The organism is Streptomyces griseoflavus (assembly GCF_014649995.1).
Taxonomy (GTDB): domain Bacteria; phylum Actinomycetota; class Actinomycetes; order Streptomycetales; family Streptomycetaceae; genus Streptomyces; species Streptomyces griseoflavus.
In genome coordinates this window covers 311,839-369,509 of sequence record NZ_BMUC01000005.1, presented here as the reverse complement: position 1 = coordinate 369,509, position 57,671 = coordinate 311,839, and the positions used below count along the sequence as shown (strand labels likewise).

47 protein-coding genes (1 of these 47 running past the window's edge) are annotated in these 57,671 nt (G+C 73.8%); 24 read left to right on the top strand and 23 right to left on the bottom strand.

Features of this window, described 5'->3' with window-relative positions:
- Nucleotides 1-545 carry the start of a class I adenylate-forming enzyme family protein gene (locus IE172_RS14415; RefSeq protein WP_190097602.1) on the bottom strand. Its footprint begins 895 nt before the window's first position, so the window shows 545 of its 1,440 coding nt (coding positions 1-545); its start codon is at nt 543-545; its stop codon lies off the left edge, out of view.
- 485 nt (nt 546-1,030) lie between these two features.
- Here IE172_RS14415 and IE172_RS14410 point away from each other — a divergent pair, with 485 nt between their 5' ends.
- A complete protein-coding gene (locus tag IE172_RS14410; protein ID WP_229886046.1) occupies nt 1,031-1,762 on the top strand; it encodes an alpha/beta fold hydrolase in 732 nt (243 codons plus the stop codon).
- 36 nt (nt 1,763-1,798) lie between these two features.
- Here the strand turns inward: IE172_RS14410 and IE172_RS14405 are convergent, their stop codons facing one another.
- From IE172_RS14405 to fabG, 4 genes are read right to left on the bottom strand one after another with little or no spacing between them, the layout of a single operon-like run.
- Nucleotides 1,799-2,047 (bottom strand): acyl carrier protein, encoded by a 249-nt coding sequence (locus IE172_RS14405; protein ID WP_190097601.1) that lies wholly within the window; start codon nt 2,045-2,047, stop codon nt 1,799-1,801.
- A complete protein-coding gene (locus IE172_RS35245) occupies nt 2,037-2,558 on the bottom strand; it encodes a MaoC family dehydratase (protein ID WP_403380109.1) in 522 nt (173 codons plus the stop codon). The genes IE172_RS14405 and IE172_RS35245 overlap by 11 nt, the downstream gene beginning before the upstream one ends.
- Nucleotides 2,555-3,373 carry an enoyl-ACP reductase FabI gene (fabI, locus tag IE172_RS14395; RefSeq protein ID WP_190097628.1) on the bottom strand — a complete coding sequence of 273 codons (819 nt, stop codon included), beginning with the start codon at nt 3,371-3,373 and terminating at the stop codon, nt 2,555-2,557. Before fabI ends, IE172_RS35245 begins: the two co-directional genes overlap by 4 nt.
- Nucleotides 3,370-4,080, bottom strand: a complete 711-nt coding sequence (gene fabG / locus IE172_RS14390; RefSeq protein ID WP_190097600.1) for a 3-oxoacyl-ACP reductase FabG — start codon at nt 4,078-4,080, stop codon at nt 3,370-3,372. Before fabG ends, fabI begins: the two co-directional genes overlap by 4 nt.
- 717 nt (nt 4,081-4,797) lie before the next feature.
- Here fabG and IE172_RS14385 point away from each other — a divergent pair.
- The 13 genes from IE172_RS14385 (at nt 4,798) to IE172_RS14325 (ending at nt 21,426) form a co-directional block, all read left to right on the top strand.
- Complete coding sequence (locus tag IE172_RS14385) at nt 4,798-5,985, top strand: aminotransferase class I/II-fold pyridoxal phosphate-dependent enzyme (RefSeq protein ID WP_229886044.1); 1,188 nt, start codon at nt 4,798-4,800, stop codon at nt 5,983-5,985.
- A 29-nt stretch (nt 5,986-6,014) separates the two neighbouring features.
- Nucleotides 6,015-6,797, top strand: coding sequence for an SDR family NAD(P)-dependent oxidoreductase (locus IE172_RS14380; RefSeq protein WP_190097599.1), 783 nt, complete (start codon nt 6,015-6,017; stop codon nt 6,795-6,797).
- A gap of 29 nt (nt 6,798-6,826) precedes the next feature.
- Entirely contained in the window at nt 6,827-9,964 is a 3,138-nt protein-coding gene (locus tag IE172_RS14375) for a non-ribosomal peptide synthetase (protein ID WP_190097598.1), read from the top strand.
- Nucleotides 9,961-12,771, top strand: a complete 2,811-nt coding sequence (locus tag IE172_RS14370) for a beta-ketoacyl synthase N-terminal-like domain-containing protein (RefSeq protein WP_190097597.1) — start codon at nt 9,961-9,963, stop codon at nt 12,769-12,771. Before IE172_RS14375 ends, IE172_RS14370 begins: the two co-directional genes overlap by 4 nt.
- Entirely contained in the window at nt 12,768-14,420 is a 1,653-nt protein-coding gene (locus IE172_RS14365; RefSeq protein ID WP_306432789.1) for an aldehyde dehydrogenase family protein, read from the top strand. Before IE172_RS14370 ends, IE172_RS14365 begins: the two co-directional genes overlap by 4 nt.
- The gene (locus tag IE172_RS14360; protein ID WP_190097596.1) at nt 14,420-15,556 is read left to right on the top strand and encodes an acyl-CoA dehydrogenase family protein; all 1,137 of its coding nucleotides are present in this window, start codon (nt 14,420-14,422) and stop codon (nt 15,554-15,556) included. Before IE172_RS14365 ends, IE172_RS14360 begins: the two co-directional genes overlap by 1 nt.
- A gap of 5 nt (nt 15,557-15,561) precedes the next feature.
- Entirely contained in the window at nt 15,562-16,878 is a 1,317-nt protein-coding gene (locus IE172_RS14355; protein WP_190097595.1) for an aspartate aminotransferase family protein, read from the top strand.
- 1 nt (nt 16,879) lies between these two features.
- Nucleotides 16,880-17,353 carry a type II toxin-antitoxin system RatA family toxin gene (locus IE172_RS14350; protein WP_190097594.1) on the top strand — a complete coding sequence of 158 codons (474 nt, stop codon included), beginning with the start codon at nt 16,880-16,882 and terminating at the stop codon, nt 17,351-17,353.
- On the top strand, nt 17,353-17,811 hold the full coding sequence (locus IE172_RS14345; RefSeq protein ID WP_190097593.1) for a hypothetical protein: 459 nt from the start codon (nt 17,353-17,355) through the stop codon (nt 17,809-17,811). The genes IE172_RS14350 and IE172_RS14345 overlap by 1 nt, the downstream gene beginning before the upstream one ends.
- Nucleotides 17,808-18,809, top strand: coding sequence for a DUF2156 domain-containing protein (locus IE172_RS14340; RefSeq protein ID WP_190097592.1), 1,002 nt, complete (start codon nt 17,808-17,810; stop codon nt 18,807-18,809). Before IE172_RS14345 ends, IE172_RS14340 begins: the two co-directional genes overlap by 4 nt.
- A 60-nt stretch (nt 18,810-18,869) precedes the next feature.
- Nucleotides 18,870-19,832 (top strand): VlmB-like protein, encoded by a 963-nt coding sequence (locus IE172_RS14335; RefSeq protein WP_190097591.1) that lies wholly within the window; start codon nt 18,870-18,872, stop codon nt 19,830-19,832.
- Nucleotides 19,829-20,701 (top strand): alpha/beta hydrolase family protein, encoded by an 873-nt coding sequence (locus tag IE172_RS14330; protein WP_190097590.1) that lies wholly within the window; start codon nt 19,829-19,831, stop codon nt 20,699-20,701. Before IE172_RS14335 ends, IE172_RS14330 begins: the two co-directional genes overlap by 4 nt.
- Before the next feature lie 116 nt (nt 20,702-20,817).
- Nucleotides 20,818-21,426: a dihydrofolate reductase family protein gene (locus IE172_RS14325; protein ID WP_190097589.1), complete on the top strand. Its 609-nt coding sequence runs from the start codon at nt 20,818-20,820 to the stop codon at nt 21,424-21,426.
- A 49-nt stretch (nt 21,427-21,475) separates the two neighbouring features.
- Here IE172_RS14325 and IE172_RS14320 read toward each other — a convergent pair whose 3' ends face one another.
- Nucleotides 21,476-22,147 (bottom strand): response regulator, encoded by a 672-nt coding sequence (locus IE172_RS14320; RefSeq protein ID WP_190097588.1) that lies wholly within the window; start codon nt 22,145-22,147, stop codon nt 21,476-21,478.
- The gene (locus IE172_RS14315; protein ID WP_229886041.1) at nt 22,144-23,019 is read right to left on the bottom strand and encodes a sensor histidine kinase; all 876 of its coding nucleotides are present in this window, start codon (nt 23,017-23,019) and stop codon (nt 22,144-22,146) included. The genes IE172_RS14320 and IE172_RS14315 overlap by 4 nt, the downstream gene beginning before the upstream one ends.
- A gap of 140 nt (nt 23,020-23,159) precedes the next feature.
- On the opposite strand from IE172_RS14315, the gene IE172_RS14310 reads away from it, so the two are divergent.
- Both IE172_RS14310 and IE172_RS14305 read left to right on the top strand, forming a co-directional pair.
- Complete coding sequence (locus tag IE172_RS14310; RefSeq protein ID WP_190097586.1) at nt 23,160-23,867, top strand: ABC transporter ATP-binding protein; 708 nt, start codon at nt 23,160-23,162, stop codon at nt 23,865-23,867.
- Nucleotides 23,864-26,176: an ABC transporter permease gene (locus tag IE172_RS14305; protein WP_190097585.1), complete on the top strand. Its 2,313-nt coding sequence runs from the start codon at nt 23,864-23,866 to the stop codon at nt 26,174-26,176. The genes IE172_RS14310 and IE172_RS14305 overlap by 4 nt, the downstream gene beginning before the upstream one ends.
- 172 nt (nt 26,177-26,348) lie before the next feature.
- Here IE172_RS14305 and IE172_RS14300 read toward each other — a convergent pair whose 3' ends face one another.
- The 4 genes from IE172_RS14300 to IE172_RS14285 form a co-directional block, all read right to left on the bottom strand.
- Entirely contained in the window at nt 26,349-27,209 is an 861-nt protein-coding gene (locus IE172_RS14300) for a sulfurtransferase (protein WP_190097584.1), read from the bottom strand.
- A gap of 192 nt (nt 27,210-27,401) precedes the next feature.
- Nucleotides 27,402-28,025, bottom strand: coding sequence for a restriction endonuclease (locus tag IE172_RS14295; RefSeq protein WP_190097625.1), 624 nt, complete (start codon nt 28,023-28,025; stop codon nt 27,402-27,404).
- Nucleotides 28,026-28,380: 355 nt separating this feature from the next.
- The gene (locus tag IE172_RS14290; RefSeq protein ID WP_190097583.1) at nt 28,381-28,572 is read right to left on the bottom strand and encodes a DUF397 domain-containing protein; all 192 of its coding nucleotides are present in this window, start codon (nt 28,570-28,572) and stop codon (nt 28,381-28,383) included.
- The gene (locus IE172_RS14285; RefSeq protein ID WP_190097582.1) at nt 28,569-29,456 is read right to left on the bottom strand and encodes a helix-turn-helix domain-containing protein; all 888 of its coding nucleotides are present in this window, start codon (nt 29,454-29,456) and stop codon (nt 28,569-28,571) included. Before IE172_RS14285 ends, IE172_RS14290 begins: the two co-directional genes overlap by 4 nt.
- Nucleotides 29,457-29,777: 321 nt before the next feature.
- Here IE172_RS14285 and IE172_RS14280 point away from each other — a divergent pair, with 321 nt between their 5' ends.
- The 4 genes from IE172_RS14280 (at nt 29,778) to IE172_RS14265 (ending at nt 32,293) form a co-directional block, all read left to right on the top strand.
- The gene (locus IE172_RS14280) at nt 29,778-30,002 is read left to right on the top strand and encodes a DUF397 domain-containing protein (protein WP_190097581.1); all 225 of its coding nucleotides are present in this window, start codon (nt 29,778-29,780) and stop codon (nt 30,000-30,002) included.
- An 88-nt stretch (nt 30,003-30,090) separates the two neighbouring features.
- Nucleotides 30,091-30,558, top strand: a complete 468-nt coding sequence (locus IE172_RS14275; RefSeq protein ID WP_190097580.1) for a hypothetical protein — start codon at nt 30,091-30,093, stop codon at nt 30,556-30,558.
- Between the two features lie 96 nt (nt 30,559-30,654).
- Nucleotides 30,655-31,662: a hypothetical protein gene (locus tag IE172_RS14270; protein WP_190097579.1), complete on the top strand. Its 1,008-nt coding sequence runs from the start codon at nt 30,655-30,657 to the stop codon at nt 31,660-31,662.
- 187 nt (nt 31,663-31,849) lie between these two features.
- Nucleotides 31,850-32,293 (top strand): ATP-binding protein, encoded by a 444-nt coding sequence (locus IE172_RS14265; RefSeq protein WP_190097578.1) that lies wholly within the window; start codon nt 31,850-31,852, stop codon nt 32,291-32,293.
- 32 nt (nt 32,294-32,325) lie between these two features.
- Here IE172_RS14265 and IE172_RS14260 read toward each other — a convergent pair whose 3' ends face one another.
- Nucleotides 32,326-33,648: a hypothetical protein gene (locus IE172_RS14260; protein WP_190097577.1), complete on the bottom strand. Its 1,323-nt coding sequence runs from the start codon at nt 33,646-33,648 to the stop codon at nt 32,326-32,328.
- 277 nt (nt 33,649-33,925) lie between these two features.
- On the opposite strand from IE172_RS14260, the gene IE172_RS14255 reads away from it, so the two are divergent.
- Complete coding sequence (locus tag IE172_RS14255; protein ID WP_190097576.1) at nt 33,926-35,824, top strand: SMI1/KNR4 family protein; 1,899 nt, start codon at nt 33,926-33,928, stop codon at nt 35,822-35,824.
- Between the two features lie 39 nt (nt 35,825-35,863).
- Here the strand turns inward: IE172_RS14255 and IE172_RS14250 are convergent, their stop codons facing one another.
- Complete coding sequence (locus IE172_RS14250; RefSeq protein WP_190097575.1) at nt 35,864-36,373, bottom strand: hypothetical protein; 510 nt, start codon at nt 36,371-36,373, stop codon at nt 35,864-35,866.
- Between the two features lie 127 nt (nt 36,374-36,500).
- Here IE172_RS14250 and IE172_RS14245 point away from each other — a divergent pair, with 127 nt between their 5' ends.
- Nucleotides 36,501-37,622 carry a hypothetical protein gene (locus IE172_RS14245; RefSeq protein ID WP_190097574.1) on the top strand — a complete coding sequence of 374 codons (1,122 nt, stop codon included), beginning with the start codon at nt 36,501-36,503 and terminating at the stop codon, nt 37,620-37,622.
- Nucleotides 37,623-37,696: 74 nt separating this feature from the next.
- Here IE172_RS14245 and IE172_RS14240 read toward each other — a convergent pair whose 3' ends face one another.
- From IE172_RS14240 to IE172_RS14200, 9 genes are all read right to left on the bottom strand, one after another.
- On the bottom strand, nt 37,697-38,374 hold the full coding sequence (locus tag IE172_RS14240; RefSeq protein WP_190097573.1) for an ABC transporter ATP-binding protein: 678 nt from the start codon (nt 38,372-38,374) through the stop codon (nt 37,697-37,699).
- Nucleotides 38,367-39,551, bottom strand: coding sequence for an oligopeptide/dipeptide ABC transporter ATP-binding protein (locus IE172_RS14235; protein WP_229886039.1), 1,185 nt, complete (start codon nt 39,549-39,551; stop codon nt 38,367-38,369). The genes IE172_RS14240 and IE172_RS14235 overlap by 8 nt, the downstream gene beginning before the upstream one ends.
- Nucleotides 39,552-39,598: 47 nt before the next feature.
- Nucleotides 39,599-40,453 carry an ABC transporter permease gene (locus IE172_RS14230; RefSeq protein ID WP_190097623.1) on the bottom strand — a complete coding sequence of 285 codons (855 nt, stop codon included), beginning with the start codon at nt 40,451-40,453 and terminating at the stop codon, nt 39,599-39,601.
- A gap of 80 nt (nt 40,454-40,533) precedes the next feature.
- Nucleotides 40,534-41,502: an ABC transporter permease gene (locus IE172_RS14225; RefSeq protein ID WP_190097572.1), complete on the bottom strand. Its 969-nt coding sequence runs from the start codon at nt 41,500-41,502 to the stop codon at nt 40,534-40,536.
- A gap of 20 nt (nt 41,503-41,522) precedes the next feature.
- Entirely contained in the window at nt 41,523-43,112 is a 1,590-nt protein-coding gene (locus IE172_RS14220; protein WP_190097571.1) for an ABC transporter substrate-binding protein, read from the bottom strand.
- 592 nt (nt 43,113-43,704) lie between these two features.
- Nucleotides 43,705-44,844, bottom strand: a complete 1,140-nt coding sequence (locus IE172_RS14215) for a glycine amidinotransferase (protein WP_190097570.1) — start codon at nt 44,842-44,844, stop codon at nt 43,705-43,707.
- Nucleotides 44,845-44,908: 64 nt separating this feature from the next.
- Nucleotides 44,909-45,109 (bottom strand): MbtH family protein, encoded by a 201-nt coding sequence (locus tag IE172_RS14210; RefSeq protein WP_190097569.1) that lies wholly within the window; start codon nt 45,107-45,109, stop codon nt 44,909-44,911.
- Nucleotides 45,106-51,804 carry a non-ribosomal peptide synthetase gene (locus tag IE172_RS14205; protein ID WP_229886038.1) on the bottom strand — a complete coding sequence of 2,233 codons (6,699 nt, stop codon included), beginning with the start codon at nt 51,802-51,804 and terminating at the stop codon, nt 45,106-45,108. Before IE172_RS14205 ends, IE172_RS14210 begins: the two co-directional genes overlap by 4 nt.
- 73 nt (nt 51,805-51,877) lie before the next feature.
- Nucleotides 51,878-52,609, bottom strand: a complete 732-nt coding sequence (locus IE172_RS14200) for a thioesterase II family protein (RefSeq protein WP_229886036.1) — start codon at nt 52,607-52,609, stop codon at nt 51,878-51,880.
- 288 nt (nt 52,610-52,897) lie between these two features.
- On the opposite strand from IE172_RS14200, the gene IE172_RS14195 reads away from it, so the two are divergent.
- Nucleotides 52,898-53,917 carry a diiron oxygenase gene (locus IE172_RS14195; protein ID WP_190097567.1) on the top strand — a complete coding sequence of 340 codons (1,020 nt, stop codon included), beginning with the start codon at nt 52,898-52,900 and terminating at the stop codon, nt 53,915-53,917.
- 526 nt (nt 53,918-54,443) lie between these two features.
- On the opposite strand, the gene IE172_RS14190 is transcribed toward IE172_RS14195, so the two are convergent.
- A complete protein-coding gene (locus tag IE172_RS14190) occupies nt 54,444-56,078 on the bottom strand; it encodes an AMP-binding protein (protein WP_190097566.1) in 1,635 nt (544 codons plus the stop codon).
- 368 nt (nt 56,079-56,446) lie between these two features.
- Here IE172_RS14190 and IE172_RS34490 point away from each other — a divergent pair.
- The coding region (locus tag IE172_RS34490) for a condensation domain-containing protein (RefSeq protein ID WP_229886034.1) at nt 56,447-57,671 on the top strand (1,225 nt) is incomplete at its 3' end.

Here is a 57,671-nt window from a genome sequence, read left to right as displayed (position 1 = left end):
CCGTACTGGTGGGAGAAGGGCAGCAGCGGCAGCAGGACGTCGTCCGGCCGGTGCCCCATCCGCTCGATCGAACGGTCGAGGTTGCGCAGCATCGCCTCGCCCGGTTTGACGATGCCCTTGGGTTCCCCGGTGGAGCCGGAGGACCAGGTGATCAGGCCGTCGGGCAGGGCGCGCCAGGCCTCGAAGGACAGGGCTTCGGCGGCCGGGCCGCCCGTGGTCCCGGCCAGCAGCTCCGCCACCGTGACGACCGCCCGCCCGGACGTGGCGGTGGTGTCGTCCACGACGGTCAGTCTTGAGCGGGTCACGCCGACGACCTGTTCGGTGACGGCGGGCTGCTGCTGGTCGTCGAGGAGCACGATCGAGGCGCCGGTGTGCATCAGGGCCAGCAGGACGGTGACGTAGCCACCCGAGTTGCCGGCCTTGAGGGTGACGCGGTCACCGGTGGAGATCCCGCGGGCGCGCAGGGCCCCGGCGACGGCGAGCGCCTGGCGTTCGACTTCTTCGTAGGTCGTCTCCGAATCCGGAGTGAACAGCTTTGACGTCACGGCAATTCCGATTTCTCGTGCGACCGTCATGAAATGCGGCGTGGTGAAATCACTGCCAGGGGTGTCGTGATACAGGAGTCCCGATGCCGGGACTGCGTGGGAAGGCGACCGCGGAGAGGGGGCACGACACCGTCGTGGGACGGGTGCGCGGGGCGCGGTCGCCCGCGGCCGGCCTACCTGCGCTCGATGGAGTGGTAGACCGCCTGAGCCAGCCAGACTACGTCGCGCGCGACGCCGAACAGCGCGGATGCGATCTTGATCATGGTGTTCCCCCGTGAGTGAGCTCGCGGCCGGATGCTCCTCTGGAACGATCCGACTCGTTCAGGCTAGAGTGTGGCACCTGATCCCGTCAAGGAATTCGAATTATTCGGCGGGCTACCTGCAAAGGTTTCAGGAAGGGGTCGATCGTGAATTCTGAAAGGTCCTGGCAACAATCCGGTGAACCCGGCGTGTGGACCTTCGGGGACCCTGCGGGAAAACCGCTGGTGCTCGTGCACGGAATCCGGGTCTCCGCTCATATGTGGCTGCCGCACGCCCGCCGGCTGGCACCGGAGTTCCGGGTCACCGCCTGCGATCTGCCCGGTCACGGTTCGCTCCGCGACCGGGCGTTCACCCTGGAGGGCGCGGTGGCCCAGGTGCGGACCGCGCTGCTCGAGGCGGCGCGGTCCGGCTCGGGCCCGGTGGTCCTCGCCGGCATGTCGCTGGGCGGCTTCGCCGCGCTCGCGACCGCCGCCGCCCACCCCGAGCTGGTCGCCGGGGTGCTGGTGAACAACTCCACCGTGCAGCCGCGCGGCACGGCCGCCCGGCTCTACCGCAACGCGGGCCGGTTCATGCGATGGGTCGGCGAGGAGCGGGCGGCCCGGGCGAACGCCGCGCTGTTCCGCCGGCTGCTGCCCCGCGAGAGCGCCGAGGCGGTACTGGCCGGCGGACTGTCCATGCGCGGTTTCTCCGAGGCCGTGGAGGAGCTGACCCGCCACGACTTCCTCGCCCTGGCCGGACGCTGCACCCCTCCCCTGCTCATCGTCAACTGCCGGGGCGACCGGCTGTTCCGCACCGACGAGCAGGCCTTCCTGCGGGCCGCGCGCTCCGCCGGGTCACCGGCGGAGCTGCGGCACGTGAAGGGCACGCACATCCAGGCGCTGGTCGACCCGGAGGCCTTCACGCGCCTGCTGCGGGCCGGCCACGCCCGGCTGACCGCCCTGGCCGGGCGGGGCTGAGGGCCCGCACCGGCCCGACCGGCCGGTGCGGGACGCTCACTTGGCGTGCAGCAGGATGTAGTCGGCCGCGTCGCGCACGGTCTTGAAGCTCTTGGCCTCCTCCTCCGGGATGCGGATGTCGAACCGCTCCTCGGCGGAGACGATGACCTCCACCATGGACAGCGAGTCCACGTCCAGCTCGTCCACGAAGGACTTGTCGGGCTGGATGTCCGCGACGGGAGTGCCGGTCACCTCGTTCACGATCTCGCTGAGGCCGGTGAGGATCTCGTTCAGGTCAATGGCCATGGGTGGTGCCTTTCTCGTGGTGGTGGACGGTGGGCCGCGGAAGTCCGGCCCGGTAGAGCGTGGTCTGTTCGCAGGTGCAGGCGGTGCCGCCGTCCTCCAGCTCGATGACGACCCGGATGACCGCCTCGGTGAAGCCCTGGGGGCGGGGTCGCACGGACAGCAGCGCGACGCGGGCCCGGACCCGGGCGCCGGCCGGCACCGGGGAGCGGAACCGCACCTTGTCGACACGGTGGTTGACCGCCGCCGACACGCCGCTGACGTCGTACACCTCGGAGGTGAGCAGCGGCAGCAGGGACAGGGTGAGGAAGCCGTGGGCGACGGTGGTGCCGAAGGGTCCGGCCGCCGCGGCGGCCGGGTCGGTGTGGATCCACTGGTGGTCGCCGGTGACCTCGGCGAAGAGGTCGATCCGGCTCTGCGGGACCTCGTGCCAGGAACTGTGGCCGAGGAGCAGGCCCTCGGGCAGGGCCGCGAACTCCTCCACGGTGTACACGCGGGCGGTCGCGGTGGTCACCGGGCCGCCTTCGCCGGGACGCGGGCCGGGCGGTCGCCGATCGCGTGCGCGCCGCCGTCGACGTGCACGATCTCGCCGGTCGTGGCGGGGAACAGGTCCGACAGCAGTGCCACGCAGGCGCGCGCCACCGGTTCGAAGTCGGCCGGGTCCCAGCCGAGCGGCGAGCGCTCCGCCCACTCGGCACCGAACGGCGCCGCGCCCTCGGCCTCGGCCGACGGGGAGATGCTGCGGGCGGCCATGGTCAGCAGCGGGCCCGCGGCGACCAGGTTGACCCGGACGCCCCGGGCGCCGAGGTGCGAGGCGAGGTAGCGCGTGCAGGACTCGAGACCGGCCTTGGCGACGCCCATCCAGTCGTAGCCGGACCAGGCGGTCGAGGCGTCGAAGTCGAGCCCCACCACCGAGCCCCCGCGGTCCATCAGCGGGAGCACGGCGGTGGTGAGCGCCTGGAGCGAGTAGGTGGAGATCCGCAGGGTGGTGGCGGCCTCGTCCCAGGAGGTGCTGAGGAAGTTGCCGTCGAGCGCGCCGGGCGGGGCGAAGGCGACCGAGTGCAGCACGCCGTCGATCCGGTCGGTGTGCTCGCCGATCCGGTCGGCCAGCGTGGCCAGGTGACCGTCGTCGGTGACGTCCAGCTCGACCACGGGGGCGGGCTCGGGCAGCCGGCGCGCGATGCGCTGGACCAGGCTGAGCCGCCCGTAGCCGGTCAGCACGACGCGCGCGCCGTGCTCCTGCGCCGCGCGGGCGGCGTGGAAGGCGATCGAGGAGTCGGTGATGACCCCGGTGACGAGCAGGGTCTTTCCGCTGAGCAGTCCCATCAGTGCCCCATTCCGATGCCGCCGTCGACCGGTACGACGGCTCCCGTGATGTAGCCCGCCTGCCGGCCGGCCAGGAACCGCACCGCGGCCGCCACCTCGTCGGGCGAGCCGAAGCGCCCGAGGGGGACCGTCGCGGCGGCCTGGTCGCGGGCCTCGCCGGGGAGGTCCGCGGTCATGTCGGTGTCGATCCAGCCGGGGGTGACGACGTTGACGGTGATGTCGCGGGGGCCCAGTTCCCGGGCCAGGGAGCGGGCGAAGCCGACCATCCCGGCCTTGGCCGCCGCGTAGTTGGTCTGACCGGGCGAGCCGGACAGGGCGGAGCTGGAGGAGATCAGCACGATGCGTCCGTGCCGGCGGCGGATCATGCCGCGCAGGGTGCGGCGGACCAGCCGCACGGCGCCCGTGAGGTTGGTGTCGAGCACGTCGAGGAAGTCCTCCTCGCCCATGCGGACCAGCAGGGCGTCGCGGGTGATGCCGGCGTTGGCCACCAGCACCTGGACCGGGCCGAGTCTCTCCTCGACCTCGGTGACCGCGTCGTCGACGCTTCCGGTCGAGGTGACGTCGCACTTGACGGCGAGGAAGTCGTCGTCGGGCGGTGGTGCGCTCCGGCAGGTGACGGCGACCGAGTCGCCGTCGGCGTGCAGTGCCCGGGCCACGGCGAGACCGATCCCCCGGTTTCCCCCGCTGACGAGGGCGGTGCGTCCGGACATGGGCGGCTGAACCTCCGAGAATCGAACGGGCGGGCCCCGCGGCAGCGCGTGGGCTCCGTCGGCGGACGACCGGTGTACTCGCGGCAAAGGGCGGAAGGGAGCCGACGCGGTCACCGGCGCGGGAACCCGTACCGGATCACCGGAAATATCTCGGGCCCCGCGGAATTGGAAGCCAGCAAAGCCGACTCCGGCGGAAAGTGTCAACCGGGATCGCTCGGATGAAGTGGCTCCGCTTTTACCGAATCCGGCACGCGTCCGCGGCGGCGACTCTGCGCCACCCGAGGAAAAGTCCAGGTCAAAGCAACGGCCAAAGGTTTACTTGACGAAGCCGACGGCGGGCACCTAGATTGAACGAGCCGGATCGTTCTGAACGCTCGGCCCGTCGCGGGGAAGCAGCAGCTGACGGGCCCGGCCGCTCGAGCCGGCCGACCAAGTGCCGGACTGCACACGTACGGGGGAGTACACATGCACGGGGCCGTTGCCTTGGCGCGCTGTCGCGCCTGAGCGCTCATCACTTCTTCTTCTCTTTCACCACCGCCGAGCCGCTGCACGCGCAGCGCCGCGGTGTTGTCCGCACACCCTGCGAGCCGGTCGCACATGCCGCCCGCTCGCCGTGCGCATATCAGCGAGGGCTTTTCATTCCGTCATGCCCTCCGCTGAATACCCGTGCCTTGCTGAATACCTGTGCCTTGCCGAAGACCTGTCGAAAGGCGAACAGTGGGCGTCATCGAAAAATGCTTCTCCTACACCCGTTCCCGGGAGGGGAAAGCAAGCGGCTATTACCCGTTCTTTGTCAGCTTCGACGGCCGGGCCGACGGGGTGGCCCGGCTCTCGGACGGCCGTGAACTCGTCATGTGCGGTTCGAACGACTATCTCGGCCTGAGCACCGACCCCCGGGTCACCGCCGCGGCGGCCGGCGCGGCCCACCGCCACGGAGCCGGCTGCACCGGGTCCCGGCTGCTCAACGGCAACCTGGAGCTGCACGAACGGCTGGAGTCCGAGCTCGCCGCCTTCTTCGGCAAACCCGCCGCCCTGCTGCTGACCACCGGCTACCAGGCCAACCTCGGTGCCATCGCGGGACTGTGCGGGCCCGGCGACACCGTGTTCGTCGACAAGGACGCCCACGCCTCCCTCATCGACGCCGTCCGCCTCAGCCGGGCCCGGCTCCAGTGGTTCGCCCACAACGACACGGCCGACCTGGCGGAGAAACTGGCCCGGCACCCCGGCCGCGGCGGCAGGCTGGTCGCCGTCGACGGCGTCTACAGCATGGAGGGAGACCTCTGCCCGCTGCCCGAACTGGTCCGCGTCTGCGAGGAGTTCGACGCCACCCTGCTGGTGGACGACGCGCACGGCGCGGGTGTCCTGGGCGGTGGACGCGGCACCTGTGAGCAGTTCGGCCTGACCGACCGGGTGCCGCTGATCACCCTGACGTTCTCCAAGTCGTTCGGCTCGATCGGCGGGGCCGTGCTCGGCGACGAGGAGGTCATCGAGTACCTCCGCCACCACGCCCGCAGCCTGCTCTTCTCCGCCAGCAGCAGCCCGGCCAACACCGCCGCGGCCCTGGCGGCCCTGGAGATCGTCCGCACCGAGCCCTGGCGCTGCGAGACGGTGCTGAAGACCGCGGAGTTCATGCGCCGCGAACTCTCCGCGCTCGGCTACCGCACCGGCAGTTCCGAGACGCCCATCGTCCCCGTCGACACCCGCGACGAACTGCACACCGTCGTCGGCTGGAAGCGGCTGATGGAGGAGGGCGTGTACGTCAACGCCGTGCTGCCGCCCGCCGCCTCGCCCCGGCTGCGCACCAGCTACACCGCCGTCCAGACCGACGAGCACCTGGAACGGACGCTCGCCGCCTTCGCGGCCGTGCGCGGCGACCTGGCCCCGGTGCTGAGCGACGCCCCGTGACCGCCGGCCCGCCCACCGCCGAGGAGACCATGCCCACCGCACTCATCACCGGAGCCACCGCCGGACTCGGCCGGTCCTTCGCCGAGGCCCTCGCCCGTGAGGGCCACCGGCTGGTCCTGGTCGCCCGCTCCGAGACCGCGCTGAAGGAGACGGCGGACGAACTGCGCGCGTCCTACGGCACGGAGAGCGAGGTGCTCGCCGCCGACCTGGCCACCGACGAGGGCTGCGCCGCGGTCTGTTCCCGGCTCGGCGCCGATCCGGCCGTCGACCTGCTCGTCAACAACGCCGGCATCGGTTATGAACGGCCCTTCCTGAACAACGGCCCCCGGGCGGAGGAGCGGCTCCTCGACCTCAACGTCCGGGCGGTGCTGCGCCTGACCGAGGCGGCACTGACCGCGATGACGGCCCGCCGCCGCGGCCAGGTGCTCAACGTGGCCAGCGTCGCCGGGATCGGCCCGTCCTGGCTGAGCTCCACCTACCCGGCGAGCAAGGCCTGGGTCATCTCGTTCACCGAGTCGCTGGCCTGGTCGCGGCAGGTGCGCGACGCCGGGATCCGGATGACCGCGCTGCTGCCCGGCTACACCCGCACCGAGTTCCACCGGCGCGCCGGCATCCCGACCACGTTCCCGCCGCCGTGGCTGTGGCTGGACGCCGACCAGGTGGTGCGCACCGCGCTGCGCGACCTGCGCAGGGGCAAGGTCGTCAGCGTTCCCAGCCTCCGCTACAAGGCCGCCACCTGGGCCCTGCGGCACCTGCCGCGGCCGCTGACCCGTCAGGGCGCCTGGGACATCAGCGCCCACCAGCACCGATGAGCGCACACCACGCAACGTTAGGGGGAAGCATGGGAAGCGAGGAGAACGCCGTGCCGGCGACCCCGGCACAGCTCAAGCTCTACACCCACGCACGGGTGTTCCCGAAGGACCCGTCGTTCAACCTCGGCGGCACCTTCCACATCACCGGCGAGGTCGACCTGCCCCGGCTGCGGTCGGTCGTCGGACGGCTGGGAGCGGGCATCCGCGCGTTCAACACCTCCTTCGAGGAGCGCGACGGAACCGTCCTCGCCGTCCACCGCCCCCCGGACGTGACGGACCCGGCGGACCTGGTGACCGTCACCGACCTGCCCGGCGAGGGGATGCGCGAGGCGCCGCGGCGCCTCGCGGCCAAGGCCGACCGGCCCATCCCGCCGCAGGCGCCCCGCCAGTACGACTTCGAGATATTCCGCGCGACGGACGGGGTGTTCGTCACGCTGCTGTTCTCCCACCTGGTCTGCGACGCCTACACGTTCTACATGTTCGTCGGCGAGCTGGAGCGCCTGTACACCGAGCCCGGCTCCGAGCTCACCCCCGCCGCGCTGGACGAGCCGGGTGCCCTCGTCACCGGTGCCGCCCCCGCCTCGTCCGCCGCCCTGGACTTCTTCCGCGCACGGCTCGCCGGCGTCACCTCCTTCTCCGACGACCGGCTGCTGGGCAGCCGCCCGGCGGGCGGCGCGCTCCGCGGCCACCAGCGCCACCTGGTCCTCACCGACGAGGAGAGCGCCCGGATCGGTGCCGCGGCGCAGGCGGTGGGCGCCAGCCCGTTCGCCTTCTTCCTCGGCGCCTACCTCGTCACCCACGCCCGGGTCACCGGGCGCCGCCGCGTCGTCACCGGGCTGCCGCTGGCCAACCGCCGGGGCATCCGGCAGCGCCGTGCGTCGGGGTACTTCGTCAACACCCTCCCCCTGGCCGTCGACCTCTCCCGCTACGAGACCTTCGGCGAGCTGTGCCGTGACATGCAGGAGGCCACCCTCGGCATGCTGCGCTACCAGAGCTTCGACGTGGCCGCCCACCTGCCCGAGGTCTGCCCGGACGCCGACCCCGGCTCGCTGGCGTTCAGCAGCGCCTTCACCTTCTACAAGCAGCCCCTGCAGATCCGCATCCCCGGCTGCACCGTCGAGTCGATCGAACTGCCGCGCCGCTACGCCAAGTACCCGCTGGTGATGAACGTCGAGGACTTCGGCGGCAGGTTCAACGTCAACGTCGAGTGCTCCGAGGAGCAGTGGGACACCGACCCGCTCGCCTGCATGCGCCAGGTCCTCGACACGGTGTCCCGCGGCGACGCCGACGTGCCGCTGCGCGACATCCCGGCGATGCCGCCCGAGGCGGAGGCGGAACTGTCGCGGCGGATCAACGCCCTGGCGGACCCGGTGGACGACGGACCGCACCCCTCCCTGACGACCTGGTTCGCCGACGTCGCGCACCGGCACGCCGGGCGGATCGCCGTACGGGACGGGCGGACCTCCCTGTCCTACGCCGAGCTGGACCTGCGGTCCGACCGGGTCGCCCACGCGCTCGGACGGGAGGTCCCCGGCGACCACGTCGGCGTCCGCATGCGGCGCGGCGCCGACCTGATCGCCGTGATCCTGGGCGTGCTGAAGGCGGGCAAGGCGTACGTGCCGATCGACCCGGCCGCGCCCGCGAGCCGCGTCGGCCGCATCCTGGAGAGCTTCCCCGGCCGCCTGCCCGTGGTGGCCGACGCGGAGCCCGGGGCCCAGGACGGCATACGGCACCTGGACGCCGCGGCCCTGCTCGCTCCGGGTGATCCGGTGCCCGGCCCCGAGCCGGTGAAGGACCCGGACACCTGCGCGTACACCATCTTCACCTCCGGCTCGACCGGCAGGCCCAAGGGCGTGCGGGTCACCCACCGCAACGTGCTGCGGCTGTTCCGCGCCGCCGAACGGCACTTCGACTTCGGCCCCGACGACGTCTGGAGCCTCTTCCACTCCTACGCCTTCGACTTCTCCGTCTGGGAGATCTTCGGCGCCCTGCTGTACGGCGGGCAGGTCGCCGTCGTCCCCGCGGACACCGCCCGCTCCCCGCAGCAGTTCCGCGACTTCCTCGCCGAGTACGGCGTGACCGTGCTCAACCAGACCCCGTCCGCGTTCGGGCAGTTGCTGAAGGTGCTGCGGCCCGCGGACCGCGCGGGACTCGACGTGCGGTACGTCGTGTTCGGCGGCGAGGCGCTGCGCTACGCGGCGCTGCGGCCCTGGTACGAGCTGATGGGCGAACGCGCCCGGCTGGTGAACATGTACGGCATCACCGAGACCACCGTGCACGTCACCCACCACGCGATCACCCCGGCCGACACCCTGCTGGAGAAGGAGTCGGTGATCGGCCGCCCGCTGGCCGACCTGACGGTCTCGGTCGTCGACGAGGACGGCCACCACTGCCCGCCCGGTGTCCCCGGCGAACTGGTCGTCGCCGGCCCCGGCGTGACCCTCGGCTACCTCAACCGCCCCGACCTGACCGCCGAGCGCTTCACGGTGCGCGACGGTGTCACCGAGTACCGCAGCGGCGACCTCGGGACGGCCCGGCCGGACGGGACGCTGGTCCACCTCGGCCGCATCGACGACCAGGTCCAGCTGCGCGGCTTCCGCATCGAACTCGGCGAGGTGGAGTCCGCCGTGCTGGCCCTCCCCGGTACGACGGAGTGCGCGGTACGGCTCGACACACGCGACGCCGAACGTCCGGAACTCGTCGCCTTCGTGGCCGGCGGCCCGGCGGCGCCCGACGACCGGGACCTGCTGCGCCGGCTGCGCGAGCGGCTGCCCGCCTACATGGTGCCGGCCCGGCTGGTGCGCCTGGCCGCGCTGCCGCTGACCGTCAACGGCAAGGTGGACGACGCCGCCCTGCCCTGGCCCTCCCCCGCGGCCGAGCCGCCCGCCCCCGTCGAGCGCCCCGGGCCCGGCGCCACCACCGCCTCCCTGGTGCTCGCCGTGTGGCGCGAGGTGCTGCCGGGGCGGACGGTCGGCGAGGACGACAACTTCTTCGACATCGGAGGCTCCTCGATGCACGTCGCGGACGTGCACGCGAGGCTCCAGGAACGACTCCCGGGAGTGTCCCTCGACATGATCGCCCTGTTCACCCACACCACGGTGCGCAGACTGGCCGCGCACATCGACAGCCTGCACGCCGGGACCGGCCCGACGGGAGCGGCCCGGTGACCGCGCCCGCGACGGGGCGCCCGGGCGAGGACGGCCGGGCCCTGCCGGTCGCCGTCGTCGGCATGGCCGGCCGGTTCCCCGGCGCCGAGTCGGTTCCGCGGTTCTGGGAGAACCTGCTGGCCGGCCGGGAGTCCGTACGGCGGTTCTCCCCGGACGAACTGCGCGCCGCCGGGGTGCCGGAGGAGGTCGCCGCCGACGCCGGCCACGTGCCGGCCGGGGCCGACCTCGCCGACGCCGACGTCTTCGACGAGCGGTTCTTCGGGATCAGCCCGCGCGAGGCGGCCCTGATGGACCCCCAGCACCGGCTGCTGCTGACCTGCGCCTGGGAGGCGCTGGAGGACGCCGGCACCCGCCCGGACTGGAGCGGGGGCCGCATCGGGGTGTTCGCCGGGACCAGTCTGAGCACCTACCTGCTCGCCCAGGTGCTCCGCTCCGCGGACCACGCCGACCAGGCGCTGAGCTACCCGGTGCTGCTCGGCAACGACAAGGACTTCCTCGCCACCCGCGTCGCCTACCGGCTGGGCCTGACCGGGCCGGCCCTCGGCGTGGCGACCGCCTGCTCCAGCTCGCTGACGGCCGTTCACCTGGCCTGCGCGGCGCTGCAGCGCGGCGACTGCGACGCCGCCCTCGTCGGAGGCGTCAGCGTCACCGTCCCGCAGACCACGGGCTACCCGTACCAGGAGGGCGGCATCCTCTCGCGGGACGGCCACTGCCGGGTCTTCGACGCCGCGTCCGACGGGACCGTCAAGGGCAACGGCGTGGGCATGGTCGTCCTCAAGCCGCTGAACCGGGCCCTGGCCGACGGCGACCGGATCTACGCGGTCGTCCGCGGCACCGCCGTCAACAACGACGGCTCCGACAAGATCGGCTTCACCGCCCCGGGCCCGGCCGGCCAGCAGGCCGTGATCGAGGCCGCCCTGAGGGTGTCGGGTGTGCCCGCGTCGGACGTCGGCTACGTCGAGGCGCACGGCACCGGCACCGCGCTCGGCGACCCGCTCGAACTGCGGGCGCTGGCCGCGGCGCACCGGGCCGCGGGCGGTCCCGCACCGGACTGCGCGGTCGGGAGCCTGAAGGCCAACGTGGGCCACCTGGACGCCGCCGCGGGCGTCGCCGGACTGATCAAGGCGGCGCTGGTGCTGCACCACCAGACCGTCCCCCCGCAGATCAACTACACCGCGCCCAACCCGCACATCGGCCTGGACACCCTGCCCTACACGGTGCCCACGGTCGCCGACGGGCCGCGCCGCACGGCCCTGCGCGCCGCGGCGGTCAGCTCCTTCGGGCTGGGCGGCACCAACGCGCACTGCGTGCTGGAGGCCGCCCCGCCGGCCGGGCACGACCGGCCCGCCGCCCCGGGGACACGCCACCCGATGGTGCTGTCCGCCAAGGACGACCACGGGCTGCGGGAGGTCGCCCGGCGGCTGCGGGACCACCTCGCGGGCGCCGCGCCCCGCCCGGCGCCGCGGGACCTGGCGTACACGCTGCTCGCCGGGCGGCAGCCGATGCCCGTGCGGCACGCCTTCACCGCCGCCGGCACCGACGACGTGCTCGCCGGACTGGAGGCGTTCCTGGACGGGCGGGCCGACGGACCGGCCGCCGGTGCCGGCACCGCCGGCGCGGCCGTGCGGGCCTGGCTCTCCGGCCGCGACCTGCCGCCCGACGAGTGGGACCGGGACTGGGGGTTCGACGCGGCGCGCAAGGTGGCGCTGCCCTCCTATCCCTTCCGCCGCAACCGGCACTGGATCGACGCGGACGCCGCGCCCGCGCCCACGGCCGCCCCGGCCGCGGACGGACCGGTCACCGAGGGCGTGACCCGCGAGCGGTTCACCGCCCTGCTGGAGAAGCACCTCGGTGTCACCGGCATCGCCCCCGAGGACGACTACCTCGACCTCGGCGGGGACTCGATGCTCGCCGTCGAGGTCGCCACGGCCCTGCGTGACGACTTCGGCATCGCCGTCGACCTGGACGTCTTCGGCCGGCTGCGCACCGTCGGCGAGCTCGCCGACCACGTGGTCTCCCTCACCGGCTCCGGCGGCACGGGGACGGACACCGGGCGGGTGGTGACGGTCCGGCCGGGCGAGGGCCGCACCCTGTTCCTCGTCCACCCGGCCGGCGGGACCAACTTCGTCTACTTCCGCCTGGCCGTCCACTCCCGCTCGACGGTGCCGCTCGCCGCGGTCGCCCACCCCACGCGGGAGGAGGAACGCCCGGCCACGCTGCGCGAGCTGGCGGCGCTCTACGTGCGCCAGATCCGGCGCGAGCAGCCGCACGGCCCGTACATGCTGGGCGGTTACTCCTTCGGCGGCAACGTCCTGTTCGAGATGGCGCTGCAACTGCGGGCGGCGGGCGAGGACGTGGAGACGCTGCTGATGCTGGACACGCACCCGCCGGAGGCGTACGTCGGCGGGCACATCGGCGACGACGAGTTCGAGCGGGCCGTGCCGCTGCTGCTGGGCTCCGCCGCGGCCGACGAGGAGCAGGCGGAACTGCTGCGCCGCGAGGGCTTCGTCGCCGCCTGGCGGCACAACCACGACCTGCTCAAGGGCTACTACCCGGACCGGCGGTTCGACGGCGGCATCGTGCTGGTGGCGGCCGAGGAGGACGAGGACGGTTCCCTGCTGGACACCATGCGCATCCGGCGCCTGGACAAGGCGTCCTCGTGGGCGGAGCACGCCGACGGGCCGGTCGAGGTCCTCAAGACGCCCGGCGACCACTTCACCATGTTCGAGGAGGGGGCCCGGCTGAAGGCCCTCGCCGCCACCTTCGACCAGGCACTCGAACGGCTCGGCGGCGGGAGCGGACAGTGACACGGGGATTCACGGGACACTCCTACGGCACGTACGCCGGCGGCCGGGAACGGCACGGCGACACGTGGGTCTACACGGTGCGCGCCTCGGCGATGCTGCGGGACACCATGGGCTCGGTCCGGCTCAAACGCGGGCTGGAGCGCGGCCGGCTGCCGCTGGAGGCCGCCACCGCGGACGTGGTCGGACGGGTCGCGGTCGCCGACGCCCAGGACATGGAGGAGGCGCTGCACGGCGCCGCCGAGGCGGCGGCCCGGTGGGCGGCGATCCCGGCGGAGCGGCGGATGCGGGTGGTGGCGGAGTTCCACGACCTGGTGCGCGAGAAGGCCGACGACATCATCGAGACGATGGTCGCCGAGGGGCATCCGCGGCTGCTGGCCCGCTGGGAGGTGGCCGGCATGCTCGCCAACACCGGCCCCCTCACGCGGAACTGGATCGCCGGCCAGCTGGAGCACCGGCAGACCCTGGGCGACCGGGAGCTGCGGCTGCGCCGGGTGCCCGACGGGGTGGTGTGCCTCAACCCGCCGCAGAACGCCACGGTCGCCAACGCCCTCCTCGGCGTCTGGGTCCTCGCGGGCGGCAACGCGCTGGTCGTGCGGGCCCCGCGCAGCGCCCCGCTCGGCGTGCTGCACGCCCTGCACGAACTGGTGGTGCCCGCGCTGGAGCGGGCCGGGGCGCCGGCGGGCCTGCTCGCCGCGCTGTGCGTGCCGGCCGCTCCCGCCCTGCAACAGTGGCTGGACAGCCCGCTGGTCGACGACATCATGTACTTCGGCGGCAGCGAGCAGGGCATCGCCTTCGGGGCCGCGTGCGTGGCCCGGGGCAAGAAGCCGATCCTGGAACTCGCCGGCAACGACACCGTCGTGGTGTGGCGCGACGCCGACCTGGACCGGGCCGCGGACGCGCTGGCGGAGGCCTTCTACGGCTCCGGGCAGATCTGCATGGTCCCCAACTGCGCGGTGGTGCACCCCGCGGTGGCCGACGCGCTCCTGGAGCGGCTGGAGCGGCGGGCGAGGGCGATCCGGCCCGGCTTCCCCGAGGAGGCCGGGGCGCTGCTCTCCCCCGTGCTGCGCACCGACCGTTTCTCCGAGGTGCTGGGCCAGGCCACGGCGGCCGGGGCGCGGCTGGTGTGCGGCGGCGGACGGCTGGACGTGCACGGCCGGCCCGACGAGGTGGCCGGGGTGTTCGTGGAGCCCACGGTGGTCCGGGTGGACGGCCTCAAGGGCGCCCGTGACCTGGACGTCGTACGGCACGAGACGTTCTTCCCGCTGCTGCCGGTGGTGGTCCCGGAGAACCTGCCCGACGCCGAACTGCTGCCCGCCGTCACGGCGTTCGTCGACGCCAACGAGTACGGCCTGCGCCACTCGCTGTGGGCGGACGACCCGGCGGTGATCGACGCCTACCTCGCCGGGGTGCGCGGCGGCGGGCTGGTGAAGGTGAACGACTCCCACATCGGCTTCCTGCCGCTGCTGCCGACGCACGGCGGCACCGGCCTGACCGGCGGCCCGGGCGGCGAGGCCAACTTCCCCGCACTGCGCACCACCCACCTCCAGGGCGTGAGCGTCGGGCACGGCGTCCGGCCCCGGGAGGCGGTGTTCGGCGAGGAACGGACCGGGCCGGCACGGACCGGCGACGAGAACGAGAGGAACCACTGATGCGTTGCATGGACCACGCCCGCGAGGCATGCGAGGCGCGTCTGCCCGGGCTGGCCGAGGAACTGGCGGACGTCCCGCACGCCGTCCTGGAGGCGCCCGGCGGGCCCGGTCTTGACGCCTTCCGGCGGGCCGGGGGGCCCGGACTGCTCATCCCCGCCGCCTACGGCGGGGCCGGGGTGAGCGCCGTGGAGGCGGTGCGGATCACCCGCGCCCTCGGGGCGCTGTCCCCCTCGCTCGGGGTGGCCTCGGCCATGCACAACTTCTCGGTGGCGGGCCTGGTCGCGCTCGTCGGCTCGGCCGACGCCTCGGGTCTGGAGTGGATGCTGATCGAGGGCATCGCCCGGGACCGGCTCCTGGTGGCCTCGGGCTTCGCCGAGGGGCGGGCCGGCGCCGGCATCCTGGAGTCCGCGGTGACCGCCCGGCCGGCCGAGGGCGGCTATGTGATCGACGGCAGCAAGAAGCCGTGCAGCCTGTCCCGGTCGATGGACCTGCTCACCGCGAGCGTCGCGCTCACCGAGGAGGACGGCGGTACCCGGCTGGGCGTCGCCCTGATCCCGGCCAAGTCCGCCGGTATCAGCCGCCGGCCCTTCTGGGGCACGCCCGTCCTCGCGGGGGCCGAGAGCGACGAGCTGGTGCTGGAGAACGTGCACGTGGCCGACGAGCTGATGCTGCGTCCGCAGGTCGAGCTGGGCGCCGGCCTGGACACCCTGCAGACGGTGGGCTTCGTCTGGTTCGAGCTGCTGGTGACCGCCGCGTACACCGGCGCCGTGGCCCGGCTCGCGCAGAGTGCCGTCCGGGCCGGCCGCGGGAGCGCCGGGGACCGGGCCGCGCTGGTCGTCAAGGCGGAGGCCGCCGCCGCGCTCACCGAGAACGTGGCACGCACGGTCGACACCGGCACGGTCGGCAACGACGAGCTGGGGGCCGCGCTGACCGCCCGCTACGCCGTCCAGGACCTGCTCGTCGACCTGGCCGACCGGGCCGCCGAACTGCTCGGCGGGCTGGCGTTCGTCACCTCGCCCGAGGTGGGGCAGCTGCTGGCGGTCAGCCGGGCGCTGGCCTTCCACCCGCCGTCCCGGCTGGGTGTCGCGCAGGCGCTGCTGGACCATCACGACGGCGCACCGCTGCTGGTCCGGTGACGGCGATGACCACCGCCACCACCACGGCCGGTCCGGGCGGGGCCGGCCCGGCCGGCGACCACGGTGACGTCCCGGCCCGCTACCGTGCCCACCTGAGCCGCGGCCGGGCCAAGCTGGGCGAGCTGTTCGGCGGCGACGTCGAGGTCTCGTCCGCGGGCTGCCGGGTGCGCACCGCGCGGGGCCGCGACTACCTCAACTGCGGCGGCTACGGCGTCTTCCTGACCGGGGCCTGCCATCCGCGGGTGGTGGCCGCCGTGGAGCGGCAGATCCGCACCCTGCCCCTGTCGACGCGGCTGCTGCTGGAGCCCCGGGCGGCCGACGCGGCCACCGCGCTGGCCCGGGTCGCCCCGCCGGGCCTGGAGCGGGTGCACTTCACCGGCTCCGGCGCCGAGGCCGTGGAGACCGCGCTGAAGCTGGCCCGGAGCCAGGGGCACCGGCGGATCGTCGCGACCGAGGGCGGCTACCACGGCAAGACCCTCGGCGCGCTCTCCGCGACCGGCAGGGCGCTCTACCAGGACCCGTTCCGCCCGCTGCTGCCGGACACGGTCCACGTCCCGTACGGGGACGCGGCGGCGCTGGCCGGAGCGCTCGGCGAGGACGGCTCCGACGCGGTGGTCCTGGTCGAGCCCGTCCAGGGCGAGGCCGGGGTGATCATCCCGCCGGACGGCTACCTGCGCCGGGTGGCGGAGGTGTGCCGGCGCACGGGGGCGTTCCTCGTGCTGGACGAGGTGATGACCGGACTGGGCCGGCTCGGCCACTGGTGGGGCGCCGACCGCGAGGGCGTCGTCCCGGACGTCCTGCTCGCGGGCAAGAGCCTGAGCGGCGGTGTGGTCCCGGTGGCCGCCGCGATCGCCACCCCCCGGGCGTTCCGTGCCTTCGACCGGGACCCCTTCCTGCACACCTCCACCTTCTCGGCGGCCCCGGTGGCGATGGCCGCCGCGCGGGCGGCGGTCGCGGTGATCGACGAGGAGGGCCTGGTGGAGCGCAGCCGGGCCCTGGGCGACACGCTCCTGCCGCTGCTGCGCGGCTCCCTGCTCGCACACTGCCCGCACCTGGTCAGGGAGGTCCGCGGGATGGGCCTGCTGCTGGGGGTGGAGTTCCGGGACGGCGGTCTGGCGGGCGAGTTCCTGCTGGAGCTGCTGGACCTCGGAGTCATCGCGAACCATTCGCTGAACGCCCACGCCGTCGTGCGCCTCACCCCGCCCGCCGTCCTGAGCGACGAGGAGACCGGGGAGCTGGCGGCGGCCGTCGAGGCGGCGGCCCGCGCGCTCGGTGAGCGCTTCGGACCACAGGACGGTACGAGCCCGACAAGGAGCGACTGACATGCGGTCGGTGGAAGTGGAGTACCGGTCGGGGACGGCCGGCCCGGGCGAGGCGTACGACCGGATCCGGGACTTCGCCCGCTATCCGGAACTCGTGGACGCCGTCCGCGAGGTGACCGTGCGGCCCGGCCCGCCCGGCGGCCCGGTGGAGAGCGACTGGGAGGTGGACTTCCGCAACGGGGTCCTCGCCTGGTCCGAGGAGGACGTCTTCGACGACGGGCGGCTGACGATCGCCTTCACCCAGACGGACGGGGACTTCGAGGAGTTCCACGGCCGCTGGGAGGTCCGCGCGCACGGCACGGGCTGCCTGGTCCGTTTCACGGCCGAGTTCGACTTCGGGCTGCCGAGCCTGGCCGGGATCATCGACCCGGTCGCCGAACGCGTGCTGTGCGAGAACATCCGGCTGATCCTGGACGCTCTGCTGGGGCCCGCCCCCGGCGAGGCGGCCGGCGGCCGGGTGGGCCGGGCCGCCTGATGGACGCCGCCAACCGTTTCGAGTCGCCGGTCACCTACCGGCTGCTGCGCGCCGAGTACTGTGCCGGACTGGCCGTCGCCGCCGTGCTGTTCCTCACCCACCTCGACGAGGTGCGCTGGCCGGTGGCGCTGGCGATGTTCGCGTACATCGACCTGATCGGCTACCTGCCGGGGGCGATCGCCCACCGCCGGGCGCGCGGCGGGCCGGTGCCCCGGGTGTACTACGTGCTGTACAACACGATGCACAGCTGGCTGACCGCGGGCGCCGTGGTGGCGCTGTGGGCGTGGCTGGTGCGGCCCGAGTGGGCGCTGCTCGCGGTGCCCCTCCACCTGTGCGGCGACCGGGGACTGCTGGGCAACTTCCTCAAGCCGTTCTCCGTGCCCTTCGAACCGGCGCCGCACCCGGCGTTCACCGCCTTCGCGGCCGAGGTCGCCTCCGGCACCGGGAGCAGCCGTTGAGCGCCCCGCCGCCGGCCGGCACCGTAGCGGGGCTGCTGCGCGCCTACGCGGACCACCCCAGCGCCTTCCTGGCGGTCAACTCCGGCACCGCCCACCACCAAGGGCGTGCGGTGCCCGGACTGATCGCCCACCGGACGGGCCGCCGGCAGGTTGTGCAGTTCGCCGGGCCGTTCGCCGCCGCACCCGACCGGGCCGCCCTGCTCGACGAGTTCCTCGCCGCGCTGGCGGACCGGCCGCGCCGGCCCCGGCTGACCGCCGTCCAGCTGCGCCGCGAGGACATCGCGCTGTACGCCGCCCGCGGCTTCGCCGTCAACCAGATCGGCAGCTCCTACGGCATCGACCTGAGCCGGTTCCGGCTCGCGGGCAAGGCCCTCGCCAAGGTCCGGCAGAACGTCTCCCGGGCACGGCGGGAGGGCGTGGAGGTCACCGAGGTGCTCCCCGGCGACCTGGACGGCGGTGCCGAACTGGACGCCATCGACGCCGAGTGGCTGCGGGCCAAGGGCCGGCACGTCAAGGAGCTGACGTTCCTGGTGGGCGAGCGCGGCGGGCCCGGTGCCGGGCTGCGGCGCACCTTCCTCGCCCGGCACGGCGGCCGTACGGTCGCGTACATCACCTACTCGCCCGTCTGGGGCAGCCGGCCGGGGCTGCTGTACGACCTGACCCGCAGGTCGCGCACGGCCCCCGTCGGCACCATCGAGCTGATCAACCTGACCGCGCTGCAACGCTTCCAGGAGGAGGGCGCGGGCTGGCTGCACCTGGGGCTGACCCCGTTCGCCGGCCTGGACCCGGCGCACGAACCGGCCTGCTCCTCCCCGACGCTGACCCGGATCGTCGCCCTGCTCGGCGAGCACGGCCGCCTCGTGTACCCGGCCCGCAGCCAGGAAGCCTTCAAGCGCAAGTGGGCGCCGCACACGGTGGAGCCGGAGTACGCCGCCTTCCAGGGCGGGGTGCGGCTGCCGGCCGTGTGGCACCTGCTGCGCACCACGGGCGCGCTCTGACCGCCGGGCCGCCGCGGCCCTCCGCGGGCCCTCGTACGCACCTCACGAACGGAGACGACCATGACCGTGAACCCGATCCCCGCGGAAGCCGACTGGGACAGCGCCCCGAGCGTCCTGGAGGGGGCCCGCACGCTGGAGCTGACGCCCGGCCGGTGCAATCTGCCGTACTGGCTGGAGCACGTGGCCGGCGGCATGCTGCGCCGGCTCTCCGACGGCACCGTGCCCGACCCGGACCCGACGGAGGCGGTCACCACCCCGGGACCGCTGCGGGACGCGCTGCTCGACGAGTTCTGCTTCCGGCACCTGGCGGAGGAGAAGGCCACCCGCGCCCTGTCGTTCCTGGTGTTCCACGCCCCCGACGGGGACTGCCTGGAGTTCTTCTCCACCCAGCTCCTCGACGAGGCGCGGCACGCCCGCGCGTTCCGTGACCATCTGCTGCGCGTGGGCGTCGCCGGGCGGGACCTCGCCGCCACGGTGGAGAAAACGGCCGGGGCGTCGTCGGCCGCCGTGCTGGAGCCGCTGGAGGAGTTCGGGCTGCGGGTGCTGCGCGACAGCGGTGACTTCTACGGCGGTGTGCTGGTGCTGACGGTCCTGGTGGAGGGCGTCCTCGCGCCCGCCGCGGAACTCAGCGAGCGCAAGTGGCGGCCGCTGGACCCGGCCGCGGCGCTCGTCGAACGCGGCGCCAACATGGACGAGATCCGGCATCTGGCGGTCGGCAGCTCGATCGTGCGGCAGTACCTGACGGACCGCCCGCGAGAGCGCGGCCGGCTGCTGGAGATCATGCGGGAGGGGCGCCGGCTGTGGGAAGGGCTGCCCATGGCGGAGGTGCTGTTCCGCCGGGAGTCCCTGTTCCAGGAGGGCCTCGCCGAGTACGGTCGGCTGGTCGGCGACTACGAGATCTGGCCCGGCCGGCGACTGATCGACACGGGGATCGAGGAGCGCATGGAAGCGGCACAGCGATGGTCGCAGGAGACCCAGGACGCGCGTCTGGCGTACATGCACCTGGGCGAGGCGGGGCGGTGACGGCGCAGCCCGGCCTGCTCGAGGTGCCGGTGCCCGGCGGGGTGCGGCTGGTGGGGCGCGTGAGCGAACCGGCGGGCGACGCGCCGCTGGCGGTGGTCCTGCTGTGGCCCGCGCTGGGCGTCACGGCCTCGTACTACGACCCGTTCTGCGCCGAGCTGGCCGGGCGGGGCGTCGCCGTCGTCGCCGCGGACCTGCGCGGCCAGGGCGCGAGCCTGCCGCGGGCGGGCCGGGCGTCCCGGGACGGCTACCAGGACCTGGCCGCGGTGGACTGGCCGGCGATGGTGGCCGCCGTCCGCGCCCGCTTCCCCGGCCTGCCGCTGTACCTGCTGGGGCACAGCATCGGCGGGCAGGCGTCCGTGCTGTACGCGGCGCGCGAGCCCAAGGGCGTGGACGGGCTGGTGTTCGTGGCGGCGGGCGCGGTGGACCACCGGGGCTTCCCCGGTCTGCGGGGGCTGCGGATCCTGCTCAGCACCCAGCTCGTCGCGCTGATCGGCACGGTGTGGGGCTACTTCCCGGGGCACCGGCTGGGTTTCGGCGGCCGCCAGCCCGCCCGCCGGATGCGTGACTGGGCCCGGATGTGCCGCACCGGGCTGCTGCGTCCCTCGGGCGCCGACGTCGACTACGAGGCGCTGCTGCCGGAGGTCCGGCTGCCGGTGCTGGCGGTCTCGGTGGCGGGCGACGACCTGGCTCCGCCCACGGCGGTGGACCGGTTGTGCGCCAAGCTGCCGGCGGCCGGGATCGAACGCCGGCATCACGCGCCCGCCGGGCAGCGGGCGCCGGGGCACACGCGGTGGGCCCGCTCCGGCGCGGAGATCGCGCAGGAGATCCGGGACTGGGCGGCCGCCCGGCACGGCTCCGCGGCCGGCTGACGCCGTCGCGGCTCGGGTCCGGGCGGATCTCCGGACGGCCGGTGTGCCGCCCACCGATGACTTCCGGTGGGCGGCACGGTCGTATCCGGTACACGTACCAGGATCCGGAGGACACCATGTCGCGGAAGATCACCGCCAGCCTGTTCATCTCGCTCGACGGCGTCGTCGAGGCGCCCGATCAGTGGCACTTCCCGTACTTCAACGACGAGATGGGGGCCGCCGTCGGCGCGAGCATGAGCGGCACGGAGGTGCTGCTGTTCGGCCGCAGGACCTACGAGAGCTTCGCGGGCGCCTGGCCCGGGCGGGAGGCGGCCGGCGGCGAGGACGCGGGGTTCGCCAAGCAGCTCGGCGACATGCGGAAGATCGTGTTCTCCCGCGGGCGGCCCGACCTGTCGTGGCGGAACTCCGAGCAGGCGCGGGGCGACGTCGCCGAGGTCGCCGCCGCGCTGAAGAGCGAGCCGGGCGGTGACATCTCGCTGAGCGGCTCGGTCTCCGTCGTCCGGCAGCTGCTGGCCGCGGGCCTCCTCGACGAACTGCACCTCCTCGTCCACCCCGTCGCCGTGCGCAAGGGCATGCGGCTGTTCGACGAGGGCGAGCCGTCGATCCCGCTGAAGCTGCTGTCCTCGCGGACGTTCACGACGGGCGTGCTGAACCTCGTGTACGGGCCCGACACCGCGCCGCCGACGGGCGGTTACGAGGAGGCCGTCACCCAGCTCGGGGAGTGAGGATCACCCCGGAGGGACGAAGGGCCCGGCCGGGCCCGCCCGTTCCGCTTCACCCGCCGGGCCTGACCAGCCCCGTCTCGTAGGCGAGTACGACGGCCTGGGCCCGGTCCCTGAGCGACAGCTTGGCGAAGATCCGCGCCACGTGGGACTTCACCGTGGCTTCGCTCAGGGTCAGTTGGGCGGCGAGTTCGGTATTGGACAGGCCGCGGCCCAGCAGGGACAGGACCTCGGTCTCGCGGGGAGTCAGGGCCGAGAGGCCGGCGGGCACGGCGGGTGTGCGGTCGGCCTGCGCGGCGTACCGCTCCACCAGGCGGCGGGTGATCGACGGGGCGAGCAGGGCGTCACCGGTGCCGACCAGCCGTACGGCCGCCGCCAGGTGCTCCGGGGTGACGTCCTTGAGCAGGAAGCCGCTGGCCCCGAGCGACAGCGCGCCGTACACATAACGGTCCAGGTCGAAGGTGGTCAGCATAATCACCCTGCACCCGGGAGCGTGCTCCAGGATGCGGCGGGTGGCCTCGAGACCGTCCATGTTCGGCATGCGGATGTCCATCAGCACGACGTCCGGCCGGAGCCGGCGTGCCGCCTCGACGGCTTCCGCCCCGTCCGCCGCCTCGCCCACCACCTCGATCCCGCGGGCGGTGAGGATCAGCCGGAAGCCGGTCCTGATCAGTGTCTGGTCGTCGGCGACGAGTACGCGGGGCCCGTCCGCGTCCGGTGTCACGGGCGGTCCAGGGGGATGCGGGCCCGGACGCGGTAGCCGCCGCCGAGGCGGCGCCGGGCGTCCAGGTCCCCTCCGTACACCGCGACCCGTTCGCGCAGGCCCAGCAGCCCGCGGCCGGCGCCCTGCCGCCGCAGGGCGGCGGTGCGGACCGGTACGGACGGTGCGGGCGGGGTGCCGGTCAGCACGCTGGGGCCGGTGTTCAGCACCTCCACGCGCAGGGCGTGGTCGGCGTAGCGCACCGTCACCTCGGCCCTCGCGCCGTCACTGTGCCGGAGCGCATTGGTCAGGGCCTCCTGGACGATGCGGTAGGCGGTCACGTCGACGCCCCGTGGCAGCGGTCGCGGTTCTCCGGAGATCCGCACCTCGACGGGCAGTCCGGCGAACGATATCCGGTCCACCAGGGGGCCCAGCCGGTCCAGACCGGGCTGGGGCGCCAGCTCGGCCGCGTCGCCGTTGCCGTTGCCGTGCGGCTCCGGACCGGTGTCCTCGCCGTCCGGCGACGGCGCCAGCACGCCCAGCAGGTGCCGGAGGTCGGTCATGGCACCCCGGCCCGCGTCCTCCACCGCGCGCAGGGCACTCGCGGCCTCGTCCGGCATCGTGCCCAGCACCTCCCTGGCGGCCGATGCCTGCACCACCATGAGGCTGACGTTGTGACTGACGATGTCGTGCAACTCGCGGGCGATACGGTCGCGTTCCGCGACGACGGCCGCCCGGGCGGCGCTCTCCCGCTCCCGCTCCAGCAGCCAGCCGCGCTCCCCCACGGCCGCCCGCCACCGGCGTCGCGTCCTCACCAGCGCCACGGCCAGCCACACGACGGCCGCACACGCCGCTCCCAGCGCCACCTTCAGCCCGTCGGGCTCCCCGTCCCACACGGAGTTCACTCTCGCAGACCGCCGGACGGGGACGCATCCGTCCACGGGTGCAGGCTCCTGCATCCCCGGGATGACAGGGACGCCGAAGTGCCGTCCGGGGAGGGATGCCGCCGCTCGGCGCCTGGCCTAGCGTCCTCGGCATGGTCACCGAGGACATCAGGGGAGAGGCCGTCGTGCGACTCGACGGCGTGCGCAAGGAGTACGGCGGGACGACCGCGCTGGACGGTGTGTCGCTGGAGATCCGGGCCGGCGAGGCCGTGGCGGTGATGGGGCCCTCGGGGTGCGGCAAGTCCACCCTGCTCAACATGATCGCCGGTCTGGACCGTCCGACGGCCGGCAGCGTCGTCGTGCGCGGCGAGAACGTGGGGGAACTCAGCGAGAAGGGGCTCGCCCTGTACCGGCGGCGGCACATCGGGATGGTCTTCCAGTTCTTCAACCTCATCGACGACCTGTCGGCACTCGACAACGTCGCCCTGGCCGCCCAGCTGACCGGCACCCCCGCGGGGCAGGCCCGCCGCCGCGCGCTGGAGCTGTTCGACGAACTCGAGATCGCCGACCGCGCCCGCGCCTACCCGTCGGTGCTCAGCGGCGGCGAGCGGCAGCGGGTGGCGGTGGCCCGTGCGCTGATGAACCGACCCGCCCTGCTGCTGGCCGACGAACCGACCGGCGCGCTGGACAGCCGTACCGGCGAGCAGGTGATGGACCTGCTGCTCGACCTCAACCAGATCGGCCAGACGCTGGTCCTGGTGACGCACGACGAGCGCCTGGCCCGGCGCTGTGCCAGCCGGCTCGTGCTGCTGGCCGACGGCCGGGTGACCGGCGAGCACAGGCTGGAGCCGGCCGCATGAGGGCGGTCTGGCGGGCGGCCCGCGCGGCCGTGCGGCGACGCAGGTTGCAGACCCTGGTGATCGGTCTGGTCACGCTGGTGTCCACCGGGGCGGTGGTCATCGCGCTCGGTCTGGTCGACGCGGCCTCCGCGCCGTTCGACAGGGCCTTCGCCGAGCAGCGCGGCCCGCACGTCGTGGCCTCGTTCGCCTCCGACGCGGTCTCGGACGCCGAGCTGACGCGGGCGGCCCGGCAGCCGGGCGTCGAGAGCGCCGCCGGACCGTTCCGGCAGGCGACGGCCGAACTGCGGGCCGAATCCGCGGACTACGGTCTGGGTTCCACGATCACCGTGGTGGGCCGCCCCGGTCCCGGCGGTCCGGTGGGGCGGGTGGACCTCTGGGCCGGGCGCTGGGCGACCCGGCCGGGCGAGGTCGTCGTCAACCGGCAGTCGGACTGGAGCGCCGACGACCTGGGCAGGCGGCTCCGGCTCCGGTCCGGGCCCGACCTCACCATCGTCGGGTTCGCCTTCGACCTCAGCGGCACGGCGAACGCGTGGGTCGCCCCCGGCCAGGTCACGGCCCTGCGCCCGACGGCCACCCAGATGCTCCTCCGTTTCGAGGACGCCTCGTCGGCCGACCGGCTGCGGGAAGGGCTGGCGGCCGTGACCGACCGGTTGCCCGAGAACGCCCTGACCGGTTCACAGTCGTATCTCACTCTCAAGGACCAGATCGGCAGTTCGGCACGGGCGTACACCCCCTACCTGATGGCGTTCGGCGTCCTCGGCATCGTGGTGGCGGTGCTCATCGTCGCCAACATGGTCAGCGGCGCCGTCATCTCGGGGTTCCGGCACATCGGCGTCCTGAAGTCCCTCGGCTTCACACCGGGGCAGGTACTCGGCGTCTACCTGACGATGACCGGCGTCCCCTCGCTCCTCGGCTGCGCGCTGGGCACCGTACTCGGCAACGTGGTGGCGCGGCCGTTCTTCGACGCCGTGTTCATGGGCCCCGCGTCGGGGGTCTTCCACGGCGAGGTCGGCATCGCCGGCTGGGTGAACGCGCTCGCCCTGCTCGGCATGCCACTCGTCTGCGTCCTGGCCGCGCTCGCTCCGGGACTGCGCGCCCACCGGCTCCCCGCGGCACGCGCGATCAGCGCGGGCGGCGCTCCGCGCGCCGGGCGGGCGCTCGGCGTGCAACGACGCCTGGCGGGCGCCCGGTTGCCGCGTTCGGTGAGCCTGGGCGTCGGGCTGCCGTTCGCCCGGCCGGGCCGCAGCGCGCTCACGCTGGCCGCCGTGGTCCTGGGCGTGACCACCGTGACGTTCGCGACCGGTCTGGCCACCACGATGACCCGGTTCGGCGACGCGGGCCGGGACGCCTACGACGTCACCGTGTACGCGACCAAGTACCAGGACGGCAAGAAGATCCTCCCGCGCCACGACGACCGCGCACTCCACGCCCTGCTCGGCTCCTTGCCCGGCGCGAGCGAGGTCACGGCACGGGCGGACGCCGAAGCGCGCCTCGCCGGCACCGCCCAGCGGGTGTGGCTGGAGGGCCGCCGCGGTGACCGGCCCCGGCTGGGCGACGTCCTCACCGACGGCCGCTGGGCGGGCCGCACCGGTGAGGTCCTGGCCACGTCGGCCTTCCTGAGCCGGCACGACATGAAGGTCGGTGACCGCGTCCGGCTGGAGAAGGACGGCCGGCGGCAGGCGTTCACCGTCGTCGGCGCGCTCATGAACAACAACGCCGAGACGGTCGTCACCGACTGGGCGACGCTGACGCGGTTCGCCCCGCGGGAGGAGCCGATCGCCTACCACGTGAAGCTCGGTGACGGCGCGGACCCGGCGGCGTACGCGCGTGCCGCCCGGGCCGCGGACCCGGGTGTCGATCCGGTGCCGGTCGGCCCGAACAATGTCACACGGACCATCGTCGGCTCCGCCTCGGTGCTCACCCTCATGCTCGCCGTGGTCGCCGCGCTCGGCGTCTTCAACACGGCCGTCCTCAACACCCATGACCGCCGTCGTGACCTGGGAGTGCTCAAGTCCATCGGCATGACGCCACGGCAGGTGACGGCCATGACGGTGACCTCGATGGCGGTGCTCGGCGCGGCCGGCTCGGTGGCCGGTGTGCCCTTGGGGATGGCGGGCCACCACTGGGTCGTGCCCCGGATGGCCGACGCCGTGGACATCACGCTCCCCCCGTCCATGATGGACGTCTGGCGGGCGCCGGCCCTGGCCGGCGTGGCTCTGGCCGGCCTGGCCATCGCCGTCCTGGGCGCCCTCGTCCCGGCACGCCGTGCGGCGCGGCTGACGACCGCGCAGGTGCTGCGCAGCGAGTGAGGCGCCGGCCCTCTCGGGGGCGGGGGCGGGTGTGGACGGTGGGGTGGTTCGGGACGGTTCCGGTCTCGGGGAGTGGGGTCCGCCCCGCGGGACGGATGTCCGGTCGGTGGCGTCCGGGGCCGCGCCGCGCCGGGCCCTTTCGCCGAGGCCGGCCCGGCGCGGCGGCCGTGGGTCAGCCGACCTCGAGGGGCAGGGCCGGGTCGGCGGCCCACTCGGTGAGGGAACCGTCGTAGACGGCGACGTCGGGACGGCCGAGGAGGGCCAGCTGGAAGGCCAGGCCGGTGGCGGCGATGCCGCTGCCGCAGTAGGTGATGACCTTCTTGTCCCCGTCGAGGGCGCCGGCCTCGTCGAAGAGTCCGCGGACCTCGTCCGGGGCGCGGAAGCGGCCGTCGGACTCGGCGAGTTCGACGAACGGGACGTTGGTGCTGGACGGGATGCGGCCCGGGCGGGCGTAGGTCTGGCGGGTGCCCGCGTAGGTGGGCCGGTCGAGGGAGTTCACCAGCCGGGTGCCCGGGTCCTCGATCGCGGCGAGGACCGCGTCCTTGTCGGCGTACAGCTCGGGGCGGCGGTTCGCGGTGAACACGACGGGCTCGTTGGACTCCGTTCCGCTCCTGACCTCGTGCCCGGCAGCGGTCCAGGCGGGGAGACCGCCGTTCAGGACCGAGACGTCGTCGAAGCCCTCGTAGCGCAGGTTCCACCACAGCCGGGTCGCCCAGATGTTCGGACCCTGGTCGTAGACGACCACGTGCGTGCCGGGGCCGACCCCGAGGGCACCGAGCCGGGCGGCGAAGGTCTCGCTGTCGAGGACGGTGAACGTGGTGTCCGCGTCGGGGTCGGCGAGGTCGTTCAGCAGGTCGGCGAAGACGGCGCCGGGGATGTGGGCCTTCTCGTACGCCTGGCGGCCCGACTCCACGTCGTAGTAGCCGTCGCCTTCCGGCTGGGTGAGGAAGGTGGTCGCGTCGAGGATCCGGATCGCGGGGTCTGCGAGGCGCTCGTGCAGCCAGGCGGGGTCGACCAGCAGCGGGTGAGACATGTGTGTTTCCTTTCCCGGAACCACCGGCACGGCGGGGGAGCGCGCCGGAGCACCTTCCAACGTACCCCCTTGAGACACCTGTCTCACCATGCGAACACAGGGACGGTCGAGGGCTAGGAGGGCGTGCGTCCGACCGGGTTTCCCATGCCGTGTCGTGCCGGTCCGCGCCGGGGGCGGGGCGGCGCGGCGGGGTCACTTCCCGTAGGTCCGCGTCCAGCGCGAGCGGTGACGGGAGTCGCCCTGCCCCCGGCCGTTCACCGGGCTCAGGGACGGCAGGGAGGCGCCGTTGTTCCACAGGCCGAGGAGATCGCGGTGCACCGCCAGGATCCCGTTCCGCAGTGCGAAGTCCTCGGAGGGCCGGCTGAAGCGCGTCGTCGTCACGAACACCGCGAGGTCGGCGCCGAAGTGCACCCGGGCGCCCAGCAGGTCGCGCAGCTCCCGGCTGGGGATCGTGCGGTTCGGCGCGTAGCGCTTGCACTGGATCACCAGGGTGCGCCCGTCAGGGAGCCGCCCGACGACGTCGGCGCCGTTGTCGTTGGCGCCGCCCACCCGCCGCACCTCCGTGCAGCCGTCCCGGCGGCAGAGCTGGGCGACCAGGTCCTCGAACTCGGTGCCGGACATCGCGTCCACCTCCGCGAGGCTCCGCCGGCCCGCGCGTACCTGCTCCTCCTGCCGCCAGAGACGGTCCCCTCGGCGCAGGAACCGGTCCGTACGCCACAGCCACCAGCCGGCCGCGCCCGCGCCGCCGACGACCAGCGCACCGGTGCCGTAGGGCCACACGGCCGACCAGAACACCACCAGCAGGACCAGCGCCACGCCCCCACCGGCCGCCCCCGCCTTCAGCCGCGCCCGCCGCCTGCGGGCGACGGCCCCCCGACCACGCCGAGCCACGATCGAAGCCCCTCCCCCTCGCACCCGTTCGTCGGCGGCAGTCTGATCGCCGCGAGGGAACACCGAAAGGGCGCGAGTCGGCCACCGGCGGACCGCGTTGCCACGCGAGGGCGGCCGCGTTCGGCCGGAACACAGGGCGCCGCCGTCACCCGCTGGAGCGGGACGCGTCCGCGGGGAAGCAGCGCAGCGCCCGCGCCCGTGCGCGACCTCCGCGACCGTTCCATCAACCGCGCGGCCCTCGGCTACGGCCCTACAGGCCGAGGGCACGCCCTCACGTCGCTCAGCGCTCCGACGCGAACCGCACGAACCGTCCCCAGCCTTCGCGGCCGACGGCGAAGGACGGGCGGGTCACGTCCTTCGAGTCCCTTACGTAGACTGCTTGTTCGGCGATCGCGATCTCCACACAGCTGTCGCCCTGGCTGCCGCTGTAGCTGGACTTGAACCAGGCGAGTTCCGACGTACCGCTGTTCATAGCTCTCCTCGCAGTCGCTCCAGCAGGTCCCGGGATTCTGTCGGGTTCAGGGCCTGCGAGCGCAGTGTGTCATAGCGTTGACAAAGCAGAATCATCTCTTTCGGGTCGGAGATCAACCGGCCGTTCTGCTGCCCCTCGGAGTACCCGAGCCGCCGCCCCTCCGAAGTCTCCAAGATCTGCAGGGGGCCATCCAGGCACGCGTGCAACCGGGCCCCCAGCGGCACCACCTGAAGCGTCACATTGCGCGGGGCGGTGAGCTCAAGGACGTGATCAAGCATCTCGCGCGACGCCTCCACATCCCCGAAGGTCCGCCGGAACACGTGCTCCTCGACGATGAAGCTGAACGGCACCGTCGGCCGCTCCCGCATCATCACCTGCCGCTCCATCCGCGCGGCGAGCTGCACTTCCAGCTCCTCGTCCGTCCGTAGCGGGATCGTGCCCTCGAACACAGCCCTGGCATACTCCTCCGACTGCAACAACCCCGGCACCAACCGGCACTCGTACGTGCACAGGCTCACCGCCTCCCGCTCCAGCCGAGCCCACCGCCGGAACCACGCGGCCAGCCCCGCCTCCCCCCGCGTCAGATGCCGCGCGGCCCTCCGCAGCGCGCCCGTGTTGCCCAGGGCCTCCTCCGCCCGCTCCACGAACGCCTCGTCCGGCATCCGCCGCCCCAACTCCACGGACTCGACCGTGTGTTTGGAGTACTGCACTCGGGCGCCCAGGTCGGCCCGACTCAGCCCCGCGTGCTCGCGCAACGCCTGAACGACGGCCCCGAACGTCCGCAGGCTGTCCGACGGATGCGGCTCCCGCTCCCACTCCCCCACCGGAACCGCCCGCGCACCGGCGCTCCCGGCCACCTCCCCCTCGACCCCGATCACGTCCATCCGCCGCCCCTTTCCTGTCCTCCGTACCGCGCACCACGACGGCTCCGCACGCCGCCCGCGTCCACCTCCAGCCTGACGAATCATCAGACGTACCGTCCACTCTTCGTGTCCGTACGCTGACTGAGCGTACGGGGTGCCACACTCGTCCCCGCCCCCGTCCGACCGCCACCCTGAGGTCACGGAGAGCCAGGAGAAACCGCCCCCGTCCACCGCTCACCTGCGGAAACGACCGGGCGGCCATCTCCCCTCCCGTGCACTCCCGCCCACCACGGGCGGCGGCGGCCGGACCCGGCCGCGTCAGACGAGCTGGAAGGTGCAGTCATGCGGAACGAAACCAACCTCTACGCGCTCGACATCAGCGGGGCCGCGTTCACGAAGGCGTGCGGCGGCCCCTGCACCGAAGGGTGCGTGACCCTGGCCCGGATCGGCGAGGACGCCTGGGCGCTGGGCGACAGCAAGCGGCCGGACGCTCAGCCGCTGCGGTTCACCACCCAGGAACTGGACGCCGCCGGTATCGACCCGGCGCGCTTCGGCCTCGGCGCCTGACCCTCCCTTCCCCCTTCCCCGCCGCCGGCCGGACCGGAATCTCCTCCCCGCGTCCGGCCGCCGGCGCTCCTCGCCACGGGAGCAGCACGTGCACCACCACGCCTACCTCTGGACCGGCCCGAAGGCACGCTTCGACGACGAGGCGCTGCGACGACCCCCGCACCCCGATCCGCCCCCGGCCGGGAGCAGGCCGGAACTGGTCGAGCGCTACCGCCAGGTCGCCGCGGAGTTCCGCACGTCGGACCTCCCGCCCCTGGAGACGGCGTACTGGCTCGTCAAGCCCCGCTCACTGGTCCGGGGCACCTGGGACGAGGCGAAGGAGGCGGCCGCCTGGCTCGGTGAGCGACTGGCCGAGTTCAGCTCCCGGTTCGCGGCGGAGGGCGACCGGGACACCGCGCGCCTGGCCCGGCTGGTGGACGCCGCCGCAGAACGACTGCGCGCGGGCGCCGACGTGTCGTACGGCCACTACCTCGAACGCCCCTCGTACCTCTCCCTGGCCGTGGTCACGTGCTCCCCCAACCGCGCGGTCCCCGGACTGGCCTGCCCCTGCGCGTAGAGCAGGCTCGGCGTCAGCCATAGAGAATCTCCACCAAAGGAGTGATTACACGGCAAACGCCGACAACTGTTCCTGCTTCGCGCATAGTTTCCCGTCATGCCCAACGTCAGTCACGACACCCTGCACGGCTTCCTGCCAGGACGTCCCAAAGCGCTGAACCGCGCGCTGGACCTCCTGGACCTCGGAATCCCGCCCGGTGTCACCACCGAGACCCTCCCGACGGACGCATCCGGCGCTCCGAAGATGTTCACCCGGCAGATGGACTCCGTGCTGCGGGTGGTCCGTCCCGACGGGCGCGACCCGTTCATCCTGCTGGTCGAGGCGCAGACCGGCATCGAGCCGAAGAAGGAGACCTCGTGGCCGTACTACGTCGCGTACTTGCGCGACCGGTACAAGCTTGAGGTCGTCCTGCTGGTCCTGTGCGTGGACACGGCGACGGCGGCATGGGCGGCCAGGCCCCTGCGCACCGGTCTGGGGCGCCCCACCCAGGTGACAGTGCCCCACGTACTGGGCCCGTCCAACGTGCCGCGTGTGAGCCGAGTCCAGGACGCCTCGGCCGACTTGGACTTCGCCGCGTTCTGCCTGTGGATCCACAGCAACGACCCGGACATCGAGGGCATACTGACGGTTGTGGGCGAGGCACTGGCTCAGGACACGGACCGCGAAGCGCGGGACGACCTGGCGGGACTGATCGAGGACGGCTTGGGCAGCGAACACGCCCGGAAAATCTGGAGGAACGTGATGGAGACCCTCTTCACCCCCAGGCGAGGCACCATCGTGGGCGACGCCCGCCTCGCAGGACGGGAGGAAGGACGAGAGGAAGGACGGGAGGAAGGACGCGTGAAAGAAAAGACCGAGCGACTGCTGCATCTGATGGAGCGCCGCGGCCTCTCGCTGACGGAAGAGACGCGACAGCGCGTCACCACCTGCGCAGACGCGCCGCTCCTGGATCTCTGGTTCGACCGCGCCATCGACGCCACCACCCTCGACGAGGTCTTCACCGCCCCCTCCTCCACGGACCGCGTCCCCGCCCCCGCCCAGAGCCCGGAGCACACTGCGGTCCCCAGCCAAGGGCCGACGGACCCCGGGCCCTCGGCCGACTGACACCAAGGACGCACACCCGGCCGCACCCCACTCCGGGGTGCGGCCCGCTCGGTTCACGGCCCGGTCCCAACGCCCCGTGAGTGCCCGTTACTGGAAGCGCACCAGCTCCTCTCCGCCTCCGTACGGTCACCCCGCGTACGGGGCGCGGCACTCGCCCCCGCCCGCGTCCGGCCGCCACTCTGGCGTCATGAACCACGCACCATCCCAAGTGGGCGCCCCCGCTGGCACCTTCACCCAACTGCTGTCGTCCACGCGGCGCGGCGCCCGTCTCGCCCGGCTCCTCGCGGTGACCGAACTCCGCTCCCGGGGCGCCTCGCAGGACCTCACGGAACGTGCCGAACTCGTCGTCGCGGAACTCGCCGCCAACGCCGTCCTGCACGGCCGCGTCCCCGGCCGCTGCTTCCGGCTCACCCTCGCCCTCGACCCGGCCACCGGCCACCTCCGTATCGACGTCAGCGACGCCCGCGGAGACCTCCTCCCCCGGCCCACGGACCCCGCACCGGACCCCCTCTCCACCGGCGGGCGCGGCCTCACCCTCGTCGCCGCCCTCGCCGACCACTGGGACTGCGTCCCCTACCCACCGACCGGCAAGACCGTCCGGGCGGTGCTGACGACACCGGCCGGCGCGTGACCGCGTCGCCCGAGAAGAGCCGAACCCCGCGCCTACGCCGCCGCGGCCAGCGCGGGGAACACGACCACGGAGCCGTCCTTGTCGCGGGCGATCTCGATCGCCACATCCGTCGGACGGCCGCCCACCGCGACACCATCGCCCAGCCCGCGGATCTGGTACGCCACGCGCAGCAGCCGGTCGACCTCACCGGCCGTGAGAACGGGGAGCTTGCTGTTGGGGCGCGCCAGCACCAGCGCAGACAGGCGCGTCAGCACACCGGCGATGCCCGACTCCAGCTCGTCGAGGCGCTGTTCGTCGTCCCGCAGCGCGCGGGTGAAGTTCTCGAACAGGTTGTCGGGCTCGCTCTGGGCCTGCTCGACCGCCTGGAGGACATTGACACGCCGCTTCAACGCGATGGCCAGGGCAGCCAGTTCGAGGTGAGTGCGGAACGTGCCACCCTGTTCGTCCACACCGGGGAACGACTCGGTCAGCGTGCCGATCTCGACGGGCTCACCGTCGGGAAGCTTGTCGAGCGCGCTCGTCCACCGGGCCAGGCGGATGTCGGCCTTGCTCAGTGCGGTGTCGATGGCGTGCACCGCCGAGTCGAGTCCCAGCGAGACACCGAGCCTGCCCTGGTCGAGCAGGATGGCCGTGGCCTTGTCGATGGCGGGACGGCAGCCGTTGAGCGCGCTGTGCTCGTCGTCGAGCTTGTCCGCCTGGAGCTGCTCCAGCAGTTCCGTGATGTGGGCGATGGCCTCCTGCCGCTTGGCGTCGGCATGCGCGCTCACCCCGACCGCCACGGCCATGAGCACGAGCGGTGCGGCCACGGTGAGCGCCGCACTGCCGGCGGCCGCGACACCGGCTGTCGCACCGGCGCCACCGGCTGCGCCCGCCGTTGCCGCTGTACCGACCGGCACGTACGTCACCCCGGCGACGATCCTGCCCGTCACCGGGTTCACGACGGAGGCACGGGCACCACCGGCCACGGCCGTCGACCGCATCAGGCAGAGGGTGCCCTGCCCCAGCTGCTTGGCGACCTTCGCCGGAACCACCATGCGGTACAGCCCCTCGCCGGCAGCCGTCGCCTTGGCCGCCGCGGCGGAACCGCGCGCCGACTGCGTGATCAGCTGCGACAGGTGCTGTGCCAGCGGACTCGCGGCATCGAGCGAGATGCCCCGGCCGCGGTCGAGCTTGTCCGGCAGCGGATGCAGCTCGAGCGTGGCAATCGGCCGGTCTGCCAACGCGGCCAGCACGCCGCGTAGTTCGGCCAGACGCTCAGCCGTCATCGGCCCGCCCCCGGCCACCGCCGGCACCTGGACGTCACCTGTCGCCAGCGTCCACACCGGAACGGTTTCCTTCTTGCGGTAGTCGATCATCGTCTCCCCCTGACTCATCCCCACGTCAGCCCACGACCGACGTCCCAGCAGAACCGTATAGCCGCATCACAGCACCCGGGTCTCACTCGATCCACAATGCCTTTCCAGGATCGAGGCCGGCTTCCTCGCATGTCGCGACTTCCGTAGCGCCGTCACCGCGTCTGCGCCCCGTGCGACCCCTTCAGCCGACGGATGACGCACACGGCTTCGCCTTCCCCTGTGAACTGCCGATCTCCAGGAGGGCATCGGTGTCAGTGGTGGCTGGCACACTCGGCGGGTGATCGATGATGCGTTCAACTGGGACCGGTTCCTGCGGCGTTGGCAGGACGAATGGGTGCCGAGCGAGGACGACGCGGAGGAGCTGGCGGACGGGGGGTTGACCCTCGCCGACCTGGCGGTCGCGGTCCCGCCGGCCGGGGAGGCGGAGATCGCCGCCGCCGAGGAGCGTCTGGGCACCCGGTTGCCGCCGTCGTACCGGCAGTTCCTCGGGGCCAGCAACGGCTGGCGGCTCGACGGCGGGTCGATCTACCGGCTGGGCGGGGCCCACGAGATCGGCTGGTTCGGGGATCCGTTCGACATGACCTCGATCTACGAGCGGGGGCTGACCGAGCGCTCGACCGAGCAGGAGGTGCGGCTGGCCGGGATGTGGCGGCGGGCCCTGCAGCTGGAGACCGACTCCGACATGTCCTACGCCCTGCTCGACCCGGGCGACACCGACGAGGACGGCGAGTGGGCGCTGTACGTCTACAAGGGGTGGAGCGGTGAGATACCGGACCGGTATCCGTCGTTCCGTGCCTACATGGAGCGCGAGTACCAGGACTTCCACGCCGACCGGGCGGGCATCCCGGGCTTCGTGAACGACACCACCCGCGCCCTGGACGCCGACGTGGAGCGTGCGCGGGAGGAGGCCCTGAGCGGACGGTGGGAAGCCGCGCGGGAGCTGCTCACCGATGCGGAGCGTCACGGGCGGCCCCGTGCCCGGGGCATGCTGGCGCAACTGGACGCGGCGGCGCACGGCAGCCGGTACTACGGCTTCGGTGAGCTCGTCGCCGACGCCCGCTACACGGGCGATCTGGTGCCCGTGATGGCCGCCGCGCGCCTGCGGGACGAGCGCCCCGGCCGGCCGTCCACGCAGGGGTTCCCGCTGGGCGTCGAGACCGGCGACGGCATCACGGCGGCCGCCGAGGAGATCCTGAACGGGGTGCGGGAGCGTACCTACCGCTACGCGCCGGACGGTGCCTTCGGGCGGGCGGTGGCCGAGGCGTGGGAGTCGGCGCGGTGGGGAGACACGGACACGGCGTGGCGGGTGATCCGCGCCGCGCTGCCGTCGTGGTCGCCGCCGGGGCCTGATCTGCTGGCACCGGTCGGTCTGCTGGCGGACCCCGTCCTGGGCCCGGTGGTGACCCGGGAGCGCGGCCTGGAGCTGCTGGCCACGCCTCGGGCGGGGCGGGCGGGTGCGATGCCCGACCCGGTGCCGGACCTGGATCCGCCGGGGCTGTGCTGGCTGGCGGACACTCCGCGGCGGATCCTCCCGTACGACTCCTACCGGTGCCTGTGGGTGGAGGGCGTGGAACCGGAGGCGCTGGCGGGCCTGGTCGGGGAGGAGGGGGGTGCGGGCCTGACGGCTCCGCCCCGCCGCCGGGACGGCTGGTTCGACCACGGCACCCGGCAGCGGGACGACCTGGCGCCGTGGGAGGACCGGGCCGTGGTCGCGGTGGGCCGTACGGGCTCCGGGTGGGCGTTCGGCTGCGACACCGCCCCACGGGCGTCGGCGGCCGACAGCTTCTTCGTCTCCCCGGCCTCCGCGGCCTCGCGGGACGGACGCGCGGTGGTGCTGTGGGTGCGCCGCACGCACGACGGCGGCCTCACGGTGTTCCACCTGTCGGTCGCCGAGCGGGGCGAGCAGCTGTACGCGTTCACGCTGCGCGGCACGGACGTCGAACGCTCGGGGCCGGTGCCCGCGGCCCTCGATCCGGACCGGGTCCTGGACGGCGTCGGCGAGGACGACCGCGAGCGTCGCCTGCTGGCCGCCGTGCGGGACGAGTTCGGACTCTCCCTACCCCGGCACGCGCTGGTCGAGGGCATCCTGCCGCAGCTCACCACGCGGTCCTGGAACCGCGCGCCGCGGCAGGGCGAGGCCTACGCGTACGCCACGGTCCGCGTCCGGACGAGATGAGCGGTACCCGGCACGGGCGCGGGGGCAGGGAGGGGCCGGTCAGGCGGACGGGTGGATGACGAGCTTGAACTCCGCCAGGACGATCTTCCGCGCCACGCTGTCGTCGTGGGTGGCGCGCAGGGCGATCGGGACGGCCGGGTCGACGAAGATGCCCCACTGCTTCGTCCAGCACTGCATGCCGATGCTCGGCGGCCGGTGTTCCGTCGCCGTCGTGTCGTTGGGGGTGGAGGTGAGGCCGAGGGGGTCGCGGACGAACTGGTCGCGCAGTTCGTCGTAGCCTCCCGCCTCCCACTGGATCATCGCGTAGAGGTCGCCCCACCCGGCGGTGCCGGGCCATATCAGCCCGGAGCGGGCGTCGGTGTCCCAGCTCGTGACGGTGTAACCGTCCGGCTGGTTGACCTGGTGCATGGTGAAGGCGTCGTAGGACTCCGCGGCCCCGAACGGGAATCTGATCACCGTGTAGGGGGCGTTGGCCGGGATCGTCTGCGGAGTGTCCCGCTTCAGGGAGCACACCTGCACTCCGGTCGACGCTGTCGCATGTGTAGACATGTCTTCAGATATGCCCGACGTGGACGGGCCCGATGTGGGCCCCGCGCATCGGGTGGACCCCAATTTCCGTTCTACGTACAACCGTTCGAGGTGGTGGGCCGTCTCCTCCTGTGACCGCCTTGGTCGCATGTACGAGGAGACCGTCATTACCGCCATACGCAAAACCCTGACCGCCACCGCTGTAGCCACCGCGGTGCTGGCCGGTTCCGCCGCTTGCGGCACCGTGGAGAACCTGTCCGCCGGGCAGAAGCTGGACAACGCCTTCGAGAAGCTCGGCAAGGAGCGCTCGCTCTCCCTCGAGTTCGACCTGGACACCGATGTCGCGTCGTTGAAGGCGCTGGACGCCGAGATGGCGGAGCCGGGCGACAAGATGCCCGACGAGGTCGCCGAACTGCTCAGCGGCGCCAGGATCTCCCTCTCGGTGCAGTCGAAGAAGCCGCTGGAGAAGTCCGGCGAGAAGGACTTCAGCGCGATGGCGGTGAAGTTCAGCAACGCCGACGGCGACCTGTTCGAGTACCGGCTGGTCGGCGACTACACCTACGCGCGCGTCGACGCGGACGCGCTGGCGAAGATGTCCGGCGCCCCCATGCCGACGGCCGACGAACTGCCCGACAGTGCGGGTGCGTTCAAGAAGCTGCTCGCCGGTGAGTGGCTCAAGGTCTCCACGAAGGAGCTGGAGGAGACCAGCGAGCAGATGTCCGGGGCCGAGGGCCCCGGGGGCGCCGAGCCCTCGGCGGAGCCGACGCTCGACGCCAGGACCCAGAAGAAGATCACGAAGGCGCTGCGCCAGGTCATCGCCGACGAGGTCGACTTCAAGACCTCCGGCGGGTCGGACGGCACCGAGCACATCAAGGCCACGGCGCCCTTCCGCACGCTGATGACCGAGCTGTTCGACGAACTCCGGCCGCTGCAGAAGGAGCTGCCGGGCGGGGCCGAGCTGCCGACGACGAAGGACTTCGCGGACGCGCCGAACGAGAAGGTCACCGCCGACTTCACACTGAAGAACGGCGAGCTGACCGAGGTGTCCGTGGACCTGGCGAAGCTGGCGGAGACGGCGAAGGTCAAGAAGTTCGCGCTGGTGCTGCGCGTGGGCAAGGGCCAGAAGGCCACGGCGCCCGCGGGAGCCACCGAGGTGCGCATCGACGAACTCATGGAGGGCTTCTTCAGCGGTGCCGGAGCGGCATTCGGGGAGGAAGGCTTCGACGGCGAGTTCGAGGGCGAGTTCGAAGAGGACTTCATGGTCGAGTAGGGACGGTTCACTGCGAGGGCGGCCGTAGCGGCCCGGGGCCGGACGGCCCCGGGCCGTACGTATGCGGCCGGTTCTCAGGCGGGCGTCTTCCGCGCGGCCGACGTCACCGTGTCCCAGTGGACCGTGCGGTCGCACCAGCGGTCGAGGAGGGTCTGGTCGTGGCCGACCGCGAGGAGGCCTGCTCCGGTGGCGGTGCGGTAGTCCTCCACCACGCGGACCAGCGCGGCCGTGGTCGACGCGTCGAGCATCGCCGTCATCTCGTCGCAGATGAGCCAGCGGGGACGCAGCACCAGCGCGCGGGCGAGGCAGGCGCGCTGGAGCTGGCCGTCGCTGACCTCGTGGGGGCGGCGGGTGAGCAGGTCCGGGGTCAGGCCGACGGTGTCGGCGAGCTCGGCCACACGGGCGGGCGCCGACGCGCGTCGGCCGGTCGCGCGCAGGGGTTCCGCGATCAGGTCGCTGAGGCGCAGGCGGGGGTCGGCGGAGAGGCGGGGCTGCTGGAAGACGACTCCGACGGCGGTGCGCTGCGCGCGGGGCGCCCGGTGGCGGTAGTGGCGTACGGAGGTGCCGTCGAGGACGACCGTCCCGGATGCGGGGCGGTGCAGGAGGGCGGCGACCCTGGCGAGGGTGGACTTCCCGCAGCCGCTGGGGCCCAGCAGGCCCACGGCCTCGCCGGGGGTGACGGTGAGGCTCGCGTCGCGTACGACGGGGGCGCGGCGGTCGTAGCCGGCGGTGATGGCGTGCAGCTCAAGCACGGACGTCCTCCGGGGTACGGGCCGGGGCCGGGACCGGGTGGTGGCAGGCGACCGGGCCCGTGACGGGCGGCAGGGTCGCGCAGAGGCCGGTGGCGCGGTCGCAGCGGGGGGCGAAGGCGCAGCCGTCGGGGAGGTCGCCGAGCTCGGGGGGCAGTCCGGGGATGGGCGTGAAGGACCGGTCGGGGAGGGCCTCCAGCAGGCCCCGGCTGTAGGGGTGGCGGGGGCCGGGGGCGCCGAAGAAGGCGTCCGCCTCGCTGAGTTCGACGATGCGGCCCGCGTACATGACGGCCACCCGGTCGGCGACGCGCTCCGCCGCCGCCAGGTCGTGGGTGATGATCAGCAGGGCGCGGTCGGCGTCGACGTGGCGGCGCAGTTCGTCGACGGTGCGGTCCACGAGGTCGCGGTCCAGGCCGGTGGTGGGTTCGTCCGCCAGGAGCAGGGGGGCGTCGCCGATCAGGGCGAGGGCCGTGGCGGCCCGCTGGGCGAGACCGCCGGAGAGCTCGTGGGGGTGGCGGTCGAGGTGGTCCAGGGGGAACTCGGCGCGCCGGGCGGCCTGTTCGGCGGCCGTGCGCAGGGCGGAGCGGTTCCGCTCGCCGGTGAGCTGCGCGACCGTCTCCTCCGTCTGGGAGCGGATGGTGCGGACGGGGGTGAGGTGGGCGGCGGGGCTCTGCGGGATGAGGCCGATGCGGCGGCCGCGTACGGTGCGGGCGAGGGTGCGTTCGCCGGCGGTGAGCAGGTCGAGGTCGCCGAGGTGGGCGCTGCCCGCGGTCTGGGCGTTGGCGGGCAGGAGGCCGAGCAGCGCCGAGGCCAGGACGGACTTGCCGCAGCCGCTCTCGCCGATCAGGGCGAGGCACTCCCCCGGCGCCACGTCGAAGTGGGCGTCGGTGACGGCGGCGATCCGGCGGCCGCCGGGCAGCAGGAAGCGCACGGACAGTCCCCGGACCGACAGCACGGGAGCACGTCCGGCCGCCCCGGCGCCGGCCGGGGGTGCGGGGAGTGCGGTCGCGGGACCGGCCTTCACGGCCTCGGTCTTCGCGGCCTCAGTCTTCGCGGCCTCGGTCATCGCGGCACCGGTCTTCGCGGCACCGGTCTTCGCGGCCTCGGTCTTCGCGGCCTCCGTCTTCGCAGGCTCGGTCTTCGCGGCACCGGCCGCCGGCGCGGGAGGCGGTGCTGTCACCGCACCGGTCTCGGCCGGCGCGGGCACGGGCGCGGGAGGTCGCTCGGTCACAGCATCAGCTCCGATCGGCGGCGGGGGTTGATCCGCTCGCGCCAGACTCCGGCGAGGCCGGCGATGGCGAGGGTGGGGATGATCAGGAACAGGCCGGGGAAGAGGGTGGGCCACCACTGTCCGGCGAGCAGGGAGCCGCGGGCGCCCTGGATGAGGGTGCCCAGGCTGGCGGTGTGGGCGGGCAGGCCGAGGCCGAGGAAGGACAGGGCCGACTCGTGCCACATGGCGTGCGGGACCATCAGGACGGCCGCGAGACCGGCCTGCGGCAGTACGCCGGGCAGGAGGTGGCGGACCGTGACCCGCCACCGGGACGCGCCGCCGGAGACGGCCGCGTCGATGTAGGGGCGGGAGCGCAGCGAGAGGACCTCGGCGCGCACGATGCGGGCGGTGGACAGCCAGTGGGTGAGGGCGACGGAGACGACCACCGGCCAGACGCCCGGCCGGAACATGGCGATGATGAAGATGCCGAGCAGCAGGTGCGGGACGGAGGACAGGGTGTCGACCAGTCGCATGATCAGGCGGTCGGCCCAGCCGCCGAGCGCTCCGGCGGCGGCGCCCACGGCGGTGCCGATCACGGTCGCGGTGAGTGCGGCCACCACACCCACCAGCAGCGACACCCTCAGCCCGTAGACGCAGCGCAGCAGCAGGTCGCGGCCCACGTCGTCGGTGCCGAAGGGGTGGGCCCAGCTCGGGGGCAGCAGTTTGGCGGCCAGGTCGACGGTCTGCTGGTCGAGCTGGACCAGGGGCGGTACGAGCAGGACCGCGAGGGCCGTCACGGCGACCAGGGCGGCGGAGACGCGCAGGCGGAGGGTGTGGGTGGAGCGGCGGGCGGTGCCGTGCGCCCGCCACACCGTGGGGGCCGCGCGCCCGGCGGTGTCCGTCTTCGCGACGGTGGTGTCCGTTTTCCCGACGGTGGTGTCAGCCACGGGAGTCACATCTCATTCAGCTTCACCCTCGGGTCGATCAGTCCGTAGAGCAGGTCGGCGAGGAGGTTTCCGGCGAGGACGGCGGCGGTGGCGAGGGTGGTGAGCGCGGCCAGCAGCGGGAAGTCGACGGCGGTGGCCGCCTCGACGGTGGCCGCGGCGATGCCGGGCCAGCTGAAGACGCTCTCCACCAGCAGGGCGCCGGTGATGAGTTCGGGGACGCGGGAGCCGATCAGGGTGAGCACGGGCAGCAGTCCGGAGCGCAGGGCGTGGCCGAGCAGGACGGTGCGTTCGCTCAGGCCGCGGGCCCTGGCCCCGCGGACCGGATCCTCGGCGAGTGCGTCGCCGACGCCCTGACGGACGTAGAGGGTGAACCAGGGCAGCTGGGAGACGGCGAGGACGCCGGCGGGCAGGATCAGGTGGCTGGTGACCTGTCCGAAGGTGACCTGGTCGGTGCCGGTGTCGGTGAGGCCGCCGGCCGGGAGGACGTCCAGTTGGAGGGCGAACAGCCAGACGGCGAGCAGGGCGATCCAGAAGACCGGGGCCGCCTCCAGGGAGTACGCGACGGAGGTGACCGTGCGGTCGAGGAGGGAGCCGGGGCGGCGGGCGGCGAGCACGCCGAGGACGGTGCCGAGCAGCACGGCGACGGCGAACGCGACGGCGCAGAGCAGCGCCGACCAGACCAGGCGTTCGCCGATGACCTCGGCCACCGGCTGGCGCATGAGGGTGGACTGGCCGAAGTCACCGCCGAGCGCGGAGGTCAGCCAGTCCCACCAGCGGGCGGTGAAGGGCCGGTCCACGCCGAGGTTCTCCCGCAGCCGGTCCAGGGTCTCCTGGTCGGCGCCGAGCGCGGCGGTGCCGGCGTAGGCCTTGACGGGGTCGAAGGGGGAGGCGGCGGCCACCGCGAACACGCCGAAGGTGACGATCAGGAGCACCGGCACGGCGTACAGGGCGCGCCGTGCCGTGAGCCGTGCCATCGCTCCCCAGGGGGCGCGTGTCATGCCTTGGGCTGCCAGTCCTCGATGTTCCACCAGGGGCCGCTGGCGAAGCCGTGCTCGTGCGGTTCGGTCTGGGTGGTGAGGTCCTTCCAGCGGTCGTCGAGGACGTACAGGTGGTCGATGTGGGTGAGGAAGGTGTAGCCGGGGTTCTCGACGAGCGCGCGCTGGAGGTCGTCGTAGGCGGCCTCGCGGGCCTTGGGGTCCTGGCTGCGGCGGCCGGTGTCGAGTGCCTTGTCCACGGCCGGGTTGTCGTAGAGGGCCATGTTGTTGAAGCCGTCCCCGGCGAGGGAGGAGTGCAGCAGGGTGTAGAGGCCGAAGTCGGGGTCGCCGGTGGAGCCGAAGCCGGCGAGCACGGCGTCGTGCTTCATCCGGGGTTCGATGACCTCCCAGGTGGCGCTCTCCACCTTGACGTCGATGCCGGCCTTCTTGGCGTCGGAGGCGTAGGCGAGGGCGTGGTCCTGGCGGACCTTGTCGCCGGAGGGGTAGTACAGCGTGAAGCGGGCGGGGCGGCCGTCCTTGGCGCGGACGCCGCCCGTGGCGGGCTTCCAGCCGGCGTCGTCCAGGAGACGTCCGGCCTCGGCGAGGTCCTGGGAGCGTTCGACGTCCTTCGCGAACCAGTCGTCGTCGACCGGGAGGGGGCCGTAGGCGGGGCGGCCGGCGCCGTCGAGGATCTTGTCGACCATGGCCTCCCGGTCGACGGCGAGGTCGAGGGCGCGGCGGATGGCGGTGTCGCCGGTGACCGGGTTGCCGGTGGGCAGGCTGACCGCGCGGAAGTCGTAGGACGTCGCCCGGTGCGTCTTCTTGCCGTCGTCGTTCTTGAAGGTGGCGGCCAGGTTCGGCGGGAGGGTCGCGCCGTCCAGGTCGCCGGAGCGCAGGCGGGTGGCGCGGACGTCGTCGTCGGCGATGACCGCCATGGTGAGCTTCTTCACCTTGGGCGCGCCGCCCCAGTAGCCGGGGTTGGCCTTGAAGGTGAGCTTCTCGCCCTTGCTCCAGCCGGTGAGGACGTAGGGCCCGGTGCCGACGGGCTCGGTGTTGAAGGCTCCGGTGTTGGGGTCCTGCTGGCCGGCGATGTGCTCGGGGACGACGGGCAGCACCGTGCGGGCGGCGAAGGCCGCGTAGGGGTAGTCGAGGGTGAAGACGACCTTGTCGTCGCCGTCCGCCTTGACCTCCTTGATCGCGTCCAGTTCACTCTTGGCGGTGTTGTTGGTCCTGTCGTCCAGGACCGTGCGGTACGTGAACACCACGTCGTCTGCGGTCAGCGGCTCGCCGTCGCTGAACTTCACGCCGTCGCGCAGGGTGTACGTGTAGGTGCGGCCGCCGTCGGTGATCTCGGGGAGGGCCTTCGCGAGGGCGGGCTTCAGGCTCAGGTCGGCGTTCCGGGCGAGGAGTCCGTCGAAGATCTTGGAGTTGCCGTCCTTGCCGTAGCCGAGCAACGGGCTGAGGGTGTCGGGTTCGGTGGAGACCCCGATCACCACGGACTCGGCGGCCTCGCCGCCGTCCGCGCCGCCGTTGCCCGGCGCCGAGCAGGCGGTGACCGCTCCGGCCATCGCCACTACGGCGGCGGCACCCCGTATTCGTCGGGTCGTCATCGAACCTCACATCCATCGTGCCCAGACATCGCTGTTGCATATTAGTTGCAGCAACGTCCTGCCCAGGACGGGGGCCCTTCAGTCCCCGTCCCGGCGGGCGGCACGGTGTGCGGCGAGCGAGAGGGCGTACGCGGGGCGCCCGGCCCCCGCACCCCTGGAGGCGCCGGGGCGCCGGGGCCCGGAGGGCGAGCAGTCCGGATGCCGGGTGACCGGCGGACGCGGCAGCCGCCGGCGGCGGAGAAACGCCGGAGCGGATATCAGGCGTGTGACCCGGAAGGCGGGCGACCGTGGGCGGTCCCACTCGGCGGCCAGTCTGTTCCGTAAAGTTGGCTCCCACGTACGGACGACGTGCGGGAGAGGCTCGTCGAGGCGCCGCGGCGGGTCGTCGCCGGGGCGGGCAGAGGGCCGGCAGCAGGGCATGCCGCGGGACGCGGACCGCCGACGGCCGTCCGCGGGACGCGGACCGCCGACGGCCGGGGACTCGGCGCACGCGCCGGGAACGGCGGCGCCGAGCGGTGGGCGGAGGGCGGAGGGACCCGGCCGTCGTGTCCGGGCGGACGCTGCCGCGCCCGGACACGAACGGCCGCGGGCGTCAGACGAGAGGGGTGTAGTCGAGGTGGGGGAAGTAGTCCTCGCGGGTGCCGGTGCGGCGGACGTCCCAGGTGGCGCAGTGCAGGGAGCCGCCGTACTCGAAGACGTGCCGGAAGGGCACCGTGAACACCTCGAAGCCCCGGTCGGCCAGCAGGTCCTGCAGGGGCTTCTCGTTCTCCTCGCAGATGACCTTGGTCGGGGAGATGCTGAGCACGTTCATGGACAGCCACTTGGAGGACTGGCAGTACTGCGGCATCTCCTCGTTGGTCAGCACCGGCTGCGGGGCCTCGACCAGCTCCCAGTCGTTGGCGAGGAACATCTTCTCCTCGCCCTCCTTCAGCGGGCGCTCGGGGTTGGTGAGGATCAGGCCCGGACGCAGCGGCACGAAGGTGCAGTCGATGTGGGAGGGGAAGAAGTCCAGCGGGAAGTGCACGGTGTGCACGCGGAAGCCGCGCGGCTCCAGGTGCTGCCGGAGCCAGCGGATGCCCGCCCGGTTGGTGGTCATCGACTCCTGCACGAGGATGTCCCGGCCGAGCCGGCTCATGTCGGCGGCGTCGAAGACCACCTCGTCCTGGGTGACGCAGAACTCGAAGGCGTGCATGCGCTCGTGGCGCTCCTCGAGCGGCCACTCCCAGAAGTCCTCGCGGTACATGCCGTCCGCCATCGAGGGCTTGGGGGCGGCGGTCCACGTCACGCGCGGGTCGGCGTTCCAGTACTCGTAGACCAGCTTGCGGTACGGCTGGTACTCGAAGTAGCGGGCCCGGCGCGACATGGTCGCCTCGACGATCTCGTTGCCGAGGGTGATCATCACGTCGCGGGGGCAGACCGCGCAGTACTGGTTGCCGACCTCGAAGTCGGGAGTGGTGAGCGGGCGGGAGAAGTCGTGCGGGGCGGGACGGCGGACCGTGACGCCCTGGGACTGCAGCAGGCGGGCGAGCCCTTCGAGCTCCTCGTTGGCGAGGTCGACCGCCTCCTTGGACTTCGGGCCGGTCGGGAAGGGCGTGTCGGGGGCGTTGCGGATGGCGGGCCGGCTGCCCGGCTCGGTGGGCTCGAAGCAGGCGTTGTCGGCCGAGCCGACGACCATCTCCTCGAGGGGGTCCCATTCATTCCAGGAGTTCACGACCACGGAGTCGTTGTGCATGGGTGCGGCCACCTGTCTGTGAGGGCGGGGCGGGGCGGTGCGGGTTGTGCGCCGGCGGTACGGGTCACGCGTCGGCGAGGCTCGCCGGGCGCATGTCGGTCCAGTTCCGCTCGATGTGGTCCAGGCAGGTCCGCCGGTCGCTGTCGGCGAGGACGACGTCCCAGCCGGGCGGCACCAGCGCGAAGGCGGGCCAGAGGCAGTGCTGGCGTTCGGCGTTGACGAGCACGTGGAAGGTGCCGTCCTCGTCGTCGAAGGGGTTGGTCATGTCGTTCTCCCGGTGGGTACGGTCCCGGCGCCGGCCCGTCGTGCGGTGAGCGCGGCGGCGAGGGCTCTGGGTGTGCGGTGGCGGAAGACGGCCGAGACGTCGAGGCCGGTGTCCAGTTCGGCCTCGATGCGGCCGACCAGGCGCAGCGCGGTCAGTGAGTCGCAGCCGAGGTCGAACACGTCGTCGTCGGCGCCGACGGCCGTGCGTCCGAGGATGTCGGCCGCCAGGTCGCACAGGCGCCGGGTGGCGGCGTCCGGCGAGGCGGCGGACGGGGCGGGGTGGCGCAGGAAACGCCCGGTCGGGGCGGTGAGCGCCACGGGCAGGGCGGTCAGCAGTTCGCGCAGCCGGGCGGCGGCCCGCTCGCCGGTCCCCTCGTCGAGGAGGTCGGCGCGGTGGCTGATCTCCAGCCGCAGCCGGCTGCCGGGCGCGACCATGAGCTTCAGCGGGTAGTGGTACGGGTCGTGGCCCGTCAGCCCGACCAGGCGCAGCCCCTCGTCGGGGGTGGGGAGGCCCTGGGCCAGGGGGAAGTTCTCGAAGACCACGCAGCTGTCGAACAGCGGGCCCCGGCCCGCGGCCCGCTGCACCTCGGCCAGGGCCAGATGGTGGTGGGGCAGCAGGACGGCCTGCTCCCCCTGCATGCGGCGCAGCAGGTCGGTCACCGGCTCGGCGGCGTCCAGACGCACCCGGACGGGGACGGTGTTGACGAACATCCCGACGGTCTCGGCGACGTCCGGGAGGTCGGCCTCCCGCCCCGAGACCACGGCGCCGAACACCAGGTCCCGCTGCCCGGTCAGGTCGTGCAGGCACAGCGCCCACACCGCGCGGACCAGGGTGTTGGGCGTGACGCCGTGGCCGCGGGCCGCGTCGAGCAGGGTGGCGGTGTCCGTCTCGGACAACTCGACGGTGAGGGCCCGCGGCAGGACCCGCACGCGGGCGGTGTCGCGGCCCGGGCTCACCAGGGTGGGCGCGGGCAGGCCGGCCAGGGCCGTGCTCCAGGCGGTGCGTGCCGCGTCCCGGTCCTGCGCGGCGAGCCAGTCGAGGTGGTCGCGGTAGCGGCCGGGGGCGGGCAGCTCCCCGTCGTCCCCGTCCCCGTCGAAGAGCGCCAGCAGGTCCCGCAGCAGCAGGGACGTGGACCAGCCGTCGGCGAGCAGGTGATGCATGCTCAGCACCAGGTGGTGCCGGTCCTCGGCGAGCGCGAGCACGGTGCAGCGCATCAGCGGCGGCACGGCGGGGTCGAAGCGGCGGTGCCGGTCGGCGTCCAGCAGCTCGGTGCGGCGGGCGTCCTGTGCCGGGCCGTCCAGCCCGGTCAGGTCGTGGACCTGCCAGGGCATCCGGACGTGTTCCGCGAGGGCCTGCACCGGCTCGCCCGAGTGCCGCTGGAGGAAGGCGGCGCGGAGCGTCGGGTGCCGGCGCAGCAGGGCGTCGCAGGCGCGCCGGAACCGTTCGGTGTCCAGCGGGCCCTGGGTCTCCATCGCGATCTGCACGGTGTAGACGTCCAGGTCCTCGCTGTCGTAGCGGGCGTGGAAGAGCAGTCCCTCCTGCGTGGGCGTCATCGGCAGCAGCCGCTCGACGGGGAGTCCGACGCGGGCGGCCAGCCGGGACCGCTCGGCGGCGTCCTCCCGCGCGGCGCGGGCCGACCGTGCCGCGCCGTGGGCGGCCAGGGCGCGCAGGGCCGCGAACCACAGCTCCGCCAGTTCCCCGGCGTCGGACTCGGTCAGCAGGCGCCGTGCCCACCGCCAGTGGGCGACGAGCCGGGGGCCGGCCGGGCCCTCCTCGACCGCGGCGTTGACCTCGACGACATGGGTCAGCGGCATCCGCGGGTCGGCGCCCAGCGGGAGCACGCCGGACTCGGGCGCGACGCCCCAGTCCTCGTCGCCGGACGCCGAACCGTTCTGCCGGCCCAGGTAGTTGAAGCACAGCTGGGGTGTCGGGAGGGCGGCCAGGCCGGCCGCCGTCCCGGGGTTGAGGTGGCGCAGCAGGCCGTAGCCGGAGCCGTGCCGCGGCACCCGGCCGAGCTGGGCCGTGACCCGGCGTACGGCCTCGCCGAGGCGGTCGTCGGACGCCGGGTCGGCGCTCTCGGGGCTCCAGCCCGGGATGCCCGCATCGAGGCGGACGGGGTACAGGGAGGTGAGCCAGCCGACGGTCTCCGACAGGTCGGCCTCCTGTTCGAGGTCCTCGCGGCCGTGGCCCTCCACGTCCACCACGACGGAGGTGGTGCCGGAGTCCGGGCGGCGCCGGGCGGCCACGGCGAGGGCGAGGGCGGTGAGCAGCACCTCGTGCGTACGGGCGCCGAGCGCGGTGGGCACGGCGGCGAGGAGCTTGCCGGTCAGGTCCTCGGGCAGGGTGAGGCGCAGCTCGCCGGCGGTGGCCTGGATGTCCCGGGAGGATGACAGGTGCGCGTCGGTGAGGGCCAGTCCGTCGGCGTCCAGGGTCCGCTGCCAGTGCGGGAGTTCGGCGAGGACGTCCGCCGTGTGCGCCGCCCGGTGCAGGGCGCCGCTCCACTCGGCGAGCGGCAGCGGTACGGGGTCGAGCCAGACGGGGGTGCCGGACGCGGCGGCGCTCCAGGCGGTGTAGAGGTCCATGAGCACGACGTGCCAGGACACCGCGTCGACGGCGAGGTGGTGGACGGTGACGAGCAGCCGGCCGGGCCGCCCCCGGCCCGCGTCGAACCAGGTGACCCGCAGCATGGCGCCGTCGCGCGGGGCGAGGGCGTCGGCGTCCTCCGCGGCGCGGGCGGCTATCAGGCGGTCCAGTTCCTCGCCGTCGGCGGCCGGGGTGCTCACGTCGACCCGCCGCACGGTGCCGGCGCGCGCGGTGCCCGGGGCGGGGTCCACGGCGAGGGACCCGTCCTCGAGCAGCCGTCCGCGCAGGGCCTGGTGGCGGGCCAGGACGGCGTCCACGGCGGCACGCAGCCGGTCGATGCCGAGAGCGGGCGGCACGCGCAGCAGGGTGGACTGGTGGAAGGCGTCGTAGCCGCCGCCGTGCGCGAGCAGGCGTCGCATGAGGGGCGTGGGCGGGACGACGGTGACCGGGTCGGGGCGTGGGCCGGCGGGGCCGGGTCCCGTGGCGCCGAGGGACGGGCCCGCGGTGGCCGTGCCGGGCCGCGGGCCGGTGGCGGTGTCGAGCCGCGCGGTGGCGGCCGGGCGCTCCGCTCCGGTCTTCGCGGGCGCGGGGTCGGCCAGGGCGGCGGCCAGGGCGGCGGACGTGCGGTGGGTGAACACCTGCTTCGGCGTCAGCCGCACCCCCGCCTCACGCGCCCGCGCCACCAGCTGGATCACCGTGATCGAATCCCCGCCGAGACCGAAGAAGTCGTCCTCGACCCCCACCGCCTCCAGCCCCAGCACCTGCCCGAACAGACCCGCCAGCGACGACGCCGCACCCCGGTCCTCGACGGACACCGACGCGGCCTCCGCTCCGGTCTTCGCGGGCGCGGGGTCGGCCAGGGCGGCGGCCAGGGCGGCGGACGTACGGTGCGTGAACACCTGCTTCGGCGTCAGCCGCACCCCCGCCTCACGCGCCCGCGCCACCAACTGGATCACCGTGATCGAATCCCCGCCGAGACCGAAGAAGTCGTCCTCGACCCCCACCGCCTCCAGCCCCAGCACCTGCCCGAACAGACCCGCCAGCGACGACGCCGCGCCCCGGTCCTCGACGGACACCGACGCGGCCTCCGCACCGGTCTTCGCGGGCGTGGGCTCCCCGGCCGTCCGGACGTCCTCGGGTGCGGGCAGTGCGGCGCGGTCGACCTTGCCGTTGGGGGTGAGCGGGAGCCCGGTCAGCGGGACGAAGGCCGAGGGCACCATGTAGGCGGGCAGCAGTCCGGCGACGCGGTCCGCCAGGCCGGAGGTGTCGCTTCCGGCGGCGGGCACCACGTACGCCACCAGGCGGGGGGTGCCCCGCCGGTCCTCGCGCACGGCCGCGGCCACCCGGGCGACCGCGGGATCGGTGCCGATCACGGCCTCGACCTCGCCGAGTTCGATCCGGTGGCCGCGGATCTTCACCTGGTCGTCGGTGCGCCCGCCGTAGACCATGACGCCGTCGGGCCGCCACCAGGCGAGGTCGCCGGTGCGGTACATCCTGGCTCCCGGCGCCCCGAACGGATCGGCGACGAAGCGGGACGCGGTGAGTCCCGGGCGGCGGGCGTAGCCCCGGGCCAGGACGTCACCCCCGATGTACAGCTCGCCGGGGACGCCGGCCGGTACCGGGCGCAGCCAGGGGTCGAGGACGTAGAGCCGCGCGGCGGGCACGGGGCCGCCGATGGGTACGGCGCCCCCGGGCAGCGGATCTCCGGGCTCCAGGCGGTACTCCATGCAGCCGACGGTCGCCTCGGTGGGACCGTACTCGTTGACGACCGTCACGCCGGGGTGGGCCGCACGCCACTCGGCGAGCGCCTCGCCGGTCAGCTGCTCGCCGCCGAGGACGAGTTGCCCGGTGGGCGAGTACCAGTCGGAGGAGGCCACCAGCACCGGCAGGTGGCTGGGGGTGGCCTTGACGAAGGCGGGCGGCCGGGTCCCGGCGCCGGCCGGGGCATCGACGTCGTCCAGGTCGACTACGTGGACCAGGCCGCCCGCGGTCAGGGGGCCGAGGATGCCGGTGACGGTGAGGTCGAACGACGGCGGCGAGTGCACCAGTGCCCGGCCGGCCAGTCCGGGGTAGGCGGCGCGGGCGAAGGCGAGGTAGCCGTCGACCGTGCGGTGCTCGACGACCACGCCCTTGGGGCGGCCGGTCGAGCCGGAGGTGTAGATGACGTACGCGGTGTCCCCGGGCCGCACCTCGGCGTCCGGGGCGGGCCCGTCGTACGCCGCCAGGGCCGCCCGTACGGCCGGGTCGCCGAGCGGGACGGGTGCGGGGCGGCCGGCGAGGGCGGGGTGGCCGGCGTCGGCGCAGACCACGGCGGCGGGCGCGGAGTCGTCGAGCAGGTGGGCGATGCGGTCGGCCGGGTGGCCGGGGTCCACCGGCACGTACCCGGCGCCGGCCTTCAGCGCGGCGAGCAGGGCCACGATGAGGTCGGTGCCGCGGGGCAGGACGACGGCCACCAGGTCGCCGCGGGTGACGCCCCGTTCGGTCAGGAGCCCGGCCAGCCGGCCGGCGGCGTCGTCCAGCTCGCGGTAGGTGAGGGTGCGTTCGGCGTCGGTGACGGCGGGCGCGTCGGGGGTGGCGCGTACCTGTTCCGCGAACCGCCGGGTCAGCGGGGCCGGTTCGGGGAGCGCCCCGGAGCCGCTGCCCCACTCGTCCAGCACCGTGCGGTGTTCCTCGGCGGTCAGCAGCGGCAGCCGGGCGACGGGCGTGGTGGGGTCCTGCGCGAAGCCGTCGAGCAGCAGCCGCAGGCGGGAGCCGATCAGCTCCACGCGCGCGGCGTCGAACACGTCCGCGCGGTAGCTGACGTGAAGGCTCAGCCGGGGGCCGGCGAGCGCGACGACGCTCAGCGGGTAGTGCGTCGCGCCGGTGATCTCCGGCCCGCCGGGAGCGTCGGCGCCGGCGGTGTCCCGGGCCTCCTCCTCGGCCCGCAGCAGGGGGGCGACGCGCAGGCCGGGGACGGCGTCGCCCAGGGCGTCCCAGCCCAGGGGCGCGTCACCGAAGCTGGTCGCGGTGTCGAACAGCGGGCCGTGACCGGCCAGGCGCCGCACGGCGGTCAGACCGAGGTGCTGGTGCGGGGCGAGGGCGAGCTGTTCGTCCTGGATCCGCGCGAAGAGCGCGGCCGCCGGTTCCGCGGGATCGATCCGCACCCGCACGGGGACGGTGTTCATCAGCAGACCCACGATCCGGTCGGCGCCGGGGAGATCGGCCGGGCGGCCGTGCACGGTCTGCCCGAACACCACGTCGTCGGAGCCCGTGAGCAGCGCCAGCAGCAGCGCCCAGGTGCCCTGGACGACCGAGTTCAGGGTGAGGCCGTGCCGGCGCGCGGCCCGCTCCAGCGCGCGGCTGGTGTCCTCGGGCAGGGTGACGCGGACCAGTCCGGGGAGTGTCCCGTCGCCGCCCTCGGTCGCGCCCGGTGCGACGAGCGTCGGCCGGGCCAGTCCGGCCAGCGCCTCGCCCCAGGCCCGTTCGGCGGCGGCCCGGTCCTGCCGGGACAGCCAGCGCAGGTAGTCGGTGAGGGGGGTGAGGGGGGCGCCGGTGACGGTGCCGTGGCCGGTGGCGTGGTGGTGGTAGCGGGTGAACAGGTCCTCCAGCACCAGCGGCACCGACCAGCCGTCGAGCAGGATGTGGTGGTACGTCAGCACGAACGCGTGCCGGTCCGCGGCGAGCCGGACGAGCGCGAACCGGATCAGCGGCGGGTCCGCCATGTCGAAGCGGCGGCGGCGCTCCTCCTCCAGGAAGGCGACCAGCTTCCCGGCGCGGGCGGATTCCGCCTCGCCCGCGAGGTCGAGCACCGTCCAGGACGTGGTCGCGGTGCGGCGGACCAGCTGCACGGGCCGGCCGCCGGCGCGCTCGCGGAAACCGGCCCGCAGCGCGGTGTGCCGGGCGAGCGTGTCCGCGCAGGCGGCCCTGAGCGCGTCGGCGTCGAGCCGGCCGGTCAGCTCGAAGGGCGCCTGCACGGTGTAGACGTCCGCGCCCTCGGGGTCGTAGAGGGCGTGGAAGAGCATGCCCTCCTGCAACGGGGTGACGGGCAGCGCGGCCTCGATCGGGGACGGGACGGTGCTCTGCGGCGTCGGCTGCGACGGCCTGGGGTCCTGCGGGGCGGCGTTGGTCTTCACTGTGAGGTCTTCCCGGAAGCGGTCGGCGGCGCGTACGGCGACGCGCTCGCCCGGGCGGGGTCGGGCCGGTGGGTCAGGAGCGGGGAACCGGCCGGGCGAGCGGGCCGAGAGCCCCGGCGAGGGCGTCGAGCATGTCCCCGGCGTGGGTGAACGGACAGTCGTGACCGCCGGGCAGCAGCCGCAGCGTGAACCCGTCGTCGGCGCAGTCCCGCCAGTCCTCCAGCCGCTGCGGGCTCACCAGCGTGTCGTCGGCGCCGCCGAACACGTGCAGGGGACAGCCGGCGGCCACCGGACCGGGGGCCGTGTACGCCTCCGCCAGCGCCAGGTCGCGGCGGACCGTGCGCACCGCGTACCGCAGGTACGCCGGGTAGCGGCGCAGTTCGGGCGGGAAGCCGCCGAACCCCTCCAGCCAGCTCAGCAGGCCCTCGTCGTCGCGGTCGGTGACCCGCCGGAGCACCCGGGTGTGCGGGGCGCGGGAGGCGGAGACGAGCAGCGCCGCGGGCGGGGTGAGGCCGCGGCGGCGGATGCGGACGGCGAGCTCGTAGCCGATCAGCGCGCCGAAGCTGTGACCGAAGAGGGCGTAGGGCGCGCGGAGTTCACCGGCTATGCCGTCGAGCACGGCGTCGGCCAGCTCCTCCAGGGTGTCGGGCACCGGTTCGGCGCTGCGGACGCCCCGGCCGGGCAGCTCCACCGTGGCCAGCTCGATGCCCGGCGGCGGGGTGAGCCGCCAGGGCGCGAACGACGCGGCACTGCCGCCCGCCTGCGGCAGACAGATCAGCCTCAGGCGGGCGTCGGGTGCTGTCACCCGGCCGACGATCCACGGACTGCCCACGCCGCGCGTCGGGGTGTGCGCAGGGTGGGAGGGTCGTGCGGCGGCGTCGGTTCGCATCCCGCTCCTTCGTCGGCCGGTCGTTCTCCGGGCGGTGGCCCGCGGGGACGATGGTGGGGCGGCCGGCCGCGACGGGGCCAGGCACACCCACCGGCAACACCTCTGCCGCCCAGTTGCCCGGCGTCTGCCTGGCCTGCGCGAACGCCCGTGGCGAGGATCGACGGAACAATCCTGCATCTGTGCCCCGAGGGGATCTCCTTCACGATGACCGCCCTTCCTGACGAGGCAGCCGACCCGACGTTCTTCACCCTTGAATCCGTCAAGGCGGAGCTGATGGAGGTGGAGACCCTCACCCGGGCCTGCCTGAACTGGGACTACGGCAAGCGCGACAGCCGTGTGTGGAGCCTGTACGAGAAGAACAAGGCCTCCCAGTGGAACGCCACCACCGACATCGACTGGGACCACGACGTCCGGTTCGGCTCCGAACTGGCCGAGGAGAACGGCGCGAAACTCGCGTCGTTCGTGATCGGCGAGGGCAGCCCGGTGCCCCGGGAAATGCTCACCCGGTTCCGGTGGGAGTACCAGGCGTGGATGTGCAGCCAGTTCCTCCACGGGGAACAGGGCGCGCTGGTGACCACGGCCCGGCTCGTCGAGACCGTGCCCGACATGGACGCGAAGACCTACGCCGCCTCCCAGGTCGCCGACGAGGCGCGGCACGTGGAGGCGTTCGCGCGCTACATCGACGAGAAGCTGGGCGTGGTCTACCCGGTCAACCCGGGCCTGGGGACGCTGCTGCACGACGTGCTGTCGGAGTCGCGCTGGGACATCGTCTACCTCGGCATGCAGGTGGTCATGGAGGGCCTGGCCATCACCGGGCTGCGCCTGGCCAGCAGCGGCTTCGGCGACCCGCTGATCCGGCAGATCACGCGGATGGTGGCGAGCGACGAGGCCCGGCACATCGCCTTCGGCGTCACCGCGCTCACCGGCATGTACCAGCAGGTCACCTCGGCGGAGCTGCGCGAACGGGAGGACTTCCTGCTGGAGGCGATCCGGCTGATGTCGCGCCGGTTCATGCTGCGGGAGCTGTGGGAGCGCATGGACCTGGACGTCGAGCTGGGCGTGCGGTTCGCCAAGACCAACCCGATGATGGCCACGTACCGGCAGCTGCTGTTCCAGCAGGTCATCCATGTGCTGCGGCAGCTGGGCATGCTGTCGGAGCGGGTGAAGGAACTGCTGATCGCGGAGAACCTGGTGCGGGTGGAGACGATGGCCGCGGTCCGCTGAACCGCCGGCCCCCGCGCCACGCCGACGACCGCCCCGGACCGTGCCGGGGCGGTCGTCGGCGTTCCGGGACGGACCGGCCCGGCGCCTGACCGCGGGCCCACGCCCGCGGTCCCGCAGCGGCCACGACCGCAGACCGGCACTCCCCCGCATACCCGCCAGGGCCGTGCCCGCGAGCGGCCGTCAGGCGGGGAACCGCACGACGCGAACGCCCCGACCGCGGACCACCGTCACGCGGAGAGCCACCGACCCGCGAACGCCCCGCCCCCCGACCGGCACTCCGCCGCAAGCATGAGGCCGCCGGAGCCATGACCGCGGACCGCCCTCACCCGGTCGACCGAGGAACCCTCGAAAGCCGCCCTTCGACCGGCACTCCACCACGAACCTCGGGCCCGCCGGAGCCGTGGCCGCAGACGGGGCCGTGGCGCGGGAGCCGGGCGGGGCGGGGAGCCCGCCGGCACGGCGTGACGCGGCGGGGGCGGAGGACGGATCCTCCCGTCCTCCGCCCCCGCCGCGTCGCTTGTCCTCGTCAGTCGTCCTCGGGTGTCAGCGGCCGCACGGTGTCCTCGTACGTGCCGCCGCACAGCGCCTTCCAGATGACCCGTCGCCTCGGCTTGCCGCTGGAGGTGACGGCGATGCCGCCGCGGGGGACCTCGACGGCGAGCAGTTCGGCGTCGCCCAGCCACTCGGACAGCACCTCGTGGGCGGCGCGCCGCCAGCCGTCCTGGACGCCCGCGAAGACGGCGACGCCGGTCGGCGCGCCGTCGCGGACACCGAGCAGCACCGCGACCCGGCGCTCGGGGATGCCCCGCTGGTGCAGCAGCGTCTCCAGGCTCTCGGCGAACACCATCTTGCCGTTGACCTTCAGCCCGTCGCCGAGCCGGCCGATCACGAACAGCTGCCCGTCGCGCAGGAATCCCGCGTCGCCGGTCCGCAGCCGGTCGCCGATGCTGGTGCCGGAGGCGGTGCCGGCGTCGCCGACGTAACCGTCGGCGATGGACACGCCGCTGACCACGATCTCGCCGACCTGCCCGTCCGGCAGCACGTCCCCCTCCTCGGAGACGATGGTCACCGTACGGTCCTCGAGCGGCCGGCCGCAGCCGACCACCGCCGTGCCGGCGAGGGAGCCCGCGTCGCCCTCGTCCGGCTCGCGCGTGGACCAGCCCTCGCCGGGGGCCAGCCCGGTCACGGCGAGGGTCGCCTCGGCGCTGCCGTAGGCGGGCAGCAGGGCGCCGCGGTCGAGCCCGTGCGGGCCGAGCAGGGCGTGGACGTCGTCCAGCACCTTCGGGTCGACGCGTTCGGCGCCGATGATGACGCAGCGCAGCGAGTCGAACCGCAGGCCGTCGAGGTCGGCCGGGCGGACGCGGCGCAGGATGTAGGAGAGCCCGAAGTTGGGCATGGCCGTCATCGCGATCCGCTGCTCGCTGATCCGCCGCAGATAGCGCTGCGGCGAGCGGATGAAGTCGTCCGGCTGGAGCATGTGCCCGTCGAAGCCGGTGACGACGACGTTGAGCAGGAAGCCGACCAGGCCCATGTCGTGGTGGACCGGGAGCCAGCTGATCGCGGGGAGCTCCGGGTCGCAGCCCAGCCAGCCGCGCATCCCCGTGAGGTTGGTGCGCAGGGCGTCGGCGGAGATCCGCACGCCCCGGGAGAAGCCGCTGGAGCCCGAGGTGAACTGCACCAGCGCGGTCTCCGGCAGCGGCAGCGGGCCGTCCAACGGCTCCGCGCCGGCGACGAGTTCGTCGAAGACGACCGGTTCCGGCAGGTCGGTCGCGGCGGCGACCTTGCGGACGCGTTCCTGCGACTCCTCGTCGCAGACGGTGATCCGGGGCCGCACGGTGCCGAGCAGGTGGGCGGCGTGCCGCTCGTACTCGTCGGCCCGCTGGAAGGCGAACGGCGGGGCGATGGTGCAGGGCGTGGCGCCCGCGGCCAGCGCGCCGAAGAAGGTGGCGACGAAGCCGGGACCGGAGCGCTGCACCAGCGCGACCACGTCACCGTCGCCGACGCCTCGCGCCCGCAGGGCCGCGGCGGTGCTCAGCACCAGGTCCCGCAGGTCGCGGTAGGACAGGAAGTCCCAGCCGTCGCCGCGCTGCGCGTAGTACAGGCCGCGCTCGGCGGACGCGTCGTCCAGCCAGTCGAGCAGTCCTCGGTCCCCGATTCCCAACGTGCTCGTCCTCTCCGGGATGTGGTGCCGGGATGCCCGCGGCACGGCCGGCTCCCCACGGGCGGGCGCCGCGTGCGGTGACCGCCAGCCTCGGCGTTCCGCGCGCGGCGGCGCCAGGCAGGGGCCCGGTAACTCGTTCGGGCCGAGCGGCAGTTACACAGCAATAGCGGTTGCCGGTCGGTTGCCTGGCGACCGGCGGACGGCCCGTGCAGCATCGAGCGGGGTGCCGACCCGCCCTGCGCCGCGGACGAGAAGGGCGCTCGCGCGGGGACGCCGCACCGTCCACCGGCAACCTCCGTCAAGGCCCTGGAGACCGCGGGTGGCGCCCGGCGGTTTCCCGGAAGTCCACGAGAGCGGTTACGAACCAGATGACACCACGCGACGGCGACCTGCCCGCCGACCCCGGCCTGCTCCCGCTCACCGCGGCCCAGTCGGGGGTCTTCCACGCCCAGGGCCTCGACCCCGGCAATCCGGCCTACAACACCGTGGCCGTCATGGAGGTCCGCGGGCCCCTGGAGGGGGACCTGCTGCGACGCGCCGTCCGCCGGTCGGAGGCGGAGAGCGGCACCTTCGACGTGCGGTTCGTGGAGCGGCCGGACGGCGTGTTCCAGCGCCCGGTGGCGCCGGGCTGCTCCACCTGGCGTGAGCTCGACCTGACCGGCGAGCCGGACCCGTTCGCCGCGGCGCGCGCGCTGGTGGAGGCCGACCGGTCCACCGCGCTGGACCTGACCGAGGACGCCCTGTCCGCGCACGTGCTGATGCGGGTCGGCCCCGACCACCACCTGTGGTACCAGCGCAGCCACCACGTCCTGTCCGACGCGTTCGGTTCCGTGCTGCACTCGCGGCGCATCGCCACGCACTACGAGGCGCTGTCCACCGGCACGGACCCGGCCGGCGAGCCGCTGGACACGCTGCGGGCGCTGCTCGCGGAGGAGGCGGACTACCGCACCTCCCCGGAGTACGCGGACGACCGGCGCTACTGGAACGACGCGTTCGCCGACCGCCCCGAGACCGCGAGCCTCGCCCCCGGTGTGCCCACGGGTGCCGCGCCCACCGCCCTGTCCGCGTCGGCGGAGCTGTCCCCGGCCGAGCTGGCGGCGCTGCACGCGGCCGGCCGGGCGGCCCGCGCGCCGTGGACGGTGGCGCTGCTGTCGGCGGTCGCCGCCTACCTCCACGGGATGACGGGGGCCGAGGACCTGACGATCGGCGTGCCGGTCACCGCGCGGCTGGGCGCCCGCTCCCGCAACGCGCCCGGCATGCTGTCGAACACGCTGCCGCTGCGCCTGAGCGTCCGCCCGTCCGAGAGCCGCACCGACCTGGTCCGGCAGGTCGCCCGCCGGCTCGGCGAACTGCTGACCCACCAGCGCTACCCCTACGACGAGCTGCGGCGCGACCTGAAGCTGCTGGGCAGCGGGGAGCAGTTGTACGGCGTGCTCGTCAACATCATGCCGGCCGGGTCGGAGACGGCCTTCACGGGACGCGAGGCGAAGCTGACCACGCTGTCCGGCGGACCGGTGACCGACCTGAACATCACCTGCCATCCGCATCCGGACGGCACCGGCGCACGGGTGTCCTTCGAGGCGAACCCCGAGC

Coding starts and splice junctions, on each gene's coding strand:
- IE172_RS14405 (WP_190097601.1), bottom strand. CDS start 2,047: ATGGCCATTGACCTGAACGAGATCCTCACCGGCCTCAGCGAGATCGTG.
- fabG (WP_190097600.1), bottom strand. CDS start 4,080: ATGTCCGGACGCACCGCCCTCGTCAGCGGGGGAAACCGGGGGATCGGT.
- IE172_RS14380 (WP_190097599.1), top strand. CDS start 6,015: ATGCCCACCGCACTCATCACCGGAGCCACCGCCGGACTCGGCCGGTCC.
- IE172_RS14375 (WP_190097598.1), top strand. CDS start 6,827: ATGGGAAGCGAGGAGAACGCCGTGCCGGCGACCCCGGCACAGCTCAAG.
- IE172_RS14360 (WP_190097596.1), top strand. CDS start 14,420: ATGCGTTGCATGGACCACGCCCGCGAGGCATGCGAGGCGCGTCTGCCC.
- IE172_RS14355 (WP_190097595.1), top strand. CDS start 15,562: ATGACCACCGCCACCACCACGGCCGGTCCGGGCGGGGCCGGCCCGGCC.
- IE172_RS14350 (WP_190097594.1), top strand. CDS start 16,880: ATGCGGTCGGTGGAAGTGGAGTACCGGTCGGGGACGGCCGGCCCGGGC.
- IE172_RS14345 (WP_190097593.1), top strand. CDS start 17,353: ATGGACGCCGCCAACCGTTTCGAGTCGCCGGTCACCTACCGGCTGCTG.
- IE172_RS14335 (WP_190097591.1), top strand. CDS start 18,870: ATGACCGTGAACCCGATCCCCGCGGAAGCCGACTGGGACAGCGCCCCG.
- IE172_RS14325 (WP_190097589.1), top strand. CDS start 20,818: ATGTCGCGGAAGATCACCGCCAGCCTGTTCATCTCGCTCGACGGCGTC.
- IE172_RS14310 (WP_190097586.1), top strand. CDS start 23,160: ATGGTCACCGAGGACATCAGGGGAGAGGCCGTCGTGCGACTCGACGGC.
- IE172_RS14305 (WP_190097585.1), top strand. CDS start 23,864: ATGAGGGCGGTCTGGCGGGCGGCCCGCGCGGCCGTGCGGCGACGCAGG.
- IE172_RS14300 (WP_190097584.1), bottom strand. CDS start 27,209: ATGTCTCACCCGCTGCTGGTCGACCCCGCCTGGCTGCACGAGCGCCTC.
- IE172_RS14290 (WP_190097583.1), bottom strand. CDS start 28,572: ATGAACAGCGGTACGTCGGAACTCGCCTGGTTCAAGTCCAGCTACAGC.
- IE172_RS14285 (WP_190097582.1), bottom strand. CDS start 29,456: ATGGACGTGATCGGGGTCGAGGGGGAGGTGGCCGGGAGCGCCGGTGCG.
- IE172_RS14280 (WP_190097581.1), top strand. CDS start 29,778: ATGCGGAACGAAACCAACCTCTACGCGCTCGACATCAGCGGGGCCGCG.
- IE172_RS14270 (WP_190097579.1), top strand. CDS start 30,655: ATGCCCAACGTCAGTCACGACACCCTGCACGGCTTCCTGCCAGGACGT.
- IE172_RS14265 (WP_190097578.1), top strand. CDS start 31,850: ATGAACCACGCACCATCCCAAGTGGGCGCCCCCGCTGGCACCTTCACC.
- IE172_RS14260 (WP_190097577.1), bottom strand. CDS start 33,648: ATGATCGACTACCGCAAGAAGGAAACCGTTCCGGTGTGGACGCTGGCG.
- IE172_RS14250 (WP_190097575.1), bottom strand. CDS start 36,373: ATGTCTACACATGCGACAGCGTCGACCGGAGTGCAGGTGTGCTCCCTG.
- IE172_RS14245 (WP_190097574.1), top strand. CDS start 36,501: ATGTACGAGGAGACCGTCATTACCGCCATACGCAAAACCCTGACCGCC.
- IE172_RS14225 (WP_190097572.1), bottom strand. CDS start 41,502: ATGGCACGGCTCACGGCACGGCGCGCCCTGTACGCCGTGCCGGTGCTC.
- IE172_RS14220 (WP_190097571.1), bottom strand. CDS start 43,112: ATGACGACCCGACGAATACGGGGTGCCGCCGCCGTAGTGGCGATGGCC.
- IE172_RS14215 (WP_190097570.1), bottom strand. CDS start 44,844: ATGCACAACGACTCCGTGGTCGTGAACTCCTGGAATGAATGGGACCCC.
- IE172_RS14210 (WP_190097569.1), bottom strand. CDS start 45,109: ATGACCAACCCCTTCGACGACGAGGACGGCACCTTCCACGTGCTCGTC.
- IE172_RS14195 (WP_190097567.1), top strand. CDS start 52,898: ATGACCGCCCTTCCTGACGAGGCAGCCGACCCGACGTTCTTCACCCTT.